60 protein-coding genes (1 of these 60 only partly in view) are annotated in these 55,638 nt (G+C 43.9%); 52 read left to right on the top strand and 8 right to left on the bottom strand.

The features are described from left to right. Positions 1 to 536: the 3' portion of a suppressor of fused domain protein gene (locus tag HMPREF9960_RS06675; protein WP_005591672.1), read on the top strand. It extends 172 nt beyond the left edge of the window; 536 of the gene's 708 nt are visible here — the last part of the coding sequence; the start codon falls outside the window, past its left edge; the stop codon is at positions 534 to 536. A gap of 41 nt (positions 537 to 577) precedes the next feature. Continuing rightward, positions 578 to 2,125 carry a bifunctional phosphoribosylaminoimidazolecarboxamide formyltransferase/IMP cyclohydrolase gene (gene purH, locus HMPREF9960_RS06670; protein WP_005592286.1) on the top strand — a complete coding sequence of 516 codons (1,548 nt, stop codon included), beginning with the start codon at positions 578 to 580 and terminating at the stop codon, positions 2,123 to 2,125. Positions 2,126 to 2,243: 118 nt separating this feature from the next. Here the strand turns inward: purH and HMPREF9960_RS06665 are convergent, their stop codons facing one another. Next, positions 2,244 to 2,543, bottom strand: a complete 300-nt coding sequence (locus tag HMPREF9960_RS06665; RefSeq protein ID WP_005591674.1) for a YbaB/EbfC family nucleoid-associated protein — start codon at positions 2,541 to 2,543, stop codon at positions 2,244 to 2,246. Positions 2,544 to 2,712: 169 nt separating this feature from the next. Between HMPREF9960_RS06665 and HMPREF9960_RS06660 the strand changes: the two genes are divergently transcribed. Next, positions 2,713 to 3,126: a hypothetical protein gene (locus HMPREF9960_RS06660; RefSeq protein ID WP_005591675.1), complete on the top strand. Its 414-nt coding sequence runs from the start codon at positions 2,713 to 2,715 to the stop codon at positions 3,124 to 3,126. 36 nt (positions 3,127 to 3,162) lie between these two features. Here HMPREF9960_RS06660 and HMPREF9960_RS06655 read toward each other — a convergent pair whose 3' ends face one another. Further along, on the bottom strand, positions 3,163 to 5,454 hold the full coding sequence (locus tag HMPREF9960_RS06655) for a Xaa-Pro dipeptidyl-peptidase (RefSeq protein ID WP_005591676.1): 2,292 nt from the start codon (positions 5,452 to 5,454) through the stop codon (positions 3,163 to 3,165). 102 nt (positions 5,455 to 5,556) lie between these two features. On the opposite strand from HMPREF9960_RS06655, the gene gla reads away from it, so the two are divergent. The 11 genes from gla to HMPREF9960_RS06600 all read left to right on the top strand — a co-directional run bounded on the left by gla (position 5,557) and on the right by HMPREF9960_RS06600 (position 14,150). Next, on the top strand, positions 5,557 to 6,453 hold the full coding sequence (gene gla / locus HMPREF9960_RS06650) for an aquaglyceroporin Gla (RefSeq protein WP_005591677.1): 897 nt from the start codon (positions 5,557 to 5,559) through the stop codon (positions 6,451 to 6,453). Between the two features lie 192 nt (positions 6,454 to 6,645). Then, positions 6,646 to 7,383 (top strand): CppA N-terminal domain-containing protein, encoded by a 738-nt coding sequence (locus tag HMPREF9960_RS06645; protein ID WP_005591678.1) that lies wholly within the window; start codon positions 6,646 to 6,648, stop codon positions 7,381 to 7,383. Next, complete coding sequence (locus HMPREF9960_RS06640; RefSeq protein WP_005591679.1) at positions 7,380 to 8,312, top strand: serine hydrolase domain-containing protein; 933 nt, start codon at positions 7,380 to 7,382, stop codon at positions 8,310 to 8,312. Before HMPREF9960_RS06645 ends, HMPREF9960_RS06640 begins: the two co-directional genes overlap by 4 nt. 179 nt (positions 8,313 to 8,491) lie before the next feature. Next, the gene (mvk, locus tag HMPREF9960_RS06635) at positions 8,492 to 9,370 is read left to right on the top strand and encodes a mevalonate kinase (RefSeq protein WP_005591680.1); all 879 of its coding nucleotides are present in this window, start codon (positions 8,492 to 8,494) and stop codon (positions 9,368 to 9,370) included. Beyond that, on the top strand, positions 9,352 to 10,299 hold the full coding sequence (gene mvaD, locus HMPREF9960_RS06630) for a diphosphomevalonate decarboxylase (protein ID WP_005591681.1): 948 nt from the start codon (positions 9,352 to 9,354) through the stop codon (positions 10,297 to 10,299). The genes mvk and mvaD overlap by 19 nt, the downstream gene beginning before the upstream one ends. Beyond that, complete coding sequence (locus tag HMPREF9960_RS06625; RefSeq protein ID WP_005591682.1) at positions 10,289 to 11,308, top strand: phosphomevalonate kinase; 1,020 nt, start codon at positions 10,289 to 10,291, stop codon at positions 11,306 to 11,308. The genes mvaD and HMPREF9960_RS06625 overlap by 11 nt, the downstream gene beginning before the upstream one ends. Then, complete coding sequence (fni, locus tag HMPREF9960_RS06620) at positions 11,292 to 12,296, top strand: type 2 isopentenyl-diphosphate Delta-isomerase (protein WP_005591683.1); 1,005 nt, start codon at positions 11,292 to 11,294, stop codon at positions 12,294 to 12,296. The genes HMPREF9960_RS06625 and fni overlap by 17 nt, the downstream gene beginning before the upstream one ends. Positions 12,297 to 12,472: 176 nt before the next feature. Next, positions 12,473 to 12,763, top strand: a complete 291-nt coding sequence (rpsF, locus tag HMPREF9960_RS06615) for a 30S ribosomal protein S6 (RefSeq protein ID WP_005591684.1) — start codon at positions 12,473 to 12,475, stop codon at positions 12,761 to 12,763. 11 nt (positions 12,764 to 12,774) lie between these two features. Beyond that, entirely contained in the window at positions 12,775 to 13,269 is a 495-nt protein-coding gene (locus tag HMPREF9960_RS06610) for a single-stranded DNA-binding protein (RefSeq protein WP_005591685.1), read from the top strand. Between the two features lie 40 nt (positions 13,270 to 13,309). Beyond that, positions 13,310 to 13,549 carry a 30S ribosomal protein S18 gene (gene rpsR / locus HMPREF9960_RS06605; RefSeq protein WP_000068664.1) on the top strand — a complete coding sequence of 80 codons (240 nt, stop codon included), beginning with the start codon at positions 13,310 to 13,312 and terminating at the stop codon, positions 13,547 to 13,549. 97 nt (positions 13,550 to 13,646) lie between these two features. After that, positions 13,647 to 14,150, top strand: coding sequence for a GNAT family N-acetyltransferase (locus HMPREF9960_RS06600; RefSeq protein WP_005591686.1), 504 nt, complete (start codon positions 13,647 to 13,649; stop codon positions 14,148 to 14,150). Between the two features lie 37 nt (positions 14,151 to 14,187). Here HMPREF9960_RS06600 and HMPREF9960_RS06595 read toward each other — a convergent pair whose 3' ends face one another. After that, on the bottom strand, positions 14,188 to 14,862 hold the full coding sequence (locus tag HMPREF9960_RS06595; RefSeq protein ID WP_005591687.1) for a DUF1129 domain-containing protein: 675 nt from the start codon (positions 14,860 to 14,862) through the stop codon (positions 14,188 to 14,190). A gap of 18 nt (positions 14,863 to 14,880) precedes the next feature. Continuing rightward, complete coding sequence (locus HMPREF9960_RS06590; protein WP_005591688.1) at positions 14,881 to 15,825, bottom strand: magnesium transporter CorA family protein; 945 nt, start codon at positions 15,823 to 15,825, stop codon at positions 14,881 to 14,883. Between the two features lie 122 nt (positions 15,826 to 15,947). Between HMPREF9960_RS06590 and uvrA the strand changes: the two genes are divergently transcribed. Then, complete coding sequence (uvrA, locus tag HMPREF9960_RS06585; protein WP_005591689.1) at positions 15,948 to 18,773, top strand: excinuclease ABC subunit UvrA; 2,826 nt, start codon at positions 15,948 to 15,950, stop codon at positions 18,771 to 18,773. Between the two features lie 108 nt (positions 18,774 to 18,881). Here uvrA and HMPREF9960_RS06580 read toward each other — a convergent pair whose 3' ends face one another. Continuing rightward, entirely contained in the window at positions 18,882 to 19,337 is a 456-nt protein-coding gene (locus HMPREF9960_RS06580) for a universal stress protein (protein ID WP_005591690.1), read from the bottom strand. A 257-nt stretch (positions 19,338 to 19,594) separates the two neighbouring features. Here HMPREF9960_RS06580 and HMPREF9960_RS06575 point away from each other — a divergent pair, with 257 nt between their 5' ends. From HMPREF9960_RS06575 to HMPREF9960_RS06530, 10 genes are all read left to right on the top strand, one after another. Further along, positions 19,595 to 20,809 carry a pyridoxal phosphate-dependent aminotransferase gene (locus tag HMPREF9960_RS06575; RefSeq protein ID WP_005591691.1) on the top strand — a complete coding sequence of 405 codons (1,215 nt, stop codon included), beginning with the start codon at positions 19,595 to 19,597 and terminating at the stop codon, positions 20,807 to 20,809. A gap of 210 nt (positions 20,810 to 21,019) precedes the next feature. After that, on the top strand, positions 21,020 to 21,808 hold the full coding sequence (gene codY, locus HMPREF9960_RS06570) for a GTP-sensing pleiotropic transcriptional regulator CodY (RefSeq protein WP_005591692.1): 789 nt from the start codon (positions 21,020 to 21,022) through the stop codon (positions 21,806 to 21,808). Beyond that, positions 21,808 to 22,365, top strand: coding sequence for a cysteine hydrolase family protein (locus tag HMPREF9960_RS06565; protein ID WP_005591693.1), 558 nt, complete (start codon positions 21,808 to 21,810; stop codon positions 22,363 to 22,365). Before codY ends, HMPREF9960_RS06565 begins: the two co-directional genes overlap by 1 nt. A gap of 311 nt (positions 22,366 to 22,676) precedes the next feature. Then, a complete protein-coding gene (gene aspS, locus HMPREF9960_RS06560; protein ID WP_005591694.1) occupies positions 22,677 to 24,413 on the top strand; it encodes an aspartate--tRNA ligase in 1,737 nt (578 codons plus the stop codon). Between the two features lie 201 nt (positions 24,414 to 24,614). Next, positions 24,615 to 24,917, top strand: a complete 303-nt coding sequence (gatC, locus tag HMPREF9960_RS06555) for an Asp-tRNA(Asn)/Glu-tRNA(Gln) amidotransferase subunit GatC (RefSeq protein ID WP_005591696.1) — start codon at positions 24,615 to 24,617, stop codon at positions 24,915 to 24,917. Next, the gene (gatA, locus tag HMPREF9960_RS06550; protein ID WP_005591697.1) at positions 24,917 to 26,383 is read left to right on the top strand and encodes an Asp-tRNA(Asn)/Glu-tRNA(Gln) amidotransferase subunit GatA; all 1,467 of its coding nucleotides are present in this window, start codon (positions 24,917 to 24,919) and stop codon (positions 26,381 to 26,383) included. The genes gatC and gatA overlap by 1 nt, the downstream gene beginning before the upstream one ends. Further along, complete coding sequence (gatB, locus tag HMPREF9960_RS06545; protein ID WP_005591698.1) at positions 26,383 to 27,816, top strand: Asp-tRNA(Asn)/Glu-tRNA(Gln) amidotransferase subunit GatB; 1,434 nt, start codon at positions 26,383 to 26,385, stop codon at positions 27,814 to 27,816. Before gatA ends, gatB begins: the two co-directional genes overlap by 1 nt. A gap of 90 nt (positions 27,817 to 27,906) precedes the next feature. Then, complete coding sequence (locus HMPREF9960_RS06540) at positions 27,907 to 28,263, top strand: hypothetical protein (RefSeq protein WP_005591699.1); 357 nt, start codon at positions 27,907 to 27,909, stop codon at positions 28,261 to 28,263. A 48-nt stretch (positions 28,264 to 28,311) separates the two neighbouring features. Beyond that, entirely contained in the window at positions 28,312 to 28,605 is a 294-nt protein-coding gene (locus HMPREF9960_RS06535) for a hypothetical protein (RefSeq protein WP_005591700.1), read from the top strand. A gap of 103 nt (positions 28,606 to 28,708) precedes the next feature. Then, positions 28,709 to 29,620, top strand: a complete 912-nt coding sequence (locus HMPREF9960_RS06530) for a DMT family transporter (RefSeq protein ID WP_005592301.1) — start codon at positions 28,709 to 28,711, stop codon at positions 29,618 to 29,620. A gap of 66 nt (positions 29,621 to 29,686) precedes the next feature. On the opposite strand, the gene HMPREF9960_RS06525 is transcribed toward HMPREF9960_RS06530, so the two are convergent. Further along, complete coding sequence (locus HMPREF9960_RS06525) at positions 29,687 to 31,054, bottom strand: aspartate kinase (RefSeq protein WP_005592275.1); 1,368 nt, start codon at positions 31,052 to 31,054, stop codon at positions 29,687 to 29,689. Positions 31,055 to 31,299: 245 nt separating this feature from the next. On the opposite strand from HMPREF9960_RS06525, the gene fabM reads away from it, so the two are divergent. The 17 genes from fabM to HMPREF9960_RS06440 all read left to right on the top strand — a co-directional run bounded on the left by fabM (position 31,300) and on the right by HMPREF9960_RS06440 (position 45,336). Next, positions 31,300 to 32,091 carry a trans-2-decenoyl-ACP isomerase gene (fabM, locus tag HMPREF9960_RS06520; RefSeq protein ID WP_005591703.1) on the top strand — a complete coding sequence of 264 codons (792 nt, stop codon included), beginning with the start codon at positions 31,300 to 31,302 and terminating at the stop codon, positions 32,089 to 32,091. Positions 32,092 to 32,208: 117 nt separating this feature from the next. Next, on the top strand, positions 32,209 to 32,643 hold the full coding sequence (gene fabT, locus HMPREF9960_RS06515; protein ID WP_005591704.1) for a fatty acid biosynthesis transcriptional regulator FabT: 435 nt from the start codon (positions 32,209 to 32,211) through the stop codon (positions 32,641 to 32,643). Next, positions 32,643 to 33,617, top strand: a complete 975-nt coding sequence (locus HMPREF9960_RS06510; protein ID WP_005591705.1) for a beta-ketoacyl-ACP synthase III — start codon at positions 32,643 to 32,645, stop codon at positions 33,615 to 33,617. Before fabT ends, HMPREF9960_RS06510 begins: the two co-directional genes overlap by 1 nt. Before the next feature lie 54 nt (positions 33,618 to 33,671). Beyond that, on the top strand, positions 33,672 to 33,896 hold the full coding sequence (locus HMPREF9960_RS06505; protein WP_005591706.1) for an acyl carrier protein: 225 nt from the start codon (positions 33,672 to 33,674) through the stop codon (positions 33,894 to 33,896). 129 nt (positions 33,897 to 34,025) lie between these two features. Beyond that, positions 34,026 to 35,000 carry an enoyl-[acyl-carrier-protein] reductase FabK gene (gene fabK, locus HMPREF9960_RS06500; RefSeq protein ID WP_005591707.1) on the top strand — a complete coding sequence of 325 codons (975 nt, stop codon included), beginning with the start codon at positions 34,026 to 34,028 and terminating at the stop codon, positions 34,998 to 35,000. Further along, a complete protein-coding gene (gene fabD / locus HMPREF9960_RS06495; RefSeq protein WP_005591708.1) occupies positions 34,993 to 35,913 on the top strand; it encodes an ACP S-malonyltransferase in 921 nt (306 codons plus the stop codon). Before fabK ends, fabD begins: the two co-directional genes overlap by 8 nt. 12 nt (positions 35,914 to 35,925) lie before the next feature. Then, complete coding sequence (gene fabG, locus HMPREF9960_RS06490; RefSeq protein ID WP_005591709.1) at positions 35,926 to 36,660, top strand: 3-oxoacyl-[acyl-carrier-protein] reductase; 735 nt, start codon at positions 35,926 to 35,928, stop codon at positions 36,658 to 36,660. A gap of 52 nt (positions 36,661 to 36,712) precedes the next feature. Then, complete coding sequence (gene fabF, locus HMPREF9960_RS06485; protein ID WP_005591710.1) at positions 36,713 to 37,945, top strand: beta-ketoacyl-ACP synthase II; 1,233 nt, start codon at positions 36,713 to 36,715, stop codon at positions 37,943 to 37,945. Continuing rightward, positions 37,946 to 38,443, top strand: a complete 498-nt coding sequence (gene accB, locus HMPREF9960_RS06480) for an acetyl-CoA carboxylase biotin carboxyl carrier protein (protein ID WP_005591711.1) — start codon at positions 37,946 to 37,948, stop codon at positions 38,441 to 38,443. Continuing rightward, complete coding sequence (fabZ, locus tag HMPREF9960_RS06475; protein ID WP_005591712.1) at positions 38,440 to 38,862, top strand: 3-hydroxyacyl-ACP dehydratase FabZ; 423 nt, start codon at positions 38,440 to 38,442, stop codon at positions 38,860 to 38,862. Before accB ends, fabZ begins: the two co-directional genes overlap by 4 nt. Before the next feature lie 18 nt (positions 38,863 to 38,880). Continuing rightward, entirely contained in the window at positions 38,881 to 40,248 is a 1,368-nt protein-coding gene (locus HMPREF9960_RS06470; RefSeq protein WP_005591713.1) for an acetyl-CoA carboxylase biotin carboxylase subunit, read from the top strand. Between the two features lie 65 nt (positions 40,249 to 40,313). Continuing rightward, a complete protein-coding gene (gene accD / locus HMPREF9960_RS06465; protein WP_005591714.1) occupies positions 40,314 to 41,177 on the top strand; it encodes an acetyl-CoA carboxylase, carboxyltransferase subunit beta in 864 nt (287 codons plus the stop codon). Next, on the top strand, positions 41,174 to 41,944 hold the full coding sequence (locus tag HMPREF9960_RS06460) for an acetyl-CoA carboxylase carboxyl transferase subunit alpha (RefSeq protein WP_005591715.1): 771 nt from the start codon (positions 41,174 to 41,176) through the stop codon (positions 41,942 to 41,944). The genes accD and HMPREF9960_RS06460 overlap by 4 nt, the downstream gene beginning before the upstream one ends. Before the next feature lie 183 nt (positions 41,945 to 42,127). Next, a complete protein-coding gene (locus HMPREF9960_RS06455) occupies positions 42,128 to 42,676 on the top strand; it encodes a carboxymuconolactone decarboxylase family protein (RefSeq protein ID WP_005592313.1) in 549 nt (182 codons plus the stop codon). A gap of 249 nt (positions 42,677 to 42,925) precedes the next feature. Further along, complete coding sequence (locus tag HMPREF9960_RS06450) at positions 42,926 to 43,504, top strand: TetR/AcrR family transcriptional regulator (protein ID WP_005591717.1); 579 nt, start codon at positions 42,926 to 42,928, stop codon at positions 43,502 to 43,504. After that, positions 43,501 to 44,181, top strand: coding sequence for an ABC transporter ATP-binding protein (locus tag HMPREF9960_RS06445; RefSeq protein WP_005591718.1), 681 nt, complete (start codon positions 43,501 to 43,503; stop codon positions 44,179 to 44,181). Before HMPREF9960_RS06450 ends, HMPREF9960_RS06445 begins: the two co-directional genes overlap by 4 nt. Positions 44,182 to 44,184: 3 nt before the next feature. Next, positions 44,185 to 45,336: an ABC transporter permease gene (locus HMPREF9960_RS06440; RefSeq protein ID WP_005591719.1), complete on the top strand. Its 1,152-nt coding sequence runs from the start codon at positions 44,185 to 44,187 to the stop codon at positions 45,334 to 45,336. A gap of 111 nt (positions 45,337 to 45,447) precedes the next feature. Here the strand turns inward: HMPREF9960_RS06440 and HMPREF9960_RS06435 are convergent, their stop codons facing one another. Then, the gene (locus tag HMPREF9960_RS06435) at positions 45,448 to 45,975 is read right to left on the bottom strand and encodes an NUDIX hydrolase (RefSeq protein WP_005591720.1); all 528 of its coding nucleotides are present in this window, start codon (positions 45,973 to 45,975) and stop codon (positions 45,448 to 45,450) included. Between the two features lie 121 nt (positions 45,976 to 46,096). On the opposite strand from HMPREF9960_RS06435, the gene truA reads away from it, so the two are divergent. The 5 genes from truA (at position 46,097) to tig (ending at position 50,356) form a co-directional block, all read left to right on the top strand. Beyond that, entirely contained in the window at positions 46,097 to 46,846 is a 750-nt protein-coding gene (gene truA / locus HMPREF9960_RS06430) for a tRNA pseudouridine(38-40) synthase TruA (RefSeq protein ID WP_005591721.1), read from the top strand. Continuing rightward, entirely contained in the window at positions 46,836 to 47,597 is a 762-nt protein-coding gene (locus tag HMPREF9960_RS06425) for a bifunctional hydroxymethylpyrimidine kinase/phosphomethylpyrimidine kinase (RefSeq protein WP_005591722.1), read from the top strand. Before truA ends, HMPREF9960_RS06425 begins: the two co-directional genes overlap by 11 nt. Next, positions 47,587 to 48,069 carry an ECF transporter S component gene (locus HMPREF9960_RS06420; RefSeq protein ID WP_005592264.1) on the top strand — a complete coding sequence of 161 codons (483 nt, stop codon included), beginning with the start codon at positions 47,587 to 47,589 and terminating at the stop codon, positions 48,067 to 48,069. Before HMPREF9960_RS06425 ends, HMPREF9960_RS06420 begins: the two co-directional genes overlap by 11 nt. Positions 48,070 to 48,081: 12 nt before the next feature. Then, complete coding sequence (locus HMPREF9960_RS06415; protein ID WP_005591724.1) at positions 48,082 to 48,645, top strand: TIGR01440 family protein; 564 nt, start codon at positions 48,082 to 48,084, stop codon at positions 48,643 to 48,645. 427 nt (positions 48,646 to 49,072) lie between these two features. After that, a complete protein-coding gene (tig, locus tag HMPREF9960_RS06410) occupies positions 49,073 to 50,356 on the top strand; it encodes a trigger factor (RefSeq protein WP_005591726.1) in 1,284 nt (427 codons plus the stop codon). Positions 50,357 to 50,530: 174 nt separating this feature from the next. Here the strand turns inward: tig and HMPREF9960_RS06405 are convergent, their stop codons facing one another. Next, the gene (locus tag HMPREF9960_RS06405; protein ID WP_005591727.1) at positions 50,531 to 51,421 is read right to left on the bottom strand and encodes a helix-turn-helix domain-containing protein; all 891 of its coding nucleotides are present in this window, start codon (positions 51,419 to 51,421) and stop codon (positions 50,531 to 50,533) included. A 215-nt stretch (positions 51,422 to 51,636) separates the two neighbouring features. Between HMPREF9960_RS06405 and HMPREF9960_RS06400 the strand changes: the two genes are divergently transcribed. The 5 genes from HMPREF9960_RS06400 to rplM all read left to right on the top strand — a co-directional run bounded on the left by HMPREF9960_RS06400 (position 51,637) and on the right by rplM (position 55,630). Then, a complete protein-coding gene (locus HMPREF9960_RS06400; protein ID WP_185761363.1) occupies positions 51,637 to 52,005 on the top strand; it encodes a hypothetical protein in 369 nt (122 codons plus the stop codon). 613 nt (positions 52,006 to 52,618) lie between these two features. Next, positions 52,619 to 53,350, top strand: a complete 732-nt coding sequence (gene rlmB / locus HMPREF9960_RS06395; RefSeq protein WP_005591729.1) for a 23S rRNA (guanosine(2251)-2'-O)-methyltransferase RlmB — start codon at positions 52,619 to 52,621, stop codon at positions 53,348 to 53,350. A 215-nt stretch (positions 53,351 to 53,565) separates the two neighbouring features. Beyond that, the gene (locus tag HMPREF9960_RS06390) at positions 53,566 to 53,994 is read left to right on the top strand and encodes a hypothetical protein (RefSeq protein ID WP_248678144.1); all 429 of its coding nucleotides are present in this window, start codon (positions 53,566 to 53,568) and stop codon (positions 53,992 to 53,994) included. Between the two features lie 142 nt (positions 53,995 to 54,136). Continuing rightward, on the top strand, positions 54,137 to 55,000 hold the full coding sequence (locus tag HMPREF9960_RS06385; protein ID WP_005591731.1) for a DegV family protein: 864 nt from the start codon (positions 54,137 to 54,139) through the stop codon (positions 54,998 to 55,000). A 183-nt stretch (positions 55,001 to 55,183) separates the two neighbouring features. Continuing rightward, positions 55,184 to 55,630: a 50S ribosomal protein L13 gene (rplM, locus tag HMPREF9960_RS06380; RefSeq protein ID WP_003026230.1), complete on the top strand. Its 447-nt coding sequence runs from the start codon at positions 55,184 to 55,186 to the stop codon at positions 55,628 to 55,630. The last annotated feature ends 8 nt before the right edge of the window (positions 55,631 to 55,638 follow it).

Below are 55,638 nucleotides of genomic sequence, written 5' to 3'. Positions count from 1 at the left end.
ATGGAACGGTTATCAAGTATATGCTAGGCGGTCCAGATCCACTTGATGGCATCAGTGTTTACGATGCAGGAGATTTTTGGCATTTTGTGAGTTATGGTTTATCAGAATTATATACCAAAGAAAGCGAAGATCCTGAATACAGTGGTTATGGGATTGAATTAACGTTTAAGTTAAAGAAATCAAATAATGACGAAGAAGAAATTAAAAATGGCTGTGGTTTGCTACAGTATGTGGCAAGATATATTTTTAAAACGGGTAAAGTGGTTTTGCCAGAAGAATACATCTATACCAAGCAAACGGTAGGAATTGATGCCCAACAGAAATCTAATTTGACAGGCTTCTTGACTGCTGCTGATGATTTAGCTAAGCCTCTAGATACTCCGCATGGAGAAGTGGAATTTGTAACCTTAATTGGTGCAACAGACGCCGAATTGCGAAGTATTTATGAAAGTGAAACAAGTAAGCTGGAGGTTAGGAAATTGTTGAAAGAACTTGGAGATCAGCTTACAGATTATAATCGCCAGTCTTTAATTTAAATGATGTGAAAGCACCTCTTGATACAATGAAAGGAAAAAACATGACTAAACGCGCCTTAATTAGCGTCTCAGACAAAGCGGGCATTGTTGAATTTGCCCAAGAACTCAAAAAACTTGGTTGGGATATCATCTCGACAGGTGGGACAAAGGTTACCCTTGATAATGCTGGGGTGGAGACCATTGCAATTGATGATGTGACTGGTTTTCCAGAAATGATGGACGGTCGTGTAAAGACCCTCCATCCAAATATCCACGGTGGGCTCCTTGCTCGTCGTGACTTGGATAGTCACCTAGAAGCAGCCAAGAACAATAAGATTGAGCTCATCGACCTTGTAGTTGTCAATCTCTATCCTTTCAAGGAAACGATTCTCAAACCAGATGTGACTTATGCTGATGCAGTTGAAAATATTGATATCGGTGGGCCATCTATGCTTCGCTCTGCGGCTAAAAACCATGCCAGTGTAACGGTTGTGGTAGATCCTGCTGACTATACAGTGGTCCTTGACGAATTGTCAGCAAACGGCGAAACAAGTTATGAAACTCGCCAACGTTTAGCAGCAAAGGTTTTTCGTCACACAGCGGCTTATGACGCCTTGATTGCAGAGTATTTCACAGCTCAAGTCGGAGAAAGCAAACCTGAAAAGCTGACTTTGACCTATGACCTCAAGCAAGCTATGCGCTATGGGGAAAATCCTCAACAGGATGCAGATTTCTACCAAAAAGCTTTGCCGACTGACTATTCGATTGCATCAGCGAAACAACTCAACGGTAAAGAATTGTCCTTTAACAATATCCGTGACGCTGATGCGGCGATTCGTATTATCCGTGACTTCAAAGATCGTCCAACCGTTGTGGCTTTGAAACACATGAACCCGTGCGGTATCGGTCAAGCTGATGATATCGAAACTGCTTGGGACTATGCTTATGAGTCTGACCCAGTGTCTATCTTTGGTGGAATTGTCGTCCTTAACCGTGAGGTGGATGCTGCGACTGCTGAGAAGATGCACGGTGTCTTCCTTGAAATCATCATCGCACCAAGCTATACGGATGAAGCGCTAGCCATTTTGACCCACAAAAAGAAAAACCTGCGTATCCTTGCCTTGCCATTTGATGCTCAAGATGCTAGTGAAGTAGAAGCAGAATACACAGGCGTGGTTGGTGGTCTCCTTGTTCAAAATCAAGACGTGGTCAAGGAAAGCCCAGCTGACTGGCAAGTGGTGACCAAACGCCAGCCAACCGAGACAGAGGCGACTGCTCTTGAATTTGCTTGGAAAGCTATCAAGTACGTCAAATCAAACGGAATCATCGTAACCAACGACCACATGACACTCGGCGTTGGCCCAGGACAAACCAACCGTGTGGCTTCTGTTTGCATTGCCATTGAACAAGCTAAAGACCGTCTTGACGGCGCCGTCCTTGCTTCTGATGCCTTCTTCCCATTTGCCGATAACGTGGAAGAAATTGCCAAAGCAGGTATCAAGGCCATCATCCAGCCGGGTGGCTCTGTCCGTGACCAAGAATCTATCGAAGCAGCGGACAAATATGGTTTGACCATGGTCTTCACAGGCGTGAGACATTTTAGACATTAAGAAGATTTATATTGGAGAAAATGCTTAGATCTTTTCTCCAATTTTTTGCGCAAAAAAACTCCTAAAAGAATGAATATATCATCTTTTGGGAGTTGATGTTTAAAAGGGCTTAACAGAATTAGAAAGAAAGTCCACTTTGGAAAGCGCTGAGTTTTTGTTTAGCTACTTCGTTGATTTGATCGATAGCAGCATTGATAGCTTGGCTAGTCAAATCAGACAGAGTTTCTGTATCTTCTGGATCCACGATAGCAGGCTGAAAGTCAATTTTGACAACCTTTTTATCACCAGTAAGAGTTGCTATAACTAAATCTTGGCTAGATTTTCCAACAAATTCAGTTGCGGCTAATTCTGCTTGAGCAATGTCCATCTCTTTTTTAAGTTTTTGGGCTTGCTTCATCATGTTTTGCATATTCATCATAAGATTTTCTTTCCTTTCTCTTGCAAGGGCTGAGCCCCTTAGTAATCCTCACTCTTCAATTATATCATTTTTTGGGAAAGTGGCAAGAAGAACATTACTAGAAGGTTTGACAAAGATTTAGCACTTATAGTAGAATGGTCATGAATCTATATCCCAAGGAGAAGATAACTTGAAAAATAAGAAGATAAAAGGTTTGCTGTTGGTAGTGCTCTCATCCCTCTTCATCCTAATCGGCTGTAGTGGTAGCCCTAAAATTCAGGGGAAATGGAATGTTCAGGATGTTAGAGGTGAAGAAACGACCATTGAAATAAAAGAGAAGACTATCATTGTCAACGAAGAAGAGTATAAGTATACTCAAAATGCTGTTGGTTTTAAAAATGGGGTGAGTTATTATGGCCTGACTCGGAAAGATAATGGCAAAATATTTTCTATCGTCTTTCCTGAGAAAGATAAAAATGTTGCTATTATGCTAATTCCTGATTCAGACGATGATTATCTCACAGGCAGTATGCTCTTTGCTATGAACCGCAAGGAAAAGCCAGATTATAAAAAATATGCAGAGAAATATTTCAATCTACGATAAAAGAAAAAGGCGCTGAATTTCAGCGTCTTTTAGGTTTTATGAAAGTGATGCCATGGTTGGCAAGTCTAGACTAGATTGCTCTAGATCTACCGTCAGCTCATAGTCTGTCTTATCACGGACGGTGTGCTCAAAGTCAGTGGTGTAGAGGACGAGGCGCAGTTGGTCGCCTTTTTTCATCTTGTAGATAGTTGGTTGCAGTTCAAAGCTACATTCCATCCATTGGTCAGGAGTAACTTCTTCGACCGTCAGCAAATCTGTCCGATTTTGCAGGTTGAGGAAGCCTTTGGTGATGACACGGTGTGGCGTTTCGGCAAAAGGCAACTCAACTAGATTGTCTAGCATATAGTAGCGGCCGTTGTCCATGACTCTAGGCTCAAGCGGTGTCGGAATCGGGGTGAGGCGTTTAGCTGGTCCAAAGTCCAGTAGTTGGGCAGAAATCAGCCCCTTGTCTGCGCTGGATTTAAGGCGCAGTTTGAGCTGGGTGGCTCCGTTGAGGAAGAGGTCGTCTTCCAAAGTCCAATCCAGAGTAATCTGGTTAACCTTGCCGTCAAAGAGCTCGTTTTTAAAGCTTTGATAGCTTTTGGCAAAACGATTATAGTCTTCTTCTGAATATTGATTTTGAATCTCTTGAGAGCCTTCACCTAGTTGGAAATGAGCGTAGTTCTTTTGTCCACCGAAGTCTTCCAGAGTTAGCCAATTTTGAGCTTGGCTGTTGTCCTGCCAGATGACTGCTGGTAGTTTGAAGTCTGAGGCATAACCAAGTAATTTTTTAGATAAAAGGGCATTCATGGCTTCGCGGAAGTCGATGGACTGCCAGTTGTTCATGTAAACATGGGCACCGTTATGGAAAAAGAGATGCTTTTTGATGTGGGGCGGTAAGGCTCGAAACATATTATAGACATGGAGAGGCTTAACGTTCCAGTCTTGAGAGCCATGGGTGAAGACGACTTCGGCTTTGACATTATCTGTATGGAGCAGATAGTTGCGGTCATGCCAAAATTGATTGTAATCTCCGGTTTGCCGGTCTAGGTCTTTGCGCTGTTGCTCTAGGCTCTGCTGATAAGCATCATTATGACGCAGGTAGTCACCAGCCCTCAGGTTGCGGGAGTAGGTCAGTTCGGTCAGGGATTCAAAATCCTCTCCTGGGTAACCTCCGGGACTAGTGACGAGGCCGTTTTCGCGGTAGTAGTTGTACCAAGAAGAAATCCCAGCTTCGGCGATGATGACTTCCAGTCCATCTACTCCAGTCGTTGCCAGCCCGTTGGACATGGTGCCTAGATAGGAGATACCGGTCGTAGCTACTTTTCCGTTGGACCAAGTGGCCTTGATTTCCCGCTGGCGAGTGTGGTCAGTGAAGGCTCGGCAACGGCCGTTGAGCCAGTCGATGACATTCTTGTAGGCCTCGATCTGCTGGTAGTCACCGCTAGTCATCAGGCCTTGAGAATCTTTGGTTCCCACGCCAGACACATAGAGATTGGCAAAACCGCGGGGTAGCAAGTAGTCGTTGAGCGTGTAGGTGCCGATATGGCCTAATTTTTCCTCGGTTTCAGATACTTCTTGGGCAGAAGCAGGCGAATCCAACTGGAGCAATTTAAGCTCAGGAACTTGTACAGTGATTTGATGAGGTTCTTTCCTTGCCAAATCCACATTCATATTGTGGAGAGCCTTGTCGCTGGCAGGGTCGTTGGTTCCCTGATGATAAGGAGAAGCGGTCATGACAGCAGGGATTTTCCCTTGGTAACGAGGACGGATAATGCTAACCTTGACTAGATCTGGCTGGCCGTCTCCATCAGTATCAACTCGGCTTTCTACATAAACCACCTCACGAATGGCATCATGGCTGGAAAAGGTTGCCAGGCTCTTACCGTTGAAGTAGTGGTGGGTATTATCCTCAGGAATCAATCCCTCGCTGACCAGCTTATCAACTAGCAAATTGCCGTTTTTTGTTCGAGTGTTGAGCAACTGGTAGAGGTTTTCTAGCAGATCGCCGTAAACGATAGGGAAGTTGCTTTCTGTTCGGAATTTCTCAAGATCGGTGAAATCAACAAAAGGCGCAAAATCCAAGAGCTGAAAGGCAGTCATATAGAAGACCTCAGCTGTCAGTTCGCGGTTTGATTCGAAGAAGGTCAACAGGTCAGTTTCGCTATCAGCCGCCCAAGCTCGAAGCAAGTAGTCGGTATCCTGATAGAGAAAGAAACAGCGTCGTAGGAAGCTTTGGAGATTGTCTTTGTCAGAAAGGTGCGGCTCATAGATGAAGCCCAACTCGGCTAATTCTTGGCGCATAGTGTCTGGATTTGTCTTGCTATAACTATACTGATTGAAGCGCATATTTTTCCCTCTTTTTCTGGTTTTTATTTAAAATGACCTTTACATTATCCATTATACTTGATAAAATATAGATTGTCTAAAAAATTTTAAAGGAGAAATTAGATGGATTTCAGTTGGGCTATTAAATATGCCACGGAATTTTTAGGGACAGCTATCCTTATTATTTTGGGGAATGGTGCTGTTGCCAATGTTGAATTAAAAGGAACTAAAGGTCATCAAAGTGGCTGGTTGGTCATTGCCGTTGGTTACGGTATGGGGGTTATGATTCCAGCTCTGATGTTTGGAAATACCTCAGGTAACCACATCAACCCTGCCTTCACTTTAGGGCTTGCAATTAGCGGTTACTTCCCATGGGCTCAGGTAGCTCCTTACATTCTTGCTCAAGTTTTGGGTGCGATCTTTGGACAGGCTTTGGTTGTAGCGACACACCGCCCTTACTACTTGAAAACAGAAAATCCAAACAATATCTTGGGTACTTTCTCAACCATTTCAAGCCTAGATCACGGAACACCTGAATCTCGTAAAGCAGCAACAATTAATGGCTTTATCAATGAGTTTGTTGGTTCCTTTGTTCTTTTCTTTGCAGCGATGGGCATGACTAAACTTCACTTCGGTGCGGAATTGAAGGTTCTTATCGAGAAGAATGTACAACAACAAGCTCTTCAAGCAGCTCAAGCTGGTCAGAAAGTAGCAGAATCTGATGTTCAAAGTCTTATTCACAATACATTTGCACAAGCAACAAATGGTTCATCTGCTGTCGCTCACTTGGCGCTTGGTTTCCTTGTCATGGCTTTGGTAACTTCACTTGGAGGTCCTACTGGACCAGGTCTTAACCCAGCCCGTGACCTCGGACCTCGTATCTTGCACTTTATCTTGCCAAAATCAATCCTTGGTGAACACAAGGGCGATTCAAAATGGTGGTATTCTTGGGTACCGGTTGTGGCACCAATTGCGGCTGGTATTGCAGCAGTAGCTTTATTTAAAGCAATTTACGGATAATATTTATCAAAAGACTGAGAGAAATCTCGGTCTTTTTTTGTTAGTTTTTTACTAATAGAAAAATGCGATTTGGTTTATATTTTTGGTCTGTTAGATTAGGATAGTGGAAATGTTCTGAAAATTGTTGGTTTGCGCATAATTTCTTGTCAAAAAAATGAAAATTTATTACAATAAAATAGTTTGGAGGAAGTTATGAGTGTGAATCATGTTGCAAGAATTGTTCCAGTAATAAAAGTAAATAATCGGAACCTAAATCAAGATTTCTATAGCAAAACGCTAGGGATGAAATCCCTATTAGAAGAAGGAGCCCAGTTGTCTTTGGGCGATCAAACTAAAACAGAAAGATTGATTTTAGAAGAATCTCCAAGCATGCGCTCTCGCCGAGTAAAAGGGGCAAAGAAATTAGCTCGCTTAGTGGTCAAGGTGGCAAAAGCGTCAGAAATTGAGGCTTTGCTGGCTCGAGGGATCCAAGTTGACAATTTATATCGTGGTGAGAAAGGATATGCTTTTGAAGCGACTTCCCCAGAAGGCGATCGCATCCTGCTCCATGCAGAAGAGAACCTGAGCAGCTTGCAACCAGTCCAAGAAACCCCTGCATTTGAAGGGCAGGACGATTTTATCAGTTTGAGTCAATTTGATGTGGAAAAGATTGAGCTTCGTGTCCCAGATTTACAGGCTGTCAAGGCTTTCTATCAGCCAGTGAGTAATGTCTTAGATTTCCTAGATGTGCAGGAAGCCCAAGGAGAAGATTTGACGGCTGATAATACGAAAACTTGGGATCTGGCTATGCTCAAATGTTTGGTGACGGACTTTGATGTGGAAAAATTGTCATCGATTTTTGCGACACAGGAATTTTTTGTACCTAAATCTAAAAAATTCTTAGTCAGCCAAGACCAAAGTAATATTGAACTATGGTTTGAGCAACTATGACCCAGCGGATTTTAGAAAAGATAGATCAGCAGCTTGCTGCGGGGCTTTATCCTGGGGCTAGTTTGTCTCTTTATCGTGATGGCCGCTGGCAGAGTTTTTATCTGGGCTTGGCAGACCCGGCCAATCAATCAGCAACGCGAGCAGGTTTGGTTTATGATCTGGCCAGTGTTAGTAAGGTGGTTGGCGTAGGAACCTTGGTGGCATTTTTGTTTCAGACTGGTGACTTGGATATCGATGCGCCTTTGCGACAATACTATCCAGCCTTTCATGATGATCGGGTGACTCTGCGCCAGTTGTTGTCCCATACCTCTGGGCTAGATCCCTTTATTCCCAATCGGGATAGGCTCGATGCTCAAGAATTAAAGGTGGCCCTCAATAGCTTGACAGTGCTGGATGACAAAAGCTTCCATTATACAGATGTTAATTTTCTCCTGCTGGGCTTTATGCTGGAGGAGCTGTATGGGGAGGATTTGGACAAGTTATTTGAAGAAAAGATTTTTAAGCCGTGGGCGATGAAGAACACTAGCTTTGGGCCAGTAGCTTCTGCGGTGCCGACTGTTCGTGGCGTGAAAGCGGGAGTGGTTCATGATCCCAAAGCGCGTGTCCTAGGCCAGCATGCTGGAAGTGCCGGGCTTTTTTCAAGACTTGAGGATTTGCAGATTTTTTTAGAGCATTATTTGCGAGATGGATTTGCAGAGAAATTGAGCCAAAACTTTGCTCTAGAGCCGGGCAAGACACGCAGTCTAGCTTGGAATTTGGAAGGGGAATGGCTAGATCATACTGGCTATACGGGTACTTTTATCATGTATAATCGGGCAGAACAGAAAGCTGCAATCTTTCTTTCCAATCGCACCTATGAAAAGGATGAGCGTGCCCAGTGGATTTTAGACCGCAATGAACTGATGGATCTAATCAGAAAAGAGTGGTAGCCTCCTCCCTACCGAGGCTAAAGGCCTGTCACTGATGATGAAATAGGACAGAACTCCGGCTTTTGCTTGGAGTTTTTGACTGCTTAACGTGACTTTGTCAGTCAAGATAGGAAAAGATCGCTTTTTTTCCAAAAGTATATTAAAATATAGAAGATAGAAGGAAGAAATAGAGAGAAAATATGACAAAAGAGAAGGGTGTCGGCAAGGCACATAGCAAGATTATTCTGATGGGGGAGCATTCGGTGGTCTATGGCTATCCAGCCTTGGCTTTGCCTCTCAATAATATCGAAGTGACTTGTCAGGTATTTCCTTCTGAGAAGCCTTGGACTCTCTATGAGGAAGATACCTTGTCCATGGCTGTTTTTGCCTGTCTGGAGCACTTAGGGAAGCAAGGTGCTCAGATTCGTTGCCAGGTGAATTCCATGGTGCCAGAAAAGCGGGGCATGGGTTCGTCTGCGGCTGTCAGTATTGCAGCCATTCGTGCAGTTTTTGACTACTTCGAAGAAGCCTTGGATCATGAGACACTGGAAATTCTGGCCAATCGAGCAGAGATGATTGCCCATATGAATCCAAGCGGTCTGGATGCCAAGACCTGCCTTAGTGATGTAGCCATCAAGTTTATCCGTAATGTCGGATTTTCAGAAATCGAGTTAGATTTGGATGCTCATCTGCTGATTGCGGATACGGGTATTCACGGACATACGCGGGAAGCTATCAAAAAGGTGGAAAGCTTAGGTCAGGAGGCTCTGCCCCTCTTACAGGAGCTGGGAAATCTGACAAAAATCGTTGAAAAGGCGATCCATCTCAAGGATTTGCTAACCATGGGACAGGCCATGACCAAGGCTCACGGCAAACTAGCCCAGTTGGGAGTTTCTTGCCAGCTATCTGATGACTTGGTCGAGCTTGCGCTTGAAAATGGGGCTCTTGGAGCCAAAATGAGCGGCGGTGGCCTAGGCGGCTGCGTGATTGTGCTAATCAAAGAAAAGAAAGAGGCGGAAGACCTAGCCCGTCTTTTGAGAGAGAAAGGAGCCAGCAATATATGGATAGAAAGCCTGTAAGTGTCAAGTCTTACGCCAATATTGCTATTGTCAAGTATTGGGGCAAGGCAGATGCTGAGCGGATGATTCCTTCCACTAGCAGTATTTCCTTGACTTTAGAGAATATGTACACCCAAACCCAGTTAAGTCCGCTTTCGGCTGAGGCTGCTGGCGATGAATTTTATATCGATGGGCAACTGCAAAGCCCAGAAGAGCATGCTAAGGTCAGTCGGATTATTGATCGTTTTCGGACGGAGCCAAGTGATTGGGTGCGGATTGATACCAGTAACAATATGCCGACAGCAGCAGGTTTATCCTCTAGTTCCAGTGGCTTATCTGCTTTGGTCAAGGCCTGTGATGCTTATTTTGAAACAAATTACAATACCGAGGAGCTGGCTCAGTTGGCCAAGTTTGCTTCAGGTTCGTCAGCCCGCTCCTTTTTTGGTCCTTTGGCAGCATGGGACAAGGATAGCGGAGCGATTTATCCTGTGCAAACCGACCTTAAGCTAGCCATGATTATGTTGGTGCTTCATGATGAGAAAAAGCCGATTTCTAGTCGACTTGGCATGCAACTTTGTTCTGAAACTTCCAAAGATTTTCAGGCTTGGATTGACCAGTCAGCTCAGGACTATCAGGATATGCTGGCCTACTTAAAGGACAATGATTTTGAGAAAGTTGGGCAGTTGACCGAGGAGAATGCCCTGCGGATGCATGCAACGACAGAGACAGCCACGCCTCCATTTACTTATCTGACGGAGGAAAGCTATGCTGCGATGGATTTTGTTCGCCAGCTCCGAGACCAGGGGCGTCGTTGTTATTTCACCATGGACGCTGGTCCTAATGTCAAGGTTCTCTGCCTTGAAGAGAACTTGGAAGACTTGGTGCCCCTCTTTGCGGATCAGTACCGTCTGATTGTCTCCAAAACGAAGGAATTGCCTGATGGAAACTAAGATGCAAGTCCAGACATGTGGAAAACTCTATCTAGCTGGGGAATATGCTGTCCTGAGTCCTGGTCATGCGGCTTTGATTAAGAATATTTCCATCTATATGCGGGCAGAGATTGAGGCGGCGGACAGCTATGAGCTGGATTCGGATCTTTTTAGCCATAAAGCCAGTCTAGCACCAGATGCGGATTATGCCTTGATTCAGGAGACCATTCAGCTGATGAACGACTATCTCAGCTTGCTGCAACGCCCATTGCACCCATTTGCTCTGACTATCAGAGGAAAAATGGAGAAAGACGGGCGAAAGTTTGGGCTGGGTTCCAGTGGTAGCGTGGTTGTCCTGACGATCAAGGCGATGGCCGCTTTTTATCAACTGAAACTAAGCTCTGACCTCCTCTTTAGACTAGCTGCAGTGGTGCTTCTCAAGCGGGGGGATAATGGCTCCATGGGAGATCTGGCCTGCATTGCTTATGAACAACTGGTTTATTATCGTTCTTTTGATCGGATGGCAATCCGCCAGCGATTGGTCGACACAAATCTGTTAGAGATTTTGAAGCACGGCTGGGGCTATGAGATCAAACCAATCTATCCTGCTTTATCCTGTGATTTTCTGGTTGGTTGGACGAGAGAACCAGCTATTTCGAGTGATCTTGTCAAGCAGGTTAAGTCGAGTTTAAACGAGGACTTCTTGACTCAAACCCAGCTTCAGGTGGACAGTCTGAAAGAAGCTCTTTTGTCGGCTGATAAGATAGCTGTAAAAGATAGCCTATTGACTGCCAGTCAGTTATTAGATAGCCTCAGTCCGCTGATTTACACGGAGCAATTACAGGACTTAAGAGAGGCGAGTCAGGGCTTAGATTGTGTCGCTAAAAGCAGTGGAGCTGGCGGTGGAGACTGTGGCTTCGCCCTGTCTTTTGCTACCGAAGATAGCCAAACCTTGATCCAACGCTGGCAAGAAGCTGGTCTGGAATTACTTTACCAAGAAAGGATGGGTGCTCATGAGCCAAAGTCGTAAAGATGATCATATCAACTACGCCCTAGAACAGCCCCTTGGCTACAATAGCTTTGATGATATAGAATTAATCCATTGCTCTCTGCCAGCCTATGATTTGGCCGAGATTGATTTATCCACTCATTTCGCTGGGCGTGACTGGGATTTTCCCTTTTATATCAATGCCATGACAGGTGGAAGTCCAAAAGGGCGAGAAATCAATGAAAAACTGGCTAAAGTGGCGGAGGCCTGTGGCATCCTCTTTGTGACAGGTTCTTACAGTGCTGCTCTGAAAAATCCAGATGATGATTCTTATGCTGTGGCAAAGGATAAGCCTAGCCTACTCTTGGCCAGCAATATCGGACTTGACAAACCAGTAGCAGCAGGCTTGCAGGCGGTGTCGGATTTGAAACCTTTGTTTCTCCAGCTACACGTCAATGTCATGCAAGAATTGCTGATGCCTGAGGGAGAGCGGACTTTCAGAACTTGGAAGCAGCATTTGGAAGCCTATGGAAAAGATTTTCCGGCCCCCCTTGTCCTCAAGGAAGTAGGCTTTGGCATGGATCGAAAGACGATTGAGGAAGCTCAGGCACTAGGGATTTCAACCTTTGATATTTCTGGTCGTGGTGGAACGAGCTTTGCCTATATTGAAAATCGGAGGAGCGGTCAGCGAGACTATCTCAACGATTGGGGGCAGACCACAGCCCAGGCCTTACTGGCAGCCCAAGACTGGGTGGACAAGGTGGAGTTATTGTCTAGCGGTGGCATTCGCCATCCTCTAGACATGGTCAAAGCCTTGGTCCTTGGTGCTAAAGCAGTCGGCCTTTCTCGAACTATGTTAGCCTTGGTCGAAAAATATCCAGTCGAAGAGGTCATTGCTATTGTAAATGGCTGGAAAGAAGACTTACGTTTATTGATGTGTGCCCTGTCTTGTCGCAACCTTGAAGACTTAAAATCCGTCCCTTATCTGCTTTACGGTCGCTTAAAAGAAGGAGCCGAACAGGTGCAATAATCAGTGGATGCTATGCTTTATCTAGCTGATAAAATGCTTTGGCAGATCATTCAAAGAAAAGCGAAATTTATTCTTGCTATTTGCTGGAAAATCTAGTATAATTATTATTTGTGAGTGAACCTCACTTACCCCTTGCAACGTCTTGGGGTCATTAGACCAAAAGGAGGAACATATCAATGGCTAAATACGAAATTCTTTATATTATTCGTCCAAACATTGAAGAAGGAGCTAAAAACGCTTTGGTAGCACGCTTTGACTCTATCTTGACTGACAACGGTGCAACTGTTGTTGAATCAAAAGACTGGGAAAAACGTCGTCTTGCATACGAAATCCAAGATTTCCGTGAAGGACTTTACCACATCGTTAACGTTGAAGCAAACGACGATGCAGCTCTTAAAGAGTTTGACCGTCTTTCAAAAATCAACGCTGACATTCTTCGTCACATGATCGTCAAACTTGACGCTTAAGAAGGTAAATTATGATTAATAACGTTGTACTTGTGGGACGTATGACCCGTGATGCTGAACTTCGCTATACACCGCAAAACCAAGCGGTCGCAACCTTTACTCTGGCTGTTAATCGCAACTTTAAAAATCAAAGTGGTGAGCGTGAAGCGGACTTTATCAATGTTGTTATCTGGCGTCAGCAGGCAGAAAACCTTGCTAATTGGGCCAAAAAAGGCGCTCTAATCGGGATTACTGGTCGCATTCAGACTCGTAACTACGACAATCAGCAAGGCCAGCGTGTCTATGTCACAGAAGTCGTTGCAGACAACTTCCAGCTTCTGGAAAGTCGTGCAAGCCGTGAAGGGCAGCCTTCAGCTGGCTTTGGTGGCGGTGGCTTCGGTGGAAATTCTGCACCAAGCTATGGTAATGCTGACTCATTCAACCAAGTACCGAATTTTTCTCGTGATGAAAGCCCATTCGGCAATTCAAACCCGATGGACATCTCGGACGATGATTTACCATTCTAATAATGGACAAAACTAGAACTATAATATAAAGGAGAATAACATGGCTCAACAACGTCGTGGCGGATTCAAACGCCGTAAAAAAGTTGATTACATCGCAGCAAACAAGATTGAATATGTTGATTACAAAGATACTGAGCTTCTTAGCCGTTTCGTTTCAGAACGTGGGAAAATCCTTCCTCGTCGTGTAACAGGAACTTCAGCTAAAAACCAACGTAAAGTAACAACAGCTATCAAACGCGCTCGCGTAATGGCTTTGATGCCTTTCGTAAATGAAGACTAATGAGAGTCCCTGCTTCTAGCAGGGATTTTTGCTATCTTGATGATAGAAAGGGACAGTGCTATAATAGAAGAAACTATCAAGATATGGGAGGTTTGCCATGACAGAAGAACTAGCCATCAGAAAGATGCTTTTTGAGGATATTGAAGGCTTATCGAATGCTTTTATCCAGCAAGGATGGCCTGATCGGAGAGAGATTTTAAAAAACTACTTTCTGGAGCAAGAGGCGGGTGAGCGCCAAGTTTTGGTGGCGGTTGTTGGGGAATTTTTGGCTGGCTACATTACAGTCATCCCATTGGCAAAGCATGGGCCTTTTGCTGGTCTTTATCCTGAGTTAACGGATTTTAATGTTTTTGAAAGTTTCCAAAAGCGAGGAATTGGCACAGCTTTATTGGACAAAGCAGAGCAAGTAGCGCAGCATTATTCAGATGTGGTCAGCTTGGGTGTTGGGCTACATAAAGGCTATGGTCCAGCACAACGACTGTATGTAGGTCGCGGTTATATGCCAGATGGGTCAGGAGTTTGGTTTCAAAATCAGCCACTCGCGCCCTATGCTTCGTGCGAGAATAACGATGAGTTGGTATTATACTTTTCAAAAGAGTAAAATAAAAGAGGTCATAAAACCTCTTTTTCTATGCTGCTTAATATTTGGCTGGCCCCATGGTTGCACTCTTGATATTGAAGCGTTTCTTGAGGTAGAAACGAAGTGCTAGGGTGATCCCTCCGATGATGGCAACGACGATATTTGACAAATGTGGGTTGAGAGAGTCGGGCAATAGGCTAGAACCAACAATTGAAAGGGTCCAAAGAGCAATAGCTACTAGCATGATAAGGATAGATTTGAGCAGATGTGGACGCTGGCTACGGTCAGTGTCTGGTCCGTAAAAACGGTAAACGAAATGATAGAGGGCGTAGAAAGCGAGACCACCGACAATACTACCAAAGACAAGTGTCGTCATGCCGTAAACAGAGGGTTTAGAAGATGCCAAATTGACGATGGAAGTCAGAACGGTGAAGAAACCGAAAATGAAGAGGACGGAATCCAGCATCATCCATTTTGGATCATCATTTTGCTTGGGATGCTCGGCATCATAGCGCTCCTTAGCAGTGAGAGAAGAAGCCCAGTAAGTTGGTGCCCCATAGAGAGCACGGGCAGGGATACCCTTGGCTTGATTTTCTAAAATGTTTGGAATAATTTCCTCCAAGATTGCCTTCACTTCTTCATCGGATTTGCCATCTTTGAGGAGTTGATGAGTAGCAATGTGGAGAAATTCCTTGTTTTTCTTAGTTAGTTTGTCTGATACTATTTGTGACATAAGCGTCCTTTCTGGTGGTTAGAATAATTTTTTATGGAAGAGGTAGAGGGTTAGAGAGCCGCTCAGAGCAAAGGCGATAAACATGATAATCCAGAAGGCATTTGGCTCGCCGTTTAGAGGCAGTTCATTATCTTTGAAGTTCATCCCGTAGGCTGAGAAGAGCATGGTCGGGATAGACATAACAACGGTTACCAGAGCAAGTGTCTTCATGACATTATTCTGGTTGTTGGAAATAATGGACGCAAAAGTATCTGTCATGCTGTGGAGGATGTTTCCGTAAATATCAGCCATCTCGATGGCCTGCTGGGTCTCAATCAGGGTATCTTCCAGCAAATCCTCATCTTCCAAGTATTTCTTAATATTGCTGGTAGAGCTGGTCAGTTTCTTAATCACGCGCTCATTTGTCTTGAGGGAGGCTTTGAAATAGACGATGGTCTTTTCCAGCTCCATGAGCTCAATCAGTTCTTCATTTCGAGTTGATTGGTGCAGCTGGCTCTCAATCTGCTCGCTCTTGCGGTCAATGGAGCGCAGGGCTGTCAGATAGAGCTCGGCATTGCGGTAGAGAATCTGAAAGATAAAACGTGATCGCATGAAGGTGTAAAAGTTGCGCAGTTGTCGATTGATGAAAATATCGAGCAGGGGCAATTTTTCCAAGCAAGTCGTGATGATGGCTTCTTCTGTGATGATAATACCGAGCGGAATAGTAACATAGTAAGTCTGATTATTCCGCTCCTCAGTGATGGGTACGTCTACGATGATCAGTGTGTACTCATCCTCAATGGTGACACGAGACATTTCTTCGGCATCGAGCGGTGCTCGTAGGTCAGCTATGTCAATGCCAAAGGCGTTTGCGATTTCTAAAGATTCGTTCTGGGAAGGATTGACCATATTGATCCAAGTTCCCGATTCAAGTGTATCAATTTCCTTGAACTCGGTTGTTGTTGATAAAAATACTTGTTTCATATCTCCTCCTAGAATCGTTTATAAGCACCGTCCTATTATACTACAAATTCTAGTCTTTTGGGCAAAAGTTTGCAGAAAAATTTGCTATAATAGAAGAAGTTTAAAGGTAAAGTGTGGACTAGATGCAAGATAAAATTGTGATTCATGGAGCGCGAGCTCATAATTTAAAAAATATTGATGTGGAAATTCCCCGAGACAAGCTGGTCGTGGTAACTGGTCTGTCTGGTTCGGGCAAGTCCAGTCTGGCTTTTGACACCCTTTACGCTGAGGGACAACGCCGTTACGTTGAGAGCCTATCGGCCTATGCTCGGCAGTTTTTGGGCAACATGGAAAAGCCAGATGTGGACTCGATTGATGGTCTCAGCCCGGCTATTTCCATTGACCAGAAGACGACCAGCAAAAACCCCCGCTCAACAGTGGGAACAGCTACCGAAATCAATGACTACCTGCGCCTGCTCTATGCTCGTGTCGGAACGCCTTACTGTATCAACGGCCACGGGGCTATCAAGGCTTCGTCTGTTGAGCAGATTGTCGACAAGGTTTTAGAATTGCCCGAGCGTCAGCGACTGCAGATTTTGGCGCCGGTCATCCGCAAGAAAAAGGGCCAGCATAAGACCGTTTTTGACAAGATTCAGAAGGACGGTTATGTCCGGGTGCGCGTGGATGGCGATGTCTATGATGTAACAGAAGTGCCAGAGCTTTCTAAGAGCAAGCAGCATGATATTGAAGTCGTGGTGGACAGAATTGTCATAAAGGAAGGGGTGCGCAGCCGCCTCTTTGACTCGGTCGAAGCAGCTCTACGGATTGCTGAGGGTTATGTGGTGATTGATACCATGGACGGTCAAGAGCTGCTCTTTTCTGAGCACTATGCCTGCCCAGTCTGTGGCTTTACGGTGCCAGAGCTAGAGCCACGCCTCTTTTCTTTTAATGCGCCTTTTGGCTCCTGTCCGGACTGTGATGGTCTGGGGGTTAAGCTTGAGGTGGATCTAGATGTGGTTGTGCCGGATGCTGGCAAGACCTTGCGCGAAGGAGCGCTAGCGCCTTGGAATCCCATCTCCTCCAACTATTATCCGCAGATGCTGGAGCAGGCCATGGCAGCCTTTGGCATTGATATGGACAAGCCTTTTGAGGAGCTGACTGAGGAAGAAAAGCAGCTGATTTTCTTTGGCTCAGATGGGCGGGAGTTCCATTTCCACTATGAAAATGAATTTGGCGGTGTGCGTGATATTGATATTCCTTTTGAGGGGGTTGTCACCAATATCAACAGGCGCTACCATGAGACCAATAGTGATTTTACTCGGACACAGATGCGGGCTTATATGAATGAGCTGACCTGTGCAGCTTGTCAGGGCTATCGACTCAGTCCTCAGGCTCTTTCTGTCAAGGTTGGCGGCGAAGATGGCTTGCACATCGGTGAGATTTCAGACTTGTCCATTGCAGATCATTTGCTTCAGTTGGACAAGCTTCACTTGACTGACAATGAAGCTACTATTGCGCGGCCTATTCTCAAAGAAATTCATGATCGCCTGACTTTCCTCAATAACGTTGGCCTTAATTACCTGACTTTGTCTCGCTCGGCTGGGACTCTATCAGGAGGTGAGAGTCAGCGGATTCGCTTGGCGACTCAGATCGGCTCGAACTTGAGTGGCGTCCTCTATATCCTGGACGAGCCCTCTATTGGCTTGCACCAGCGTGATAATGACCGTCTGATTGCCAGTCTAAAGAAGATGCGTGACCTGGGTAATACCCTCATTGTAGTTGAGCACGATGAGGACACCATGCGGGAGGCTGACTGGCTGATTGATGTGGGACCAGGAGCGGGGGTTTTTGGCGGTGAAATCGTCGCAGCGGGTACTCCTGCACAGGTGGCTAAGAACAAGAAATCCATCACAGGCCAATACCTGTCAGGCAAGCGCGAAATCCCAGTACCATTGGAACGTCGTGTAGGCAATGGCCGCTTTATTGAAGTGACAGGGGCTCAGGAAAATAACTTGCAGAATATCTCAGCTAAATTCCCCTTGGGCAAATTCATCGCTGTGACCGGAGTTTCTGGATCTGGTAAGTCAACACTGGTCAACTCTATCCTTAAAAAGGCCATTGCACAAAAACTCAACCGCAATTCTGCCAAGCCAGGTAAGTTCAAGAAAATCAGCGGCATTGAGCATGTGGATCGATTGATTGATATTGACCAAAGTCCGATTGGCCGGACACCGCGCTCTAATCCAGCTACCTATACTGGAGTCTTTGACGACATTCGCGATCTGTTTGCCAAGACCAATGAAGCCAAGATTCGCGGCTACAAGAAGGGCCGTTTCAGCTTTAATGTCAAGGGCGGCCGCTGTGAGGCCTGCTCGGGTGATGGGATTATCAAGATTGAGATGCACTTCCTGCCTGACGTCTATGTAGCCTGTGAGGTCTGCCACGGTACCCGCTATAATAGCGAGACTCTAGAAGTCCACTACAAGGAGAAGAATATCGCTCAGGTTCTGGACATGACGGTCAATGATGCGGTAGAATTCTTCCAGCATATTCCCAAGATTGCCCGTAAACTCCAGACCATCAAAGACGTGGGGCTAGGCTATGTGACTCTGGGGCAACCAGCCACAACCTTGTCAGGTGGTGAAGCTCAGCGAATGAAGCTGGCCAGCGAACTCCACAAGCGCTCGACTGGCAAGTCCTTCTATATCTTGGATGAGCCTACCACAGGGCTTCATACAGAAGACATTGCGCGTTTGCTCAAGGTTTTAGCCCGTTTCGTGGATGATGGCAATACAGTCCTTGTCATCGAGCACAATTTGGATGTTATTAAGACGGCTGATCATATCATCGACCTAGGTCCAGAAGGCGGTGTCGGTGGTGGTACGATCATTGCGACTGGTACACCAGAAGAAGTCGCAGCCAATCCAGCCAGCTATACTGGTCAGTATTTGAAAGGCAAGCTGAAATAAGATTGTTATCGTTTTAAAACACAAATCCCTCACTAGGCTAACCTAATGAGGGATTTTAACTTGCATTTATGGGTGAAGCAGGGCATTAGAACTGCTTACCTGATGGGTTTAGAATGTTTTTTCTTTGTCACGAACGACCAGTAAGTCCACTTTAGCGTGGCGGAGGATATATTCAGATGATGAGCCGACTAGGAGGCGTTCAAAGGCATTGAGACCAGTAGCCCCGACCATAATCAAATCAACCTTGTGTTCGTCAGGAATGTCAGTTGACAGGAGGGTTTTGGGATTGCCCAATTCAATGACGACATCAACGTATTTGACCCCTGCTTTTTGCGCCTTTTCCTTGTACTCTGTCATCAACTTTTGTGCCTCTTCTTGGAGATCTTCGTAGACCTCGGCGTCAAAGGTTGAGACGCTTTGGAGAGCCCGTGTATCAATCACATGAGCAATCGTCAGGCGAGAAGCATTTCTCAGCGCTACATTAACACCTTTTTCAAAAGCGAGTTCTGCTTCGCGAGAGCCGTCAACAGCGACCATGATATTTTCATATTTTTGTTGAGTCATAAAGCTACCTCCATCTTTTGTCGAATACTAGATTCGAGTTTCTTATATCTTCACTTATATTGTAAACCTTTTCAGAAAAAAAGTAAAGCTGCAAATGAAATTCAGAAATCAAGTGAAATTGTTTTGATGGATAAGTGTATTTTCCTGAATTATAAGATATATTTTAATTCAAACGAGCTTTCCCAAATTCTTCCTGATTGTCAATCTTTTTTTCTGATGGTATAATAAAATCATTCAGATGAATTGAGGAAAATAGGATGAAAGAATTTAATAAGTCCAGCAAACTGGAGCATGTAGCCTATGATATTCGTGGACCGGTTTTGGATGAAGCGATGCGGATGCGGGCCAATGGAGAGAAAATTCTCCGCCTGAACACGGGAAATCCAGCTGAATTTGGCTTTACCGCTCCAGACGAGGTCATTCATGATTTGATTATGAATGCGCGTGATAGTGAGGGTTACTCTGATTCTAAGGGGATTTTCTCAGCCCGTAAGGCCATTATGCAGTATTGCCAGCTCCGAAATTTCCCTAATGTTGATATCGATGATATTTATCTTGGAAATGGAGTCAGCGAGCTGATTGTTATGTCTATGCAGGGACTATTGGATGATGGAGATGAGGTTTTAGTACCAATGCCGGACTATCCGCTCTGGACGGCTGCAGTTAGTCTGGCTGGTGGGAATGCGGTTCATTATGTCTGTGATGAGCAGGCAGAATGGTATCCAGATATTGACGACATAAAGTCAAAAATCACCTCTAATACTAAGGCTATCATTATCATCAATCCTAACAATCCAACGGGAGCACTTTATCCTAAGGAACTTTTGCTAGAAATTGTGGAAATTGCTCGCCAGAACAATCTTATTATCTTTGCGGATGAAATTTATGACCGCATGGTGATGGATGGGCATGTGCATACGCCTGTAGCTAGTCTGGCACCTGATGTTTTCTGTGTCAGCATGAATGGTCTATCAAAATCCCACCGTATCGCTGGCTTCCGAGTTGGCTGGATGGTGCTATCTGGACCTAAGCGGCACGTTAAAGGGTATATCGAAGGGTTAAACATGCTCTCCAACATGCGCCTGTGCTCCAATGTCTTGGCTCAACAGGTTGTGCAAACATCGCTTGGAGGTCACCAGTCGGTGGATGAATTGCTTTTGCCAGGTGGCCGTATCTATGAACAGAGAAACTTCATCTACAATGCCATTCAAGATATTCCAGGTTTGTCTGCAGTCAAACCTAAGGCGGGTCTTTACATCTTCCCGAAAATTGATCGAGAAATGTACCGTATCGATGATGATGAGCAGTTTGTCTTGGATTTCCTCAAGCAGGAAAAAGTCCTTCTTGTCCATGGACGAGGCTTTAACTGGAAGGATCCAGATCATTTCCGAATCGTTTATCTGCCTCGGGTAGATGAGCTAGCTCAGATCCAAGAAAAAATGACACACTTCCTACGCCAATACCGCAGATAAGCATAAAATACAAGTCATAAACCGTTTAAAACAAATTCGTCTTAGAATTGTTTTAAATGGTTTTTTTGATGGAGTGATTTTTTTCGCAATCGCCAAATTCTGAATCTTTCAATTGTAGCGAATTTTTTTTCAATACACAATTTTCAGATAATTATTGAAAATTTCGGTCGATTATGGTACAATCAAGGGGACTAAATACGAGGTAAATGTATGGCAAAACTATTAGAAAAAACAAGGAAGATTACTTCTATCTTGAAACGTTCAGAAGAGCAACTTCAGGAGGAACTTCCTTACAATGCGATCACTCGCCAGCTTGCTGATATTATTCATTGCAATGCCTGTATCATCAACAGCAAGGGCCGTCTCTTGGGCTATTTCATGCGCTACAAGACAAATAATGATCGTGTAGAAGCCTTTTTCCAAGACAAGACATTCCCCAAAGAATATGTCCAAGAAGCGAACATGGTGTATGAGACGGAGGCTAATCTGCCTGTAACTCACGATTTGACGATTTTCCCAGTGGAAACCAAGGATGAATTTCCAGATGGTTTGACTACTATCGCACCGATTCATGTTTCAGGAATTCGCTTGGGCTCGCTGATTATCTGGCGCAATGATAAAGAATTTTTGGATGACGATTTGATTTTGGTCGAGATTGCCAGCACAGTGGTCGGTATTCAGCTGCTTAACTTCCAGCGGGAAGAGGACGAGAAGAACATCCGTCGCCGGACGGCCGTGACCATGGCGGTCAATACCCTGTCTTACTCAGAGTTACGGGCTGTTTCAGCTATTCTAGGTGAGCTCAATGGCAATGAAGGACAACTGACGGCTTCTGTCATTGCTGACCGCATCGGGATTACCCGTTCAGTGATTGTCAATGCTCTGCGCAAACTGGAAAGCGCTGGGATTATTGAAAGCCGCTCGCTGGGAATGAAAGGGACTTATCTGAAAGTGCTGATCCCAGATGTTTTTGAGGAAATTAAAAAGAGGGACTACTAATGGCTAAAGCACTGATTTCCATTGATTATACAGTTGATTTTGTTGCAGATGAGGGTAAGTTAACAGCAGGAGCGCCGGCTCAGGCGATTTCTGAAGCTATTGCTCAAGTGACCAAGGCGGCATTTGATCGAGGCGACTATATCTTCTTTACTATTGATGCCCATGATGAAAATGATGCCTTTCACCCAGAAAGCAAGCTGTTTCCGCCTCATAATATCAAGGGAACGAGCGGTCGCAATCTTTACGGGCCTTTGGCTGATTTTTATGAGAAGCATCAAGCAGACTCTCGGGTCTTTTGGATGGATAAGCGTCATTATTCTGCTTTTTCTGGCACGGATTTAGATATTCGATTGCGAGAAAGAAAGGTGGATACGGTCATTTTGACTGGAGTCTTGACGGATATTTGCGTCCTGCATACGGCGATCGATGCCTATAATCTAGGTTATCAGATCCAAGTGGTAGAGCCAGCTGTGGCTTCTTTGTCAGAGGAAAATCACAAATTTGCCTTAAATCACTTGCAAAATGTTCTAGGTTCGACTATAATAAATACAATTTAAGAGTAAAAGAGAAGCAGAGTAGGCTTGCTAACTTGCACAGAGAGTGCTGATAGCTGAGAGCAGCACCAAGAAAGCAAAAACCGAAGAACATGTTTCGTAATCTTTTGTGTGATTAAGCACAAACGTCGCTCACGTTACGAGCTCAGAGGCTGCCTTTTAGGGCAGCGAATAACAGTGGTACCACGGCTTTCGTCTGTTTTAGAGACGAAAGCTTTTTATTTTGCAGTAGGTCAGGTGAAGATGATAGAAGATTGCTGCTTATATCCTGAACAACAGGGCGGAGCTACATATTGATTTGAGAGGGAAAGAATATGAAAGAAATTTTTATCGGAAACTATGGTTTAGAGCAGGTTGGACAGACCATGACTGCAACTGGCTGGGTGGCCAACATCCGCAATCACGGCAAGCTAGCCTTTATTGAATTGCGGGACCGCGAGGGCTTGCTTCAGGTCTTCGTTGGCGGTGATATTGAAGATTTTGCTAGGCTAGAAGAAATTGGCAAAGAGGATGTCATCGCAGTGACAGGGCAAGTCGTTCAGCGGGAAGCCCGCTTTGTCAACAAGGCCATCAAGTCTGGTCAGGTTGAGCTGAGGGCTGAAAAGATTGAAGTCATTGCTAGTAGCAAGGCCCTGCCTTTTGAACTGGATCAGCATGCCCATACAGGGGAAGACCTGCGTCAGAAATACCGCTACCTGGACTTGCGCCGTGAGAAGATGACACATAACCTCAAGCTTCGTCATCAGGTCACCTCAACCATTCGGGAATATTTGAACGGTTTGGACTTTTTGGAAGTGGAGACACCCTATCTAACCAAGTCAACTCCTGAGGGGGCTAGAGACTTCTTGGTTCCTAGTCGGGTCTTTAAAAATCAATTCTATGCGCTGCCTCAGAGCCCACAGATGCTCAAGCAATTGCTGATGGGAGCAGGACTTGAGCGCTATTATCAGATTGTTCGTTGTTTCCGTGACGAAGACCTGCGGGGAGACCGTCAGCCAGAGTTTACCCAGGTGGATTTGGAGCTGAGCTTTGCCAGCGAGGAAGAAATCCGAGCTCTGGTTGAAGCTATGCTCAAGGCTGTTGTCAAGAAAACTCATGGTTTAGAGCTGACGGAAGCTTTTCCAACTATCAGCTATGAAGAGGCTATGAGCCGCTTCGGCTCTGATAAGCCAGATACACGCTTTGGTTTAGAGCTGAAGAGTTTGACGGATTTGTGCCAAGAAAATGACTCGCTTCTCATCAAGAAAGCCTTGGATAGCCAAGAGGAAGTGATGGGAATCTGTGTGCCCGATGCAGCTAGCGCTTTTAGCAAGAAGCAGCTCAGTCATTTTTATCAAGAAATGAAGGAATTTGGCTGCAGTCGTTTGGTCAGTCTCAAGGTTGAAGATGGCCAGTTGGTTGGTGATTTGGCTAGCACCTTTGAAGCTGAAAGTCAGGATTTGCAGGCACGTTTTGAGGCCAAGGATGGAGACTTGATTCTGCTAGTCATGGCCAAGAAGCGTCGGGCTCAGGAAGCTTTGGGGCATCTACGTTTAGAAGTTGCAAAAGCTTTGGATTTGATTGACCCAAGTCTGCTTCATTTCCTCTGGGTTGTGGATTGGCCGCTGCTGGAGTGGAATGAAGATCAAAACCGCTATCAAGCCATGCACCATCCTTTCACACAGGGCATTTTTGAAGAAGGTCAGGAGCCAGACCAATTCCGTAGCCACGCTTATGACATCGTTTTAAATGGCTATGAAATTGGCGGAGGAAGTCTGCGGATTCATGATCGGAAGGCTCAGGAAATGATGTTTGAGCTACTGGGCATGAGTCGGGAAGACTATGAGCGGGACTTTGGTTTCTTCCTAGAAGCGTTGGAGTACGGCTTCCCACCACACGGTGGCTTGGCTCTTGGCTTAGATCGCCTGGTTATGATTTTGGCTGGGGAAGAAAATATCCGCCAAGTCATCGCTTTTCCGAAAAATGGTACTGGTTTTGACCCTATGTTGGAAAGTCCAAGTTTGGTTGATCAAAGACAGCTCAAAGAACTGCATTTGGAATTGAAGAATTAGCCGGAAATATGGTAAAATGAAATGATGCGAATTCCTGAAGAAATCAGGAAGAAGCCAAAGAAAGAGGTCGCAGCTACGAGAGCTTGGCGCCCCTATCTTAGCAAAATAATGCGAGCTAAAGCCTCGAAGATAAAGATTTTTCTTAGATTTATCGTTTTCGGTCAGTATTCATGCTCGTCTATCTTATGAAAGGAATCAGAGATGAAGATTACTCAAGAAGAAGTAAGTCACGTTGCAAAACTGTCTAAACTAGCTTTTTCACCAGAAGAGACAGCTGAGTTTGCGACAACCTTGTCTAAAATTGTCGACATGGTCGAATTGCTCAATGAAGTGGACACGGAGGGTGTGCCTTTCACTTCCAATGTGGCAGCTAACATCAACTATATGCGAGAAGATGTGGCTCAGCCAGGCTGGAACCGGGAAGAGCTTTTCCAAAATGTACCTGAAAAAGAGCGGGGCTACATCAAAGTGCCTGCCATCCTAGATGACGGAGGAGATGCCTAATGACTTTTAATCACAAGACCATTGAAGAGCTGCATGCTTTGCTGGTCAAAAAAGAAATTTCTGCAGTAGAGTTAACTCAGGCGACTTTGGCAGACATCAAAGAACGTGAAGCTGCCGTGGATAGTTTTATTACTGTCAGCGAAGAGGAGGCATTGGCTCAGGCAGCAGCTCTGGATGCCAAGGGCATTGATGCTGATAATCTTATGAGCGGAATTCCGCTGGCGGTTAAGGACAATATCTCAACCAAGGGAATTTTGACAACAGCTGCCTCTAAAATGCTCTACAACTATAAGCCAATTTTCGATGCGACCAGCGTGGAGAAGCTCTATGGTAAGGACATGATTATCGTCGGGAAAACCAACATGGACGAGTTCGCCATGGGTGGATCTAGCGAAAACTCTTACTTTAAGACGACTAAGAATGCTTGGGACAGCAGCAAGGTTCCCGGTGGATCATCTGGTGGTTCAGCGACAGCTGTTGCCTCTGGTCAGGTTCGTCTGTCACTGGGGTCAGATACGGGTGGTTCTATTCGTCAGCCTGCTTCCTTTAACGGTGTAGTCGGCCTCAAGCCAACCTATGGACGGGTTTCCCGTTTTGGTCTCATTGCTTTTGGTTCTTCTTTAGACCAGATTGGGCCTTTCTCTCAGACGGTTAAGGAAAATGCTCAGTTATTGAACGTCATTTCTGGTAATGATCCTAAGGATTCTACATCATCACAAGAGGCAGTACCAGACTTTACCAGCAAGATTGGCCAAGATATCAAGGGCATGAAGATTGCCTTGCCTAAGGAATACATGGGTGAGGGAATTGACAGCAAGGTCAAGGAAACAATTTTGGCAGCAGCCAAGCACTTGGAAAGTCTAGGTGCGATTGTTGAAGAAGTGAGCCTGCCCCACAGCAAGTATGGCGTGGCTGTTTACTATATCATCGCTTCCTCTGAAGCCAGCTCTAACCTGCAGCGCTTTGACGGTATTCGCTATGGCTACCGCGCAGAAGGAATTGAAAATCTAGAAGATGTCTATGTCAAATCTCGTAGCGAAGGCTTTGGTGAAGAGGTGAAACGCCGCATCATGCTGGGTACTTTCAGTTTGTCATCTGGTTACTACGATGCTTACTTCAAGAAAGCTGGTCAGGTTCGTACCTTGATTATGCAAGATTTTGCCAAGGTATTTGAAAAATATGATTTGATCTTAGGTCCAACTGCACCAACGGTTGCTTATGACTTGGGCAGCCAAAACCAGGATCCTGTGGCCATGTATTTGGCTGACCTTTTGACCATTCCAGTCAATCTGGCTGGCCTGCCGGGCATTTCAATCCCAGCTGGCTTTGCAGATGGTCTTCCTGTCGGCCTGCAGCTGATTGGGAACCACTTCGATGAAGCGACCATCTATCAGGCAGCCGCAGCATTTGAAGCGACGACTGACTATCACAAACAGCAGCCAGTTATCTTTGGAGGTGAAAAATAATGAACTTTGAAACAGTTATCGGACTGGAAGTCCATGTTGAATTGAAGACCAATTCAAAAATTTTCTCACCAGCTCCAGCTCACTTCGGTGAAGATCCTAATGCCAACACCAATATCATTGACTGGTCCTTCCCAGGTGTTCTACCTGTTATGAATAAGGGTGTCATTGACTATGGTATCAAGGCTGCTCTGGCTTTGAACATGGATATTCACCAGAAGATGCACTTTGACCGCAAGAATTACTTCTATCCGGACAATCCAAAAGCCTATCAAATTTCTCAGTTTGATGAGCCGATTGGCTACAATGGCTGGATTGAGATTGAGCTAGAAGATGGCACGACCAAGAAAATCCGTATCGAGCGGGCCCACTTGGAAGAAGATGCAGGAAAAAATACCCACGGTAGTGACGGCTATTCTTATGTGGACCTCAACCGTCAAGGGGTGCCTCTGATTGAGATTGTATCCGAAGCGGATATGCGCAGTCCAGAAGAAGCCTATGCCTATCTGACTGCCCTCAAGGAAATCATTCAGTACACGGGCATTTCGGATGTCAAGATGGAAGAGGGCTCCATGCGGGTCGATGCCAATATTTCCATCCGTCCTTACGGTCAGGAAGAATTTGGTACTAAGACTGAGCTGAAAAACCTTAATTCCTTCAACTTTGTCCGTAAGGGTCTGGCATTTGAGGAAAAACGCCAAGCAGAAATCCTACGCAGTGGAGGTCAAATCCGTCAGGAAACCCGTCGCTATGATGAAGCAACTGGCGAAACTCTGCTCATGCGGGTGAAGGAAGGTTCGGCTGACTATCGTTACTTCCCAGAGCCTGATTTGCCTATCTTTGAGATCGAAGATGCTTGGATTGAGCAAGTGCGCAGTAGCCTGCCAGCCTTTCCAAAAGAGCGCCGTGCCAAGTATGTGGGCGACTACGGTCTGTCTGACTACGATGCTAAGCAGCTGACAGCTACGAAGGCTGTGTCAGACTTCTTTGAAGCAGCTGTTGCGGCAGGTGGCGATGCTAAATCTGTCTCTAACTGGCTCCAAGGAGAAGTGGCGCAATACCTCAATGCCGAAGGCAAGACCATCTCTGAGATTGAGCTGACACCTGAGAACCTGACTGAGATGATTGCGCTGATTGCAGATGGCACAATTTCCTCTAAGATTGCTAAGAAGGTCTTTGTTCATCTGGCTAAAAATGGTGGCTCTGCTAAGGAATATGTACAAAAAGCAGGCTTGATCCAAATCTCAGATCCTGCTCAACTTCTTCCTATTATCCAGCAAGTTTTTGCGGATAATGAAAAAGCCATCAATGACTATAAGGGCGGAAACAAGAATGCGGCCAAGTCCTTGATCGGTCAATTGATGAAGGCTACCAAGGGTCAAGCCAACCCGCAAGTAGCACAAAAATTGCTCAATGAAGAGTTGGAAAAACTTTAGAAATAAGGGGAAAACCAGTCGTGAGGCTGGTTTTTACCTTTTATTTGAATGGAACTTATGGTAAAATAGATAAAAAATAAAGGAGTCCTTATGTCAGAAATTAAAGTAAAACGTGGAACAGGTTTTGTAGGGATTATTGGGAATTTTCCAATTTTAATCAATGGTCAAAAGGTTGGTACAATCCAGAATGGTGACGAGGCTGCCTTTCCTATTGAGGGAGAAGAAGCTGTTGTTCGTGTAGGAGCTGCTCCTATGAGAACCAAGCCAGTGACAGTTAAAGCAGGGCAAACCTTGTTGGTTGAAACGAATTTTACGAATTTTTCTAGCTGTCTAGGAGTTTTATTGCTCGGCCTGTTCTTTGGTGGCCTAGTGCGTGCAATTTTATTGCTTCTTGCTATGGCTTTAATGTTTCTTCTGCCTTTTTACTCAGCTAGGATTGAAGAATAAACTAAAGAATTTTTGTTGATAGGTTAGCTTGAAATAAAGGAGTTTTTGATGCCAAAATTTACCATTACGCGTTCTACGGGTATAGTTGGAGTTGCCCAAAATGTTGCAGTATATCTAAATGGTGAACTTGTGGATAAACTTGCGAATAATGAAAGTAAAACGTTGATTTTTGAGGGAGACAGTGTTGAACTACAGGTTGGACAAAGCTTTATGAAATCGCATAAGATTCAAGTGAAAGATGGCCAGAAGGTACTTGTTACAGCTTCTGGAATGCGAGCTATGCTAGGAATTATTGGCTTTATATTAGGTTTGCCTTATTTACTTCTTGAGATAGAGGATTAGCCATTTTTGGGCTCTGCTAAATCATAAAAAATCAGTCAAAACAGACTGATTTTTCTTTATGGTTTATGTTATAATGATCAAAGCTAACAGAAAGAGGTTTGGGATGTCAAAAGTTTTAAGGGGAACCCTTTATACCTTGGCTGCGGGGATTGCTTGGGGCTTATCGGGAACAAGTGGTCAATATCTGATGGAGCATGGTTTTTCGGCACTGAGCTTGACCAATGTGCGCTTGTTGTTAGCGGGTTTGGTTTTGATGATGTTGGCTTATGCGACAAATAAAGATTCTTTTAAAGAGATTTGGAAAGACAAGAGCTCTCTTCTACACATTTCACTTTTTGCAGTTCTAGGCTTATTCATCAATCAATATGCATATTTAGCGGCCATTCATGAGACGAATGCAGGAACAGCAACGGTTTTACAATATCTCTGTCCTGTTGGTGTTTTGGCATACACTTGTATCAAAGACAGAGTAGCACCGACTGTGGCTCAGATTTGTTCAATGATTCTAGCCATAGGTGGAACCTTTCTGATTGCGACCCACGGTCAGGTCAATCAGCTCTCGATGACGCCAAAAGGCTTATTTTTAGGTATTTTCTCAGCTTTTACTTATGCACTTTATATTCTTTTGCCGATTGGGCTCATTAAAAAGTGGGGAAGCATGCTGGTAATCGGGATTGGGATGACCATTGCAGGTATCTTGCTCCTTCCTTTCAGCGGTATTTTCCAGCATCAGTGGCAATTCCGTTTAGATATCCTTCTAGCCTTGGTCGGCATCATTGTCATCGGAACAATCTTTGCTTACACCGTCTTTTTGAAGGGAACAAGCTTGGTCGGTCCTGTTAAATCTAGTCTCTTAGCTTCGATTGAGCCAATTTCAGCGGTCTTTTTTGCCTTTGTCATTATGAATGAACACTTTTATCTGCTTGATTTTGTAGGTATGGGCATGATTTTGCTGGCTGTCCTGTTGATATCTGTTAAGGACTTGATCTTGGAAAAGAAAAAAGGTTTATTATAAGCAAGAAAGAATAAGGAAAGACCTGGCTCCACATAGAGCTAGGTCTTTGTTGTTTACTTATTCGGTTTATTCATTGCTTTCTGAGCTGCCAAAGAATGCTTTATATAAAGCACGGATGGCTTCTTTTTCTTGGTTTTTATTGACAACAAACATGATAGAAACTTCACTGGAACCTTGCGACATCATTTGGATATTGATTTTGTTGTCAGAAAGAGCTCTAGTCGCAGTAGCCGTCACCCCGATATGACTTTTCATTTTTTCGCCGACAATCATGATGATAGAAAGATCATGCTCAATCTCAGCGTAGTCTACTTCTGCTTTTTGTACAAGCTGGCGTAGAATCTCTTCTTCTTTGATTGGAGTTAATTCACGTTCACGAAGAATGATGGAAAGATCATCGATTCCTGTTGGCATATGCTCCCAACCGATATTTAAATCTTCCAAAATCTGAAGCGCCTTTCGGCCAAATCCAACTTCTCGGTTCATGAGATACTTGGACATGTTAATACTTACGAAGCCAGAATCACCAGCGATTCCTACAACAGGAGGATGATCTTCGCTATGTTTATGGACAATGCGAGTACCAGGGTGCTCTGGATTGTTGGTATTTTTTATAACGAGTGGAATTTTTCCGCGATAGGCTGGAAGCAGAGCTTCATCGTGAAGGACGGTAAAACCTGCATAGGCTAATTCTCGCATTTCACGGTAAGTAAGCTCGGCGATGGAACGTGGCTTATGAATAATCCCAGGGTGGGCAGCAAAGATGCCGTCTACATCAGTGAAGTTCTCATAGACATCAGCTTTGACACCAGCTGCAATAATTGATCCTGTAATATCCGACCCGCCACGAGAAAAAGTACAGATCTGTCCATCTTGAGTGACACCAAAGAAGCCAGGGATGACAAGGACTTCATCGGAATGAATTAGTTCTTCCAATTTATCATAGCTTGAAGGAAGGATCCGAGCATTTCCTGGTTCGCTTGAAACCACTAGTCCAGCTTCTCTAGGATGGACGTAGCGAGCCGGAATGCCATTGTGGTTAAAGTAAGCTGCGATGAGCTTAGCATTGTTGTTTTCACCAGCTGCTAGGAAAGTATCGTAAAGAAATTCATTGCTTTCAATTGGCAGAGTAGCTAGGGAGATGATGCTCTTAGAAATTTTTTCAATAATTGCAGATTTTAGACCTAGCTCAGAGACCATATCGGAGTAGCGTTTAATAATCCAATTTTGCTCCTTGGAGACATCATTTCCTGCAATGTACTGGCGATAATACTTAATCAGGGCATCGGTGACTTTTGTATCCTGGTCATCTCTTTTTCCTGGTGCAGAAACGACAACGAAGCGACGCTCAGCATCAGACTTTACAATATGTAAGACTTTTTCTAATTGTGAAGCAGAAGCGAGTGAACTTCCGCCAAATTTTACAACTTTCATAGAAACTCCTAAACATGATTTAGGAAAAATTATAACAAAATTCTGAAAATTTTGCAAATCTATCAGAAGTACTGCTTTATGTAAATTTGTTGCAAAAATAAGCAAAAAACGAATATGAAATCAAATTTTCCAGTTTTTGTTTTCTTTCTGACATCTTTTATGCTAGAATAAATGTAATTTGACTATCAAATTATTTAATTATGAAATAAAACGACTGTAATTACCCAGTCTGGAATGGAGTTAGAATGACTTTTAATGGTATTCTTTATAAGGTAGTTGATGAAGTGGCAACTATTACCTTCAATCGTCCTGAAGTTTCAAATGGTTTCAATATCTTTATGTGTGAGGAGATTTTAGAAGCGATTGAGCTGGCCGCAAATGATGAGGCAGTGAAGTTTCTAGTGATCAATGCCAATGGGAAGGTATTTTCTGTCGGTGGCGACCTAGCTGAGATGCAAAGAGCTGTCAGTGCTGACGATATTCAATCCTTGGTAAAAATTGCAGAGCTGGTCAATGACATTTCTTTTGCCATGAAACGGCTACCCAAGCCAGTTATCATGAGTGTGGATGGCCCTGTTGCTGGTGCAGCTGCCAATATGGTCGTGGCTGCAGATTTCTGTATTGCGACAGAAAAATCTCGCTTCATTCAAGCTTTTGTGGGAGTGGGCTTAGCGCCAGATGCCGGCGGGCTTTATCTTCTGACTCGGGCAATTGGTGTGACTCGGGCGACTCATTTGGTCATGACGGGAGAGGCCTTGACTGCTGAGAAGGCTCTGGATTATGGTTTGCTCTATAAGGTCTGTGAAGCAGAGAAGCTAGAAAAAACAACGGAACAGTTGCTGAAGAAGCTAAAACGCGGTTCGCTGAATTCTTACAGAGCTATGAAAGAAATGGTCTGGAAGAGCCTGTTCAGCGGTTGGAAAGAATATGCGGAGTTGGAGTTATCTTTACAGAAGTCTCTTGCTTTCACTGAGGACTTCAAAGAAGGTGTCCAAGCTTATACTGAGAAGCGTCGTCCACAATTTACAGGTAAGTAACGATTTGCAAGATAAGAAAATTGTTTGAAAATCAAATAAATTTTCAAAAGGACTTGCAAATTATTTTGAGATCTGATAAAATTTGAATGTCAAAGTATTTATGAAGGAGGTGTTGGTTTGAATTATCAATTAGTCAATGATTATTTAACATCTATTTTTAATAATGTTTTGGTTATTGAAGAGTCCAGCCTCCGAGGCAGTCAATTTAAAGACGTCTCGATTAAAGAAATGCACACTATTGATGTTATTGGTACCATGCCTAATGCGACTCCAAGCGATATTTCAAAGGAATTGTTAGTCACTTTGGGGACTGTCACAACCAGCTTGAATAACTTGGAGCGTAAAGGGTATATCGAGCGTCGCCGTTCATCCATTGACCGTCGTGTAGTTCATCTGAGTTTGACTAAGAAGGGGAGGCTCTTGTATCGCCTTCATAAACGATTCCACAATCGCATGGTCATGCAAGTAGTGGAAGGAATGTCCCCAGAAGAAAAAAATGCAATGCAAAAAGGTTTGCAGAACTTGTATAATTTTTTAGAGGAGCTGAAATAATGAACTATGTAAGAATTACTCAAGTAGCTCATTATGCTCCAGAGCAGGTTGTCACAAATGATGATCTGGCCAAGATGATGGATACAAGTGATGAATGGATCTCAAGTCGAACAGGTATCAAACAGCGACATTTATCTCGAACTGAGTCAACAAGCGATTTAGCTACAAAGGTTGCTGAGCAATTGCTAGAACAGGCTCAACTGTCTGCTGATCAGCTTGATTTTATCATTATTGCGACGATCACTCCAGATTCTATGATGCCGTCAACTGCAGCTAGAGTGCAGGCCAATATTGGAGCTACCAAGGCTTTTGCTTTTGACTTGACGGCAGCTTGCAGTGGCTTCATCTTTGCCTTATCAACTGGAGAAAAGTTCATTTCTTCTGGTCGCTATCAAAGAGGTTTGGTCATCGGTAGCGAAACGCTATCGAAGGTCGTTGATTGGTCGGATCGTGCGACGTCAGTCTTATTTGGTGATGGGGCTGGAGGAGTCTTGCTTGAATCAGCAGAAAAGCAGCATTTTTGGGCTGAAAGCCAGTTTACTGATGGCTTGAGAGGTCAGAGTTTGACTTGTGGTGGACTTGGTTTGTCCTCTCCATTTTCGGAAAAGCAAGTTGATGATCGCTATTTGAAAATGGAAGGCCGAGCAATCTTTGATTTCGCTATTCGTGATGTGGCACAGTCTATCAAAAATACCATTGAAGAGAGTCCATTTTCAGTGGATGAGCTTGATTATTTGCTCTTGCATCAGGCCAATATCCGAATTTTAGATAAAATGGCGAAGAAACTAGGAGTTTCTCGGGAAAAACTACCTGCTAATATGATGGAATATGGCAATACTAGTGCAGCTAGTATCCCGATTTTATTATCTGAGTGTGTCCAACAGGACTTGATTAAGCTGAACGGAGATCAGACTATTTTATTGTCAGGTTTCGGTGGAGGTTTGACATGGGGCACGCTTATTGTTACAATTTAGTTAATCATGTGGAAACACATAGATAAAAAATATATTTTTTAAAGGAGTCTATCCATGGCAGTATTTGAAAAAGTACAAGAAATTATCGTTGAGGAACTTGGTAAAGAGCCATCAGAAGTTACACTTGAGTCAACTTTCGATGATCTTGAAGCGGATTCATTGGATTTGTTCCAAGTAATTTCAGAAATCGAAGATGCATTTGACATCCAAATTGAGACTGAAGAAGGCTTGAAAACAGTTGGTGACTTGGTTGCCTACGTAGAAGAAAAAACAAAATAATAAAGATTTGAGAGTATCGCAAGATATTCTCTCTTGTTTAGGTAATAGTTTGAATTTCAAAGTAAAAAGGCTGCTATCTAGCGGTTTGGGCTCGAGCTATTACTTAAGCAATGATTAGAGGAAGGTATTATGCAAACACGAATTACAGAATTATTAGATATTAAATATCCTATTTTCCAAGGTGGTATGGCCTGGGTCGCAGATGGTGACTTGGCTGGTGCTGTTTCAAAAGCTGGTGGTCTTGGGATCATCGGTGGCGGAAATGCTCCTAAGGAAGTGGTGAAAGCTAATATTGACAAGATTAAGTCTTTGACGGATCGTCCTTTTGGTGTCAATATCATGCTTTTGTCGCCTTTTGTAGATGACATCGTGGATTTGGTGATCGAAGAGGGTGTAAAAGTGGTGACGACTGGTGCGGGCAATCCAAGCAAGTACATGGCTCGTTTCCACGAAGCAGGTATTACTGTGATTCCTGTTGTACCAAGTGTGGCTTTGGCTAAACGGATGGAAAAAATAGGAGCGGATGCCGTCATTGCTGAAGGGATGGAAGCCGGTGGTCACATCGGTAAGTTAACAACCATGACCTTGGTTCGTCAGGTTGTAGAAGCAGTTAACATTCCAGTTATTGCGGCTGGTGGTATTGCGGATGGATCTGGTGCTGCAGCTGGCTTTATGTTAGGAGCAGAAGCGGTTCAGGTCGGAACACGCTTCGTTGTAGCTAAGGAATCCAATGCCCATCAAAATTATAAAGATATGATTTTGAAAGCTCGTGATATTGATACGACAATTTCTGCTCAACACTTCGGTCATGCGGTTCGTGCGCTCAAGAATAAGCTGACTCGCGATTTTGAAAAGGCTGAAAAAGAAGCCTTCAAGCAAGAAAATCCAGACTTGACTGTTTTTGAAAATCTGGGTGCTGGTGCCTTGGCCAATGCAGTTGTCCGTGGCGATGTGGAAAACGGATCCGTCATGTCCGGTCAGATTGCCGGCTTGGTCAGCAAGGAAGAAACAGTCGAAGAAATCCTCAAGGATATCTATTATGGCGCTGCTGAGAAGATTCAGCAAGAAGCAAAACGTTGGGCAGGAGTAACTAGAAATGACTAAGACAGCCTTTCTATTTGCTGGTCAGGGAGCCCAATATCTGGGAATGGCTCGTGACCTCTATGAGCAGTATGATGTGGTTAAGGCGACTTTTGAGGAAGCGAGTCAAGTTCTGGGCTATGATGTTCGGGCATTGATTGACCAAGATGAAGAAAAACTCAACCAAACTCGCTATACTCAACCAGCAATTTTGACAACTTCTCTTGCTATTTATCGCTTGTTGACTGAAAAAGGAATCCAGCCTGATATGGTGGTTGGCCTCTCTCTAGGCGAATACTCTGCCTTGGTAGCTGCTGGTGCGCTGGACTTCAAAACAGCGGTAGCTCTAGTCGCTAAACGCGGAGCTTTCATGGAGGAAGCAGCTCCTGCTGGTTCTGGAAAGATGGTTGCGGTGCTAAATGCGGACGTAGGTCTTATTGAAGAAGCCTGCCAGACAGCCAGTCAGCTAGGAGTGGTCTCTCCTGCTAACTATAATACTCCAGGTCAAATCGTCATTGGGGGAGATGTGGCAGCGGTGGATAAAGCAGTGGAACTCCTCAGAGAAGCAGGTGTGAAGCGCTTGATTCCGCTGAATGTTTCAGGTCCTTTCCATACAGCACTCTTAAAACCAGCCAGTGAGCAATTAGCCCAGGTTTTGGCTGAAACAGAATTTGCTGATTTTCAGCTTCCGCTAGTGGGCAATACAGAGGCGGATATCATGGAAACTGGCAGAATTAAGGAATTGTTAACTCGTCAGGTCATGGAGCCAGTTCGTTTCTACGATAGTATCGCTAAAATGCAGGAAGCTGGTGTGACAGAGTTTATCGAGATTGGTCCAGGGAAAATATTGTCTGGCTTTCTGAAAAAAATTGATAAATCAGCAGTTGTTTATCATGTTGAAAGTGTGGAGACTTTGACAGCCCTACTGGAAAAATAATGGGGAATACCAATGGAATTAAAGAATAAAAATGTTTTTATTACTGGCTCTAGCCGTGGGATTGGTCTGGCTATTGCCCATAAGTTTGCAAGTGCAGGTGCCAATATTATCTTGAACGGTCGCGGTCAAATTTCAGACCAAGTTTTAGCTGAGTTTGCTGGTTATCCGATCAAGGTCGTGGTTATTTCAGGCGATGTATCTGATGGCGCTGATGCCAAGCGAATGGTTGAGGAGGCGATTGCGGCTTTAGGTTCTGTAGATGTCTTGGTCAACAATGCTGGAATTACCCGTGATAAGATTATGCTCAAGATGACAGAGGAAGACTTCGAGCAAGTGCTGAAGGTCAATCTGACTGGAGCCTTCAATATGACCCAAGCTGTCTTGAAACCAATGACCAAGGCTCGTCAGGGAGCAATCATCAACCTATCAAGTGTTGTCGGTTTGACTGGTAATGTCGGTCAGGCCAACTATGCAGCGTCTAAAGCTGGATTGATTGGATTTTCTAAGTCGGTTGCTCGTGAGGTAGCTGGGCGCAATATCCGTGTCAATGTGATTGCCCCAGGCTTTATCGAATCGGATATGACAGACGGGCTTTCTGAAAAAATCAAAGAAGCTTCTCTGGCTCAAATCCCAATGAAACGGTTCGGCAATACCGAAGAAGTGGCTGATGTTGCTTTGTTCTTAGCAGAACAGGAATATCTTACTGGTCAGGTCATCGCGATTGATGGCGGGCTGACCATGCAGTAAGTGCAATGCATTTGGATTTGACAGTTCACCAATTATCATAAAGGAGTTCACTATGAAACTAAATCGAGTTGTTGTAACAGGTTATGGCTTAACCTCTCCCATCGGAAATACACCAGAAGAATTTTGGAATAGTTTAAAAGAAGGTAAGATTGGAATTGGTCCCATCACCAAGTTTGATCACAACGATTTTGCTGTTCATAATGCGGCTGAAGTCCAAGACTTTCCATTTGATAAATACTTTATCAAGAAAGATACCAATCGTTTTGACAACTATTCTTTGTATGCCTTGTATGCAGCTCAAGAAGCGGTAACAAATGCGAATCTTGATGTAGAAGCAATCGATAAAGACCGCTTTGGTGTCATCGTTGCTTCTGGTATCGGTGGTATCAAGGAAATCGAAGATCAAGTTATCCGTTTGCATGAAAAAGGTCCAAAACGCGTTAAGCCAATGACCTTGCCAAAAGCTTTGCCCAATATGGCTTCAGGAAATGTGGCTATGCGCTTCGGAGCAAACGGGATTTGTAAATCAATCAATACAGCTTGTGCCTCATCAAATGATGCGATTGGCGATGCCTTCCGCTCTATCAAGTTTGGTTTCCAAGATGTCATGCTAGTTGGAGGATCAGAAGCTTCTATCACTCCATTTGCCATTGCTGGTTTCCAAGCTCTGACAGCTCTTTCTACGACAGAAGATCCTAGCCGTGCTTCTATTCCATTTGATAAAGACCGTAATGGCTTTGTGATGGGAGAAGGATCTGGTATGTTGGTGCTTGAAAGTCTGGAACACGCTGAAAAACGTGGAGCGACTATCTTGGCTGAAGTAGTTGGTTATGGAAATACTTGTGATGCTTATCATATGACTTCACCCCATCCAGAAGGTCAGGGTGCGATTAAGGCTATTAAATTGGCATTGGAAGAGGCAGAGATTTCTCCAGAGCAAGTGGCTTATGTCAATGCCCACGGTACTTCAACTCCTGCTAATGAAAAAGGAGAAAGTGGAGCTATCGTAGCTGTTCTTGGTAAAGAAGTACCTGTATCTTCAACCAAGTCATTCACAGGACACTTGCTTGGGGCTGCAGGAGCGGTAGAAGCAATCGCTACAATCGAAGCAATGCGCCATAACTTTGTACCAAAAACAGCTGGAACAAGTGAATTGTCAGACTATATTGAAGCAAACGTCGTTTATGGACAAGGCTTGGAGCAAGAAATTCCTTATGCGATTTCCAATACATTTGGTTTTGGCGGTCACAATGCGGTTCTGGCATTCAAGCGTTGGGAGGACTAGATGAATATCAATGAAATTAAAGACTTGATGGCTCAGTTCGACCAATCAAGCCTGCGTGAATTTTCTTATAAAAATCAAAGTGATGAATTGACTTTCAGCAAGAATGAAAGTTCTGCCGCAGTCGCAGCAACTCCAGCAGTCAGTGCAGCCCCTGTTGTAGCTCCTGTGCAGCCAGCAAGTGCACCTGTAGCTGAGACAGTTTCCCAAGCAGCTCCAACTGCAGCACCTGAGGTGGCTCCAGAGGCCCCGGCACTAGCTGCTGAGGGTGATGTCGTGGAAAGTCCCTTGGTTGGTGTGGCTTACTTGGCTGCAGGTCCAGATAAACCAGCTTTTGTCAGTGTAGGAGACCAAGTTAAAAAAGGTCAAACTCTGATGATTATTGAAGCCATGAAGGTCATGAATGAAGTGCCAGCACCGAAAGATGGTCTGGTGACAGAAATTCTGGTTCAGAATGAAGAAATGGTTGAGTTTGGGAAAGGGCTGGTACGCATCAAATGATTGATATCAATGCAATAAAAGAGGCGCTTCCGCACCGCTATCCTATGTTGTTGGTGGACCGTGTATTGGAAGTCAGCGAAGATGAGATTGTCGCTTTGAAAAATGTGACGATCAACGAGCCATTCTTTAACGGACATTTCCCTCAGTATCCAGTTATGCCAGGTGTCCTGATTATGGAAGCTTTGGCTCAAACGGCTGGTGTGCTGGAATTGTCTAAAGAAGAAAATAAGGGCAAGCTGGTCTTCTATGCTGGTATGGACAAGGTCAAGTTCAAGAAGCAAGTTGTACCAGGCGACCAGCTGATTATGACGGCTAAGTTTGTCAAGCGCCGCGGAACCATTGCAGTGGTAGAGGCCAAGGCAGAAGTTGACGGAAAACTTGTAGCTAGCGGAACCTTGACCTTTGCGATTGGTCAATAAGAAAGAGGAGATTTCACCATGTTTCGTAAAATTTTAATTGCTAACCGTGGGGAAATTGCGGTCAGAATTATTCGTGCAGCCCGCGAACTGGGAATTGATACTGTCGCTGTTTATTCAACGGCTGATAAGGAAGCGCTCCATACTTTACTGGCTGATGAGGCAGTCTGCATCGGGCCAGCCAAGTCTACAGATTCTTATCTGAATATGAACGCTGTCCTGTCTGCTGCTGTTCTGACAGGTGCAGAAGCCATTCACCCTGGTTTTGGTTTTTTGAGTGAAAACTCCAAATTTGCGACTATGTGCGAAGAAGTTGGCATTAAGTTTATTGGACCTTCAGGTGCTGTCATGGACTTGATGGGGGACAAGATCAATGCGCGGGCTCAGATGATTAAGGCAAAAGTGCCGGTTATCCCGGGTTCTGACGGGGAAGTCCATACCTCTGAGGAAGCCTTGGAAGTAGCTAAAAAGATTGGCTATCCAGTCATGCTCAAAGCTTCTGCTGGCGGCGGCGGCAAGGGCATTCGTAAGGTTGAAAAGGCTGAGGATTTAGTAGCGGCCTTTGAGTCTGCATCTAGCGAAGCCAAAGCAGCCTTTGGTAATGGTGCTATGTATATGGAGCGCGTCATCTATCCAGCGCGCCATATTGAAGTCCAGATTTTAGCAGATCAGCAGGGGCATGTGGTCCACTTGGGCGAGCGGGATTGCTCTTTGCAGCGGAATAATCAGAAGGTACTGGAAGAAAGTCCATCTGTGGCAATTGGGAAAACCCTACGCCAGCAGATTGGGGAAGCGGCTGTTCGGGCTGCTGAGTCTGTCGGCTATGAAAATGCCGGAACGATTGAGTTTCTGTTAGATGAAGCCAAGGGTGAATTCTACTTTATGGAGATGAACACTCGGGTGCAGGTCGAGCATCCAGTGACTGAGTTTGTTACTGGTGTAGATATTGTTAAAGAGCAGATTAAGATTGCGGATGGTCAGGAGCTGTCCTTTAGTCAAGAAGATGTTGAAATTCGCGGTCATGCGATTGAATGTCGGATCAATGCTGAAAATCCGGCCTTTAACTTTGCACCGAGCCCAGGCAAGATTTCCAATCTTTATCTGCCAAGTGGCGGAGTGGGACTGCGCGTGGATTCGGCGGTCTATCATGGCTATACCATTCCTCCTTACTACGACAGTATGATTGCCAAAATCATCGTTCACGGAGAAAATCGCTTTGATGCCCTGATGAAGATGCAACGGGCTCTCTATGAGCTAGAAATCGACGGTGTCGTGACCAATAGCAGTTTCCAACTGGATTTGATTTCAGATCCTAATGTGATTGCTGGTGATTATGATACAGCCTTTCTCATGGAGAAGTTTCTTCCGGCTTATCAAGAGAAAAAATAGATGAAAAAGAGTGATTTTGTTTGAAAGAAGCAGAATCACTCTAAAATTTAATGAAGGAGTAAGCAATGCCTTTGTTTTCAAAAAAGGATAAATATATTCGAATCAATCCTAATCGTTCCTCTCGTGCCTTGCCTCAGCCAAAACCAGAAGTTCCAGATGAACTTTTTTCCAAGTGTCCAGGTTGTAAGCATATCATTTATCAAAAGGATTTGGGGGCAGAGCGTGTCTGTCCAAGCTGTGGCTACACTTTTCGGATTTCAGCTTTTGAGCGCCTGAGTTTGACAGTGGATGAAGGAAGCTTTGAGGAATTGTTCACCGGTATTGAGACGACAGATCCCTTACATTTTCCAAATTATCAAGAAAAACTGGCAAAGATGCGGGAAAAGACTGGTCTAGATGAGGCCGTTTTGACAGGAACCGCTCTGATAAAAGGCCAAAAATTAGCCCTTGGGATCATGGATTCCAACTTTATCATGGCTTCCATGGGAACGGTTGTCGGAGAGAAGATTACCCGCCTATTTGAGTATGCGACAGAGCATCAGTTGCCAGTCGTCCTCTTTACGGCTTCTGGCGGTGCTCGCATGCAGGAAGGTATCATGAGTCTGATGCAAATGGCTAAGACTTCTGCTGCTGTGCAACGTCATTCAAAGGCTGGTCTTTTTTACCTGACCGTTTTGACAGATCCGACAACAGGCGGTGTCACAGCCTCTTTTGCTATGGAAGGTGATATTATCTTGGCAGAAGCGCAGGCTTTGGTAGGCTTTGCCGGACGTCGGGTTATTGAGTCTACTGTACGGGAAAAGTTGCCAGATGACTTTCAAAAGGCAGAGTTTTTGCTGGAGCATGGCTTTGTTGATGCGATCGTCAAACGTGGTGAATTGCGGGATCGGATTGCTACTCTCTTGAGATTTCATGGAGGTGACCAATGACAAAAATCAGTCAGATTATAAAAGCGGCGCGTGATCAGTCCCGTTTGACGGCTCTGGATTTTGCCCAAGGAATTTTTGATGATTTTGTGGAATTGCACGGAGATCGTGGTTTTCGTGATGATGGTGCTGTCATTGGCGGTATCGGAACATTAAATGGTCAGCCAGTCACAGTGGTCGGTATTCAAAAAGGTCGCAATTTACAGGACAATCTGCGACGGAACTTTGGTCAGCCCCATCCTGAAGGTTATCGCAAGGCTCTACGTCTCATGAAGCAGGCTGAGAAATTCGGCCGTCCAGTCGTGACCTTTATCAATACGGCTGGTGCCTATCCTGGCGTCGGTGCTGAGGAGCGTGGACAGGGTGAAGCCATTGCCCGTAATCTCATGGAAATGAGTGATTTGAAAGTGCCCATTATTGCCATTATCATCGGCGAGGGTGGCTCTGGCGGGGCACTGGCCTTAGCAGTTGCTGACAAGGTCTGGATGCTGGAAAACTCCATGTATGCCATTCTCAGTCCAGAAGGTTTTGCTTCGATTTTATGGAAAGATGGCAGCCGAGCAATGGAGGCGGCGGAGATGATGAAAATCACCTCGCACGAACTTTTGCAGACGGGTGTCGTTGATAAGGTCATCCCTGAACGTGGCTTTAATAAAAATGAGCTCTTGGCTGCAGTCAAGCAAGAGATCAGTACTGAACTAGCGGAACTTTCCAAACTTTCTCTCGAGCAACTTTTGGAAGATCGCTATCAACGTTTTAGAAAATATTAGCCAGAAGCCTTAGGGCTTCTTTTTCTTGCTTGAGAGAGGTATGGAGGCAGTTAAGGCAGGGAATATATTTTGGTTTGACATGTAGCAATATATTCTCTTTATGGAGGTCATATAAAATATATATTATACAAGCTGTAAGACCTATGTTAAGATAGTTGCTAATTAAAAGAAATGAGGTTTCATATGTCAGAATTTACTATCCACACGATTGAGTCCGCACCAGCTGAGGTGAAAGAGGTTTTAGAAACTGTTCAAAAAGATAACGGTGGCTACATTCCCAATCTTATCGGTCTTTTGGCCAATGCGCCAACGGCTTTGGAAACATATCGGACGGTTGGAGCCATCAATCGTCGAAACAGCCTGACACCGACTGAGCGTGAAGTAGTGCAGATTACGGCTGCAGTTACTAATGGCTGTGCTTTCTGTGTAGCGGGTCATACAGCTTTTTCAATCAAGCAGATTCAAATGAATGATGATCTTTTGGAGGCTCTGCGCAATCGAACTCCGATTGACACCGATCCGAAGCTAGATACGCTTGCTAAATTTACCATTGCTGTCATCAATACCAAGGGTCGGGTCGGAGACGAGGCTTTGGCAGACTTCCTAGAATCAGGCTATACACATGAGAATGCTCTGGATGTAGTTCTGGGTGTCAGCCTTGCAACCCTTTGCAATTATGCCAATAATCTGGCCAACACGCCAATAAATCCAGAATTGCAGCCTTATGCCTAGTCTTTGAGGAGGTGGCAGAGCTTTTTAGAACGCTCCTTGTCTCTCATTGACTGTATCTAATACAAAACCTAGTTCCGACTAGGGAGACTTTCCCTGGCTCAACTTCTGAAAGAGCCTTATCAATACTTTAGAAAATATAAAAAATCGAAGCCGAAAGGCTTCTTTTTATACTTGTTTTTTAATGTTTTGTGTGATATTATATTTTAAGAAACAAATGTTGCGCAACGATTGTATCTTAAAGGAGTTTCTATGCCACCTAAAAATAAATTTACTCGTGATGAAATTATCCAAGCAGCTCTAGGGATTGTCAGGGAAGACGGTTTAGCTGGTTTGACTGCTCGTTCTCTAGCGGAACGATTACAGTCTAGTTCCAAGGTTATTTTCGGTCAGTTTGAAAATATGGAGGATCTAAGTCATTCGGTTGTTCGGGCGGCTGAATTCGTTTTGGTCCAATATATTCGTTCGGCTTTGGAGCGAGCCAAGCCTTTCAGAGCAGTTGGCATGGCCTATATCCTTTTTGCCAGTCAGGAACCTCAGCTTTTTAAAATTCTCTATCTAAATCCTCACAAGAACCCCATTGAGTCTTTCAAGGACTTTTTACCTCAGAAAGACCATAGTTATCAGCAGATATTAGAGTCGATTGTGGAGGATTATCCCATGTCCATAGAAAGTGCAGAGTTCGTTTATCAGCATTTATTTATCTATTCTCATGGTTTGGCTAGCATGATAGCATCGGGTATTTATTCTTTTAGTCAGGAGGAAGTGACAGAACGCTTAACGCAAGTATTTACTGCCCTCCTAAAGGAAATGAAAGGAAAGCAAGAATGATTAGATTAAAGGGAATTCGTAAGTCCTACAATGGAAGAGAAGTTTTAAAAGGGATCGACTTAGAGGTTGCTGACCAAGATTACTTGGTCATTTTAGGTGCTTCTGGATCTGGAAAGTCAACCTTGCTCAACGTTTTATCAGGCCTAGAAAAACCAGACAGTGGTCATGTATACTACGGTGAGGAAGATCTATCCCAGCTGACAGAAGGTCAATTGACGGTTTTTCGTCGAGCGCAGATTGCTTTTATTTTTCAGCAGTATTTTTTACTTCCAAATCTTACAGTGGAGCAAAATGTCAAAATGGGCGCCAATCTAGCAGGCAATCAAGATTATATCCGTATTTTGGAGGCTTTAGGTTTAGGTGATAAACTTCAGCATTATCCAAGTCAGCTGTCAGGCGGTGAGCAGCAGCGGGTGGCTATTGCACGAGCCCTAGCTAAAAGACCCAATGTCCTCTTTTTGGATGAGCCGACTGGAGCCTTGGACGAAGCAACAGGTCGTCAGATTCTAGCCTATATTTCAAGTCTTCAAGAGGAGCTAGGATTTACGCTGGTCATGGTGACCCACAATGCAAATATTGCTCAGATGGCTAAGACCATTGTCCATATCAATAGCGGTCAGATTCAAAGCTTAGAGACAAATAGCCAGCCCAAGACGGCCTATGAGATTGGATGGTAAGCTATGTTTTCAATAAAAGATTTGTATAGATTAGTCGTTGTATCAATTATTAGCTTTTGCGCGGTCTTTGTGACCAATCTCTTCTTAAATTTTTATCTGGATATCCGTTTACTAGATCAAACAAATTGGTTGCCTGAGATTCGAGCTGTTTACGATGCTCAAGTTGCGATTTCTTGGTTAATTGCATCAATTAGCGGAGCTGTTTTATCCCTAACATCGATACTCCTTCTCTTCTTTTACATTCGGAAATTTATTGACCAGCATAAGCCAGAATTAGGAGTTTTAAAAGCTCTGGGCTATAAAAACTGGGAAATTGCTCGAAAGTTTTGGCTTTTTAGTCTTCCAATTGGCTTGGGAACGAGCATTGGCTATTTCTCTTCGTTTGTCATGATGCCACATTTTTATCAGTTGCGTAATCAAAGCGGAGTTTTGCCTGAAATTACCATCCGGCAACATTGGCCCCTCTTCTTGTTTCTCGTTGTCTTGCCGACTCTTGCCTTTGCTGCTTTAGCTGTCCTCTACGCTAGTTATTGTCTACGTTTCCCTGCTCTAGACTTGCTCAAGCGGGTCAGCCCTAGTCGAAAGTCACCAAAAAGGAAAACAGTAAAGCAAATAAGGAAAGACCGCCCCTTTTTAAAAGACCTTTCTGCCAGCCTGCTCTGGTCTAGAAAATTATTAATATTCTTTGTCATTTTCGGTTCGATGTGCTTTTCAGCTATGATTCAACTATCATTTGGTATGAAAGAATTGACAGATGAAACCATTCAGATCATGATGATGTCAATCGGTACTGTCCTATCAGTAGCAATCCTCTATCTGTCGCTGGGAGTACTCCTGCAGGAAAATCAAGAAACCCTAGCTATTATGAAGGTTTTTGGTTATAGCAGAAATGAGTGCCATAAGAGTTTGTTTGCTCCCTACCGCTTTCTTGCTTTTTTGGGCTTCGTCTTAGGAACGGGCTATCAATACGGGATTATGCAGCTTTTACTCAGATTGATGGAAAAATCAATAGCTCAGAAAGTTGACTATGATTTTGATTTTGGAGTCTGCCTGATGACTTTGCTAGTCTTTGTCTTAGTCTATGAAAGTTTAATCTATTTATCCAGTAGAAGGATAGATCAACTGACTATTAAGCAGGTCATGTTGGGAGAATAAAAGAGGCTGGGACAAAAGTCCTAGCCTCTCAATTGTCTTTGGAATGTCGAGCAAGACGCAGTGGTTGAGTGGGCTCTACTACGCTGATTTCATCAGCTTTTACAGCCCTACTCAACTGTGCGGAGGTGGGACGACGAAATCGAATTCTAACGAATGACCGATTTCTGTCCCACTCTCTTTTTTGCTGATGATATGCTGAATACCTATCTGGAGGTGCTTGAGGATGTGTGTGATTTCCTTTGGAAAAACTTTATAGTTTTCCAAGTCTGTCAGGGGAATCCAATAGACTTGTTCTTGGTTATGTTGGTAGTCAAATTGCTTGCCGTGAGGTTTCATCAGGTAATAGAAGCAAATCTCATGACATTCTAGTCCCTTGAGGATGCCGGTTGAGTTGGAAAATAAATTTTCATGAACAAAAGCCAGCTTCTCAATCTCATACCTTTGTCCTGTTTCTTCGAAAACTTCTCGCCGGACAGCTTCTTCGGAGGTCTCTCCAAATCTGACTGCCCCTCCTACTGAATAGAAATAGTCTTCGCTAGGAGAGGATATGACACAGAGGGCTTCCTCCTCAATGATGACTGCAGCAGCCCGATAGCGAAAGCGCTCCTGCCCTTGGGTATAAGAAATATCCTTTGCCATAGTGTCCTCCTTGCGTTTTTTAGTTTACTTGATTTCGCTCTTTCTGTCAATGCTTTCTGTACCCAGACAGTTCTATTCTTTCTCTCTTGCGACAGGCTTTTTTTCCTGTTAAAATAAGGGCATGACTCGTTATAAAGCCCTTATTTCCTACGACGGGCATGACTTTGCTGGCTTTCAGCGCCAGCCTCATGCTCGGAGCGTTCAGGAAGAAATCGAAAAAACCTTAACTCGTATCAACAAAGGTCAGCCCATTGTCATCCACGGAGCTGGTCGGACCGACAGCGGCGTTCATGCGCTTGGGCAGGTCATTCACTTTGACCTCCCGTCAGCTAGGGATGAAGAAAAGCTGCGTTTTGCCTTGGATACCCAGACGCCAGAGGATATTGATGTCATTTCTGTGGAGGAAGTGACGGAAGATTTTCATGCCCGTTACAAGCCGCACAGCAAAACCTATGAGTTTCTGGTGGATATTGGTCGACCCAAAAATCCGATGATGCGCCACTATGCGACCCATTATCCCTATCCTTTGGAGATTCCTCTGATGGAGCAGGCCATTAAAGCCTTGGAGGGGACACACGATTTTACAGGCTTTACAGCCTCGGGTACCAGTGTGGAAAATAAGGTTCGTACGATTACAAAGGCCAGTCTGACTTTTGATGCGCAACGCAATTTTCTAGTCTTTACTTTTTCTGGCAATGGCTTTCTCTATAAGCAAATCCGCAACATGGTGGGAACCTTGCTTAAGATTGGAAACAAGCGGATGCCAGTCAACCAAATCGAACGGATTTTAGAAGAAAAGGATCGGCAGCTAGCTGGGCCAACCGCAGCGCCTAATGGTCTTTATCTAAAGGAGATTATCTATGAAGAATAAGCTGATTTTAGCCCTTTCTGGCAATGATATTTTTAGTGGTGGTGGTCTTCATGCGGATCTGGCTACTTATACGGTCCATGGTCTGCATGGTTTTGTAGCGGTGACTTGCTTGACTGCGATGACGGACAAGGGCTTTGAAGTTCTTCCGACCGACGAGCAGGTCTTTGCCCAGCAACTCTCCTCGCTCAAAGATGTACCGTTTTCGGCCATCAAGTTGGGCTTGTTACCGACGGTTGCCATTGCAGATCAGGCTCTGGACTTCATCAAAAAGCAAACGGGCATACCAGTCGTGCTAGATCCTGTCCTAGTCTGCAAGGAAACCCACGATGTGGAAGTTTCGGCCCTCCGAGATGAATTGATCAAATTTTTCCCTTATACGACCATTATCACGCCCAATCTACCAGAAGCAGAGATCCTGACCCAGTCGGAGATCAAGAGTCTGGATGACCTCAAGGCTGCGGCTGTGACCCTCCATGAACTAGGAGCTCAAAATGTCGTAATCAAGGGAGGAAATCGTTTCAGTCAAGATCGAGCCCTTGATTTATTTTACGATGGCAAAGACTTTGAGTTGTTAGAAAGCCCTGTTTTACCAAATAATAATACAGGAGCCGGCTGTACCTTTGCTTCTAGCATAGCTAGTCAGCTTTTGGCAGGCCAATCCCCTCTTGAAGCCGTCAACTATTCAAAAGATTTTGTTTACCGCGCTATTCAGCGCTCAGATCAGTATGGAGTTATTCAATATGAAAAATAATCAGACAAGAAAAATCGCTTTGCTGGCTGTCATTACAGCCCTATCCATTGTTTTGGGGAATTTTTTCAAAATCCCTACGCCCACTGGTTTTCTAACTCTGTTAGATGCAGGGATTTACTTTACCGCATTTTATTTTGGTCGTAAGGAAGGGGCCTTGGTTGGTGGCTTGTCCGGTCTCTTGATTGACTTGGTGGCGGGCTATCCTCAGTGGATGGTCTTTAGCCTCATTTGCCATGGCCTTCAAGGCTACTTTGCCGGCTTTACTGGCAAGCAGCGTTATATCGGCTTGCTCTTGGCTGGTCTTGCCATGGTCGGTGGCTATGCTCTCTTTGGTAGCATTTTGAGTGGACCGGGTGCAGCTATTGCAGCGATTTGGGGCAATGTCATGCAAAATATTTTTGGCTTGGTGGTCGGCTATGCCCTTTACAGAGCCTTTCCCCTTGCCTTGAAAAGAGCGGTTCAGCCAGAGTAAGTGAGGTAAGAGATGGATTTAGAGAAGCTTGAAAAGGAGACCAGACAGATCGCTACAGATGTCTTGGACAAGGCGGGTTTGGTCAAGGGAAATATTTTTGTCCTAGGTCTATCTTCTAGTGAAGTCATGGGGGGACACATTGGCCAGCATTCCAGCAGGGAAGTCGGTCAGGTCATTGTCAAGACCTTGTTAGATATTCTGCAAGCGCGGGGGATTTACTTGGCCGTTCAAGGCTGTGAGCACCTCAATCGTGCCCTAGTCGTGGAACGAGAATTGGCAGAAAAGAAAGACCTAGAGATTGTCAATGTTCTGCCCAGTCTACATGCAGGCGGGAGTGGTCAGCTAGCGGCTTTTGACTATATGAAAGATCCTGTGGAGGTTGAGTTTATCACAGCCCATGCTGGCTTGGATGTGGGAGATACGTCAATCGGAATGCATGTCAAGCATGTTCAGGTTCCGATTCGCCCTCAACTGCGCAGTTTGGGCCAGGCTCACGTTACCGCCCTTGCCAGTCGTCCCAAGTTGATTGGTGGAGCTAGAGCATCTTATATCGAAGATAGGATTCGAAAATCCTAGTAGAAGAGGAGAAGAGGCTGGGACAAAAGTCCTAGCCTCTCAATTGTCTTTGGATTGTCGAGCAAGACGCAGTGGTTGAGTGGGCTCTACTACGCTGATTTCATCAGCTTTTACAGCCCTACTCAACTGTGCGGAGGTGGGACGACGAAATCGAATTCTAACGAATGACCGATTTCTGTCCCACTCTCATTTCCAAAATGGCAGATTTTGCTAGTCGATTCTCGTGTTGGAGAGGGAAATAAATCCACAGTGATAGTAAAATATTGTCTGCTAAGAGTTGGGCAAATGGTCAAAAAAGAGCAAAAAGTGGCTAAGATTTCAGCCTATGAAAGGGGAAAAAGGCGAAAAATAAAAGGTGTCGCTTGAAAAAACTGCTACTTATGTTATAATGGATTGTATGCAAAAAATTTGAAGGAGAACTGACAGAATGTCTGTATCATTTGAAAACAAAGAAACAAATCGTGGTGTATTGACTTTTACTATCGGTCAAGACCAAATCAAACCTGCTTTGGATCGTGCTTTTAATGCAGTTAAGAAAAATATTGCTGTACCAGGTTTCCGTAAAGGCCATATTCCTCGTCCAGTCTTCAACCAACGTTTTGGTGAAGAGTCACTTTATCAAGATGTTTTGAATGCATTGCTTCCAGCAGCTTATGAAGCAGCTGTAAAAGAAGCTGGTCTTGAAGTGGTTGCACAACCAAAAATTGATGTAACTTCAATGGAAAAAGGCCAAGACTGGGTCATCACTGCTGATGTTGTGACAAAACCTGAAGTGAAATTGGGTGCTTACAAGGACCTTGAAGTATCTGTAGAAGTTTCTAAGGAAGTTACTGACGCTGAAGTTGATGAGCGCATTGAGCGTGAACGCAACAACTTGGCTGAATTGGTTCTGAAAGATGGAGCAGCAGCTGAAGGTGATACAGTTGTTATCGACTTTGTTGGTTCTGTTGACGGTGTTGAATTTGACGGCGGAAAAGGCGATAACTTCTCACTTGGACTTGGTTCAGGTCAATTCATCCCAGGTTTCGAAGACCAATTGGTTGGTCACTCAGCTGGTGAAACAGTAGACGTTGTTGTAACCTTCCCAGAAGACTACCAAGCGGCTGACCTTGCTGGTAAAGAAGCAAAATTCGTTACAACAATCCATGAAGTAAAAGAAAAAGAAGTTCCAGCTCTTGACGATGAACTTGCAAAAGACATCGACGAAGAAGTTGAAACTCTTGCTGAATTGAAAGAAAAATACCGTAAAGAATTAGCAGAAGCGAAAGAAGCAGCTTACAACGATGCAGTTGAAGCAGCAGCGATTGACCTTGCAGTAGAAAATGCAGAAATCGTTGACCTTCCAGAAGAAATGATTCACGAAGAAGTTCATCGAGCTGTGAACGAATTTCTCGGCAACATGCAACGTCAAGGTATCTCTCCTGATATGTACTTCCAAATCACTGGTACAACTCAAGAAGACCTTCACAAACAATATGAAGCAGATGCTGCAGCACGCACTAAGACGAACCTTGTTGTAGAAGCAGTTGCGAAAGCAGAAGGCTTTGAAGCGAGCGCTGAAGAAGTTGAAGCAGAAATCACTTCATTGGCAACAGACTACAACATGGAAGCAGACCGCGTTCGCCAATTGCTTTCAGAAGAAATGCTTAAACATGATATCGCTGTTAAGAAAGCAGTTGAAGTCATCACAAGCACTGCTAAAGTAAAATAATAGCTTCCAGTCAGCCTCAGTGGATGACAAATGCAAGCACAAGAGAGAACGATTTGTTCTCTCTTTTTTGATGTTGGAAGGATAGTTTTAAAATAGGAAAGCTAATCTCTAAATTAAAATAAGCTCTACAATTCCTACAAGGAGTTAACCACTGTAGAAATTATAGAGCTCATATCACAACATCCATGGCATACCCATTTCGTTTGATGCTTTAGTAGCATGAAATGCAGCTATTTCGTTTTCAATAATTTTTAATAACTCATCCTCCTCTAGTAAACGTAATATTTCAAGATTTTTTTGTATTAGTTCTTCATCAGCATCACAAATTCCGATTCTGGCCGAATGAAATGCAATTGCATCATACCGTTTAAGTAATCTTGCTGTTTTAATAACAATCGAACAAATATGACTGCACATAGGAAAGTGTTTATAATAAAAATAAAAGGTGGATAAATTTGATAGAAGGGTTAACTTTATAGGAAGGATATTTTGGAAGTCAGAGTATTTTTCTAGTCTGTGAAGAATTAATTGAGTGGTATCTAGAATAGTCTCCGTAGGAAGGACAAAAAGAATGGAGTTTAAAATGTTGAAATCTGATGCGTACCATGTATCATGTTTTTTTAAATCGCTCCATAGAATATCAACGATATCTTGTGTCACTTTATCTATATTTAAAATTCCATTCTTTCTAATTTGAAGTACAACGGTCAAAGATTGGTGCGATTTTTGGATAGAGATATCACAATGAGTTTTTAGATAAGATCCACATTGTTTATGAATAGCTTCAAGTTCTCTTACTCCACTAATTGAATGAATATTGCTGATTTGATTTAATATTTCGGTATGCTCACTAGGATGGTAAAGATTACAAATATAATCAAATTCATCAAAGCTCATATTAATTTGTTGAAGTAAAAAAGCCATGTTTTCATACTTTGGAACGACAAGTCCATTCTCTATCTTAGAGAGTGTTGTAGGAGACAGTACATTGCCACACACATCTGACTGAGTGAGGTTTTTAGACTTTCTAATTTCTTTATAAACTTTTCCAAAATCATATCTCATATCATAATCTCCAAAAAAACTTGAAAATAGTTAAAACAATACTACATGATTCTGACTACATTATATAATTTAGTAAGGAGGAATGCAAAGAAATATAAAAATTTCAAGTCGTAAATTATGTTGTGTCATCTTCTTATATATTCTTACTAAACTCTATGTTAGGCTAGAGAATTGTGTAGGATATGGAATTTAGAAATAAGAAAGTAGGTCAAAAAATGGCTAAGAAAAAGATGCTGTTAACTTTATCAGTCGTAGCATTAGGAATTGCTTCATATGCTTTGCTGAAACCAGTTATTGCAGAAACAACAATCGGTAAAACAAACGAAAATCAGACGATTTCAATTTATAAGAATTTACTAAAAGGTAAATCTGAAAAAGAAATTAATGACTACTTTTCAGGTTTATCAGACAGTAAACTGATCATTGCAGACAAATCAGGTGGTTTTACAACTAGCTCTACAGATGACTACAGTAATCCAGTAGAGACAACTGATGAGAATGGCAATAAAGAATTAAAATCTTTCCAAGATAAAAGTGTTGCTGCAACAGTTGGTGAAATCAAAGAAGCACTTAAGAATAACTAAATCATACAACTTTCTGCTGTTAATTGCTGGTTGTTGAATTAGAGAGAAAAGTTCCACTGAAAAGTGGAACTTTTTTTGTCGTATGTTTAGATTTTGGGCTCTATGATAAAAAGCTTGACCTCTTGGAGTTACTGCTTAGAGGAAGTATGTCTAGCTTATCCCTCGGTTGGTCACTTTTCCTATAGATTCATGGCAACCTAGGCCTCGGCTGGCTGCTTTTCCTATAGATTCCTGGCAATCTAGGCCTCGGCTACTCACTTTTCCTATAGTTTCTTGGTAATCTAGGTATCGGCTAGCCACTTTTCCTATAGTTTCTTGGCAATCTAGACCTCGGCTGGCCACTTTCCTTTAGTTTTTTAGGTAAATGATACTTCTTGATAACTGTTGACTAAAAGCAGGTGTCTAACGAGAGGTAATGTCTCTTGTTTGGAAATCAGCTAGTGGAACTGGCTAGTCTAGCTGGTTTATAGGTCTCAAATGCGGAATTATTTCAAAAATAAATAGGATACCAAAATGCAGTTTTTAGATGATTGCTGAGAAATGCTCGGCTGTCATAGAGAGATATTTAGTTTTTAGACAGATTTTTTTGGGGAGCTTGTGATATACTGTTAGTATGGAAAAAAATGATATTGTTTACGGCGTGCATGCTGTGACCGAGGCCTTGATGGCCAATACGGGAAATAAACTTTATATTCAGGACGACTTGCGTGGCAAAAACGTGAGCAAGATCAAAGATTTGGCGGCAGCAAAGAAGGTTTCTATCTCTTGGTCACCCAAGAAAACCTTGCAGGAGATGACGGATGGAGCCGTTCACCAAGGCTTTGTCTTACGGGTATCGGAGTTTGCCTATGCAGATTTGGCGGATGTTCTGAAAAAAGCAGAGCAGGAAGAGAATCCTCTGCTATTGATTTTAGATGGCTTGACAGACCCGCATAATCTGGGCTCTATCTTGCGCACGGCTGACGCGACCAATGTGACTGGAGTGATCATTCCTAAGCACCGAGCAGTCGGCGTGACACCAGTTGTGGCCAAGACCTCTACGGGCGCTATCGAGCACATTCCCATTGCTCGTGTGACCAATCTCAGCCAGACTCTGGACAAGCTCAAGGAAGCTGGCTTCTGGATTTTTGGGACGGATATGCAGGGGACGCCTGTTCATAAGTGGAATACGGCAGGCAAGCTAGCCCTCATTATCGGCAACGAAGGCAAGGGGATTTCCAGCAACATCAAGAAGCAGGTGGACGAAATGCTGACCATTCCCATGAATGGTCATGTCCAAAGCCTCAACGCCAGCGTCGCAGCAGCCATTCTCATGTATGAAGTTTTTAGAAATCGGGTGGGCTAATGCAAGTACTAGGAAGCTATCTGTTAGAAAAATATCAAACAGAAACGTTTGAGCCGATCATTTATGCTATCTACCATAATAAAAGAGCAGATAATTATTGTTTTTGCTTTGAAATCACTGAGGAAGCAGACCAGTATCCCTTAGAGGACTTATTGACCCAGTATTCCTTGAATTGCACGGATTCATACGGTCAAGGAAGTCAGGTAAATGGCGCTTTGAAATACCTCATTGAGGTAGAAACCTTATCTAGTGATAAGGCGGATCTCATCAGCATTCTCAATTTTTCTACAATTTTAAATAAAGAGATTGTGAATTATGTAAAAGGAAAATATGAGTGCCTTGCTGAAAAGAGATGTATGAGTTCCTTTTATATGGGAAACCAAAAAGTGGAAGTTCCTGTGCTTGCTTACCGAAGTGATAACTCTGGGATGGTTTCTTTCCAAAATAAATATCCAGAGGGACAATTAACAAATTTATTTTTAGAAGATAAAAAATATGATGTTGAGTGTCTAGATGGGGAATGGACCTGTATTGAATTACTTGATGGTAAGGCAAACTTGATTTTAAAAGCTTCACAAGATGAATATTTCCAATATATTTTTGATTTGAAAGGTTTTCAAGGTGTCAGTCCTGTTCTAGACTGACCGAGCGAAATAGCTTTCCTAAAAAGCAAGAAATTTCTAATAGCTAGTCCCGGCATGTTGGTAGGAAAATCACCAGGAATAGCCCGCTTATGTCCATGGAGAAGCCTTCTCTGTGGCAACTAAAAAATGATGGAGAAAAAAGATGACCTTTAAAATTTTAACGGATTCGACGGCAGATTTGCCAGAAAGCTGGACTCAGGAACATGATGTGCAGGTTCTGGGCTTGACCATTCAGTTGGATGGCCAAACCTACGAGACTGTCGGACCGGATAAGCTGACCAGTGAGCAGCTTTTAGCCAAGATGGAGTCTGGTAGCAAGCCGACTACCAGCCAGATCAATGTTGGCCAATTTGAAGATGTTTTCCGCCAGTATGCTCAGGAGGGCACAGCAGTTCTCTATGTGGCTTTTGCTTCCGCCCTGTCTGGAACCTACCAAAGTGCAGTCATGGCGCGGGAGATGGTCTTAGAGGATTATCCTGAGGCGATCATCACCATCCTTGATACCAAGGCAGCTTCGATGGGTGAAGGGCTCTTGGTCATGAAGGCTGTAGAAGCGAGAGCAGCAGGTCAAAGCCTAGAGCAGACGGAAGACTTGCTTCAAAGTCTAGTGCCTAGAGTAAAGACCTATTTCTTAGTAGATGACCTCAACCATCTTATGCGGGGTGGCCGTATTTCCAAGGCAGCGGCTCTTATGGGAAGCTTGGTCAATATCAAGCCCATCATCGCGGTGACATCTGACGGAAGTCTGGATTCGGTCGCTAAGGTGCGAGGCAAGAAGAAGGCGCAGGCTGAGGTAGTTCGGATGACTCTAGAGACCATTTCTGAGTCACTTGTAGTCATTGCCTATGCAGGCGAAAAAGAAGTCGCTGAAAATGTCAAGGAGCAACTTTTAGCTTCTGGACAGGTCACAGAAGTCCTTATCCTGCCTCTTGGTCCGGTTATTTCGACGCATACTGGGCCAGGTACTCTAGGACTCTTTAGCATTGGCAGTGAACTTTCAGACTAAATAGAAATGAAATCGTTATTTTATAAATAATTGCATCAAATATATTGACTTTTGGCTAGAAAATTTGGTATGATAGTAGGCGGTATTGTTTACCCCATTTGTAAGGCCCCGGAACCTTTCAAATAACCCGCGGACCGGAACATCCGCCCTGTAAACAAAAACGATATTCATATAGGAGAAATCATGAACAAAACAACATACATGGCTAAGCCAGGTGAAGTTGAACGCAAATGGTATGTAGTAGACGCTACTGATGTACCTCTTGGACGCCTTTCTGCAGTTGTAGCAAGCGTACTTCGTGGAAAAAACAAACCAACATTCACACCACACACTGATACAGGTGACTTCGTAATCGTTATCAACGCTGAAAAAGTTAAATTGACTGGTAAAAAAGCAACTGATAAAGTTTACTACACTCACTCAATGTACCCAGGTGGTTTGAAGTCTATCACTGCTGGTGAACTTCGCTCTAAGAACGCTGTTCGTTTGATCGAAAAATCAGTTAAAGGTATGCTTCCACACAATACTCTTGGCCGTGCTCAAGGTATGAAGTTGAAAGTATTTGTAGGCGCTGAGCACACTCACGCTGCACAACAACCAGAAGTTCTTGATATTTCAGGACTTATCTAAGGAAAGGA

This window comes from Streptococcus cristatus ATCC 51100 (assembly GCF_000222765.1).
In the GTDB taxonomy this organism is placed as follows: domain Bacteria; phylum Bacillota; class Bacilli; order Lactobacillales; family Streptococcaceae; genus Streptococcus; species Streptococcus cristatus.
The sequence above is the reverse complement of the archived record's forward strand: the minus strand, read 5'-3'. Positions and strand labels throughout refer to the sequence as shown.

Coding starts and splice junctions, on each gene's coding strand:
- purH (WP_005592286.1), top strand. CDS start 578: ATGACTAAACGCGCCTTAATTAGCGTCTCAGACAAAGCGGGCATTGTT.
- HMPREF9960_RS06665 (WP_005591674.1), bottom strand. CDS start 2,543: ATGATGAATATGCAAAACATGATGAAGCAAGCCCAAAAACTTAAAAAA.
- HMPREF9960_RS06655 (WP_005591676.1), bottom strand. CDS start 5,454: ATGCGCTTCAATCAGTATAGTTATAGCAAGACAAATCCAGACACTATG.
- gla (WP_005591677.1), top strand. CDS start 5,557: ATGGATTTCAGTTGGGCTATTAAATATGCCACGGAATTTTTAGGGACA.
- HMPREF9960_RS06645 (WP_005591678.1), top strand. CDS start 6,646: ATGAGTGTGAATCATGTTGCAAGAATTGTTCCAGTAATAAAAGTAAAT.
- HMPREF9960_RS06640 (WP_005591679.1), top strand. CDS start 7,380: ATGACCCAGCGGATTTTAGAAAAGATAGATCAGCAGCTTGCTGCGGGG.
- mvk (WP_005591680.1), top strand. CDS start 8,492: ATGACAAAAGAGAAGGGTGTCGGCAAGGCACATAGCAAGATTATTCTG.
- mvaD (WP_005591681.1), top strand. CDS start 9,352: ATGGATAGAAAGCCTGTAAGTGTCAAGTCTTACGCCAATATTGCTATT.
- HMPREF9960_RS06625 (WP_005591682.1), top strand. CDS start 10,289: ATGGAAACTAAGATGCAAGTCCAGACATGTGGAAAACTCTATCTAGCT.
- fni (WP_005591683.1), top strand. CDS start 11,292: ATGAGCCAAAGTCGTAAAGATGATCATATCAACTACGCCCTAGAACAG.
- rpsF (WP_005591684.1), top strand. CDS start 12,473: ATGGCTAAATACGAAATTCTTTATATTATTCGTCCAAACATTGAAGAA.
- HMPREF9960_RS06610 (WP_005591685.1), top strand. CDS start 12,775: ATGATTAATAACGTTGTACTTGTGGGACGTATGACCCGTGATGCTGAA.
- rpsR (WP_000068664.1), top strand. CDS start 13,310: ATGGCTCAACAACGTCGTGGCGGATTCAAACGCCGTAAAAAAGTTGAT.
- HMPREF9960_RS06600 (WP_005591686.1), top strand. CDS start 13,647: ATGACAGAAGAACTAGCCATCAGAAAGATGCTTTTTGAGGATATTGAA.
- HMPREF9960_RS06595 (WP_005591687.1), bottom strand. CDS start 14,862: ATGTCACAAATAGTATCAGACAAACTAACTAAGAAAAACAAGGAATTT.
- HMPREF9960_RS06590 (WP_005591688.1), bottom strand. CDS start 15,825: ATGAAACAAGTATTTTTATCAACAACAACCGAGTTCAAGGAAATTGAT.
- uvrA (WP_005591689.1), top strand. CDS start 15,948: ATGCAAGATAAAATTGTGATTCATGGAGCGCGAGCTCATAATTTAAAA.
- HMPREF9960_RS06580 (WP_005591690.1), bottom strand. CDS start 19,337: ATGACTCAACAAAAATATGAAAATATCATGGTCGCTGTTGACGGCTCT.
- HMPREF9960_RS06575 (WP_005591691.1), top strand. CDS start 19,595: ATGAAAGAATTTAATAAGTCCAGCAAACTGGAGCATGTAGCCTATGAT.
- codY (WP_005591692.1), top strand. CDS start 21,020: ATGGCAAAACTATTAGAAAAAACAAGGAAGATTACTTCTATCTTGAAA.
- HMPREF9960_RS06565 (WP_005591693.1), top strand. CDS start 21,808: ATGGCTAAAGCACTGATTTCCATTGATTATACAGTTGATTTTGTTGCA.
- aspS (WP_005591694.1), top strand. CDS start 22,677: ATGAAAGAAATTTTTATCGGAAACTATGGTTTAGAGCAGGTTGGACAG.
- gatC (WP_005591696.1), top strand. CDS start 24,615: ATGAAGATTACTCAAGAAGAAGTAAGTCACGTTGCAAAACTGTCTAAA.
- gatA (WP_005591697.1), top strand. CDS start 24,917: ATGACTTTTAATCACAAGACCATTGAAGAGCTGCATGCTTTGCTGGTC.
- gatB (WP_005591698.1), top strand. CDS start 26,383: ATGAACTTTGAAACAGTTATCGGACTGGAAGTCCATGTTGAATTGAAG.
- HMPREF9960_RS06540 (WP_005591699.1), top strand. CDS start 27,907: ATGTCAGAAATTAAAGTAAAACGTGGAACAGGTTTTGTAGGGATTATT.
- HMPREF9960_RS06535 (WP_005591700.1), top strand. CDS start 28,312: ATGCCAAAATTTACCATTACGCGTTCTACGGGTATAGTTGGAGTTGCC.
- HMPREF9960_RS06530 (WP_005592301.1), top strand. CDS start 28,709: ATGTCAAAAGTTTTAAGGGGAACCCTTTATACCTTGGCTGCGGGGATT.
- HMPREF9960_RS06525 (WP_005592275.1), bottom strand. CDS start 31,054: ATGAAAGTTGTAAAATTTGGCGGAAGTTCACTCGCTTCTGCTTCACAA.
- fabM (WP_005591703.1), top strand. CDS start 31,300: ATGACTTTTAATGGTATTCTTTATAAGGTAGTTGATGAAGTGGCAACT.
- HMPREF9960_RS06510 (WP_005591705.1), top strand. CDS start 32,643: ATGAACTATGTAAGAATTACTCAAGTAGCTCATTATGCTCCAGAGCAG.
- HMPREF9960_RS06505 (WP_005591706.1), top strand. CDS start 33,672: ATGGCAGTATTTGAAAAAGTACAAGAAATTATCGTTGAGGAACTTGGT.
- fabK (WP_005591707.1), top strand. CDS start 34,026: ATGCAAACACGAATTACAGAATTATTAGATATTAAATATCCTATTTTC.
- fabD (WP_005591708.1), top strand. CDS start 34,993: ATGACTAAGACAGCCTTTCTATTTGCTGGTCAGGGAGCCCAATATCTG.
- fabG (WP_005591709.1), top strand. CDS start 35,926: ATGGAATTAAAGAATAAAAATGTTTTTATTACTGGCTCTAGCCGTGGG.
- fabF (WP_005591710.1), top strand. CDS start 36,713: ATGAAACTAAATCGAGTTGTTGTAACAGGTTATGGCTTAACCTCTCCC.
- accB (WP_005591711.1), top strand. CDS start 37,946: ATGAATATCAATGAAATTAAAGACTTGATGGCTCAGTTCGACCAATCA.
- fabZ (WP_005591712.1), top strand. CDS start 38,440: ATGATTGATATCAATGCAATAAAAGAGGCGCTTCCGCACCGCTATCCT.
- HMPREF9960_RS06470 (WP_005591713.1), top strand. CDS start 38,881: ATGTTTCGTAAAATTTTAATTGCTAACCGTGGGGAAATTGCGGTCAGA.
- accD (WP_005591714.1), top strand. CDS start 40,314: ATGCCTTTGTTTTCAAAAAAGGATAAATATATTCGAATCAATCCTAAT.
- HMPREF9960_RS06460 (WP_005591715.1), top strand. CDS start 41,174: ATGACAAAAATCAGTCAGATTATAAAAGCGGCGCGTGATCAGTCCCGT.
- HMPREF9960_RS06455 (WP_005592313.1), top strand. CDS start 42,128: ATGTCAGAATTTACTATCCACACGATTGAGTCCGCACCAGCTGAGGTG.
- HMPREF9960_RS06450 (WP_005591717.1), top strand. CDS start 42,926: ATGCCACCTAAAAATAAATTTACTCGTGATGAAATTATCCAAGCAGCT.
- HMPREF9960_RS06445 (WP_005591718.1), top strand. CDS start 43,501: ATGATTAGATTAAAGGGAATTCGTAAGTCCTACAATGGAAGAGAAGTT.
- HMPREF9960_RS06440 (WP_005591719.1), top strand. CDS start 44,185: ATGTTTTCAATAAAAGATTTGTATAGATTAGTCGTTGTATCAATTATT.
- HMPREF9960_RS06435 (WP_005591720.1), bottom strand. CDS start 45,975: ATGGCAAAGGATATTTCTTATACCCAAGGGCAGGAGCGCTTTCGCTAT.
- truA (WP_005591721.1), top strand. CDS start 46,097: ATGACTCGTTATAAAGCCCTTATTTCCTACGACGGGCATGACTTTGCT.
- HMPREF9960_RS06425 (WP_005591722.1), top strand. CDS start 46,836: ATGAAGAATAAGCTGATTTTAGCCCTTTCTGGCAATGATATTTTTAGT.
- HMPREF9960_RS06420 (WP_005592264.1), top strand. CDS start 47,587: ATGAAAAATAATCAGACAAGAAAAATCGCTTTGCTGGCTGTCATTACA.
- HMPREF9960_RS06415 (WP_005591724.1), top strand. CDS start 48,082: ATGGATTTAGAGAAGCTTGAAAAGGAGACCAGACAGATCGCTACAGAT.
- tig (WP_005591726.1), top strand. CDS start 49,073: ATGTCTGTATCATTTGAAAACAAAGAAACAAATCGTGGTGTATTGACT.
- HMPREF9960_RS06405 (WP_005591727.1), bottom strand. CDS start 51,421: ATGAGATATGATTTTGGAAAAGTTTATAAAGAAATTAGAAAGTCTAAA.
- HMPREF9960_RS06400 (WP_185761363.1), top strand. CDS start 51,637: ATGGCTAAGAAAAAGATGCTGTTAACTTTATCAGTCGTAGCATTAGGA.
- rlmB (WP_005591729.1), top strand. CDS start 52,619: ATGGAAAAAAATGATATTGTTTACGGCGTGCATGCTGTGACCGAGGCC.
- HMPREF9960_RS06385 (WP_005591731.1), top strand. CDS start 54,137: ATGACCTTTAAAATTTTAACGGATTCGACGGCAGATTTGCCAGAAAGC.
- rplM (WP_003026230.1), top strand. CDS start 55,184: ATGAACAAAACAACATACATGGCTAAGCCAGGTGAAGTTGAACGCAAA.